This window comes from Microbacterium aerolatum, from assembly GCF_007988825.1.
Lineage (GTDB): Bacteria > Actinomycetota > Actinomycetes > Actinomycetales > Microbacteriaceae > Microbacterium > Microbacterium aerolatum.
This window is the reverse complement of the sequence record NZ_BJUW01000018.1, coordinates 1-54,314: the sequence shown is the minus strand read 5'-3', so window position 1 is coordinate 54,314 and position 54,314 is coordinate 1. Positions and strand designations below refer to the sequence as shown.

Genomic DNA, 54,314 nt, shown 5'->3' with positions numbered 1-54,314 from the left:
CGGCATCCGGTGCGTCTGGATCGACGGCAGCCTTCCGCGCCGCGAACGTGGCACTGACGTAGCCGCGCAGCGCGGCGACGACCGGTGCCCCCGATTCGGCATCCAGCTGTCCGTTGAAGTGGATCATGCCCTTGCGTTCGAAGAAGGTCAGCGATCGTTGGGCGCGCGCCTCGTCTTCCCGCGGCTCCACACCATCGGGGTCGAGCCAGGCCTCAGCTCGGACGATCAGCTTGCGCAGCTCGTCGAGACCGAGCCCGACGGCCGCCTCGGTCAGCAGCTTCTCGCCCTCGGCTACGCGCTCCGCACCGGCTGCGACGCGGCAGCGATCGAGCAGTCCGGTGATCATCGCGGCGGCCTGCGCACCGAGCGCGCCGCCATTCATCGCCTCGCTCACCAGCGGATACTTCGCCGGCAGCTTCGCGCCGAGCAGGTCCGTGCGCGGCGACGTGCTCTCGCCGACCTTGATCAGCCGGAGTGCGTCGCCCGTCGACACTCCCATCGTCGTCGAGAGCATCTTGGCGGGGGTACGGAAACCCTGCTGTTTCGCGAGCGACTCCGCACCGAGCTCCGGTCGTGATTCACGCGCGAGACCTGCTGCCACATCGACCTGCACGGCATCCAGCCTGCGCTGCACGAGCGCGACGGCATCCGTCACTGAGAGGAGCCGTTCTCTCGAAAGATCATTCGAGTCCTCAGCGTCCGCCCACGCCTCGTCGAGGCGAGATATCGCCTCGTGCAGTGCGGTCAGCTTTGACATATCTCCAGAGTACGCATGGCTACGGACATTGTCGGAGATCTGTTCGATCTGTGGATAAGTCGAACAGCGCCACACCCGCAAAGGAAGCTCGGGTACGTCAGCCCGGTCGCCACAGGGGGTGCCGATGGATGCGATTCCGATGCCGAGCGGCGCGATCACGAACTCGTTCGAGCTGATCCTGCTCATCGGCGTGCTCGCCACCATCGCGTTCCAGGATCGGCGGGACCGAATGCCGCAGCGCGACCGAAGACCCTAGAGCCCCTCGGCGATCTCCTTGATCGCCGCCAGACGCCGGTCCCACTGCCGCCCGATCTCGTCGAGCAGCCGAGCCGTCGCGTTGAGCGAAGCCCCGACGACTCGGTAACGAACCTCGCGCCCCACGGGTACGGGTTCGACGAGTCCGACCTCCTGCAGCACGGAGAGGTGTTTCGCGATCGCCTGCCGCGACACCGGTAACCTTCCGGCGAGGGCGGAAGCCGAGGCATCCCCCTCGCCGAGCGCCGCCAGGATGCTCCATCGCGTCTCGTCCGCGAGCGCGGCGAACACGGGAGCCAGTGCGACACCTGTCATGAGGCGGCCTCCAGCAGCGCGACGAGCTTGTCGAGTTCGGCGGTCCAGCCCGTGCGGTGGCTCTCGAGGTTGAACGCCGGATCGGACGTGACATCGAAGCCTGTCTCGACCACGGTGAGCTGCGTGCCGCCGTCCGACTCCTCGAGCGTGAAGGTGAACACCGTCGTGCGCTCGGGGGCGAGCGGGTCGGCGTGATCGCCGACGGATCCCTCGTGGGCATCGCGGTAGGCGTCGTCGTTGTTCCAGCGGTATGCGATCCGCCGCAGCTCTTCGCGCGCTTCCACGCGCAGGGAGAACGGTTCCGTATCCGGGAAGGTCATCGTGCCGGTCGCACCGACGCTCGCGCCGTCGAGCTCGGTGCGGCCGCACCAGCGAGAGATCTCCGCCGGCTCGGTGATGGCCCGCCAGACCTTGTCGATGGATGCTGCGATGTGGATCGTCCGCCGAACCGAGAACGTGTCTTCGTCGACGACGGCTGCCGGATTCTGAGTCGTGCTGACCATGAGTGAGCCTCCTGGATCGAGTGTGCGACGGTCGGTCGACCACCTGCAACCCCAGGATTGCATGTCGCACAGTACAGCGCAACCCTAGGGTTGCACATTGCGCTCCCGCCGCCCCTGCAGCGCCCACGCGCACAGCACCGCCACGACCCCCGCGATCGGCACGACGAGCAGCCCCGTCCGCAGCCCCGCGTTGTCCGCGACGAGCCCGACGATCGGCGGCGAGAACAGGAATCCGAGGCGCAGCAGCCACGAGACGATCGTCAGCCCCGCACCATGGCGAAGGCCCGGCAGTTCGTCGGCGACGTGCATGGCGGCGGGGATGAGCGTCGCGACACCGTAGCCCGCGGCCGCGAAACCGAGGATCGTGCCGGGGATCGTCGGGAAGGCCAGCGCGAGCCCCATGCCGACCGACGCGATCAGCCCGCCGGTCACGGCCACGGCGCGCTGACCGAAGCGGTCGGTGAGGCGGTCGCCGACGATGCGACCGATGAACTGCGCGCCGACGAGCGCGATGTATCCGGTGGCGGCGAGTGCCGCGGGGGCGTCGAGCGAGGTGGCCAGGTAGAGAGTCGCCCACGACATCCCGGCATCCTCTACGAGCGCGCCGGCGATCGAGATCAGCACCAGCGCGACGATGATGATCACGGTCTTCGCGGTGATGCGCTGCAGCGCGCCGCCGACTTCCTCGCCGCCCGCGATCGCGTCTTCCTCCGTACGATCGTCGCGGCCCGGCAGGCACATTCGCAGGGCGACGAGCGAGACGACGCCGAAGATCACGGCGGAGATGATCAGGTGGATGCCGACGGGCAGAGCGACCGCGATGGCCACCGCCGCCATCGAACCGCCGACGACCGCGCCGATCGACCAGATCGCGTGGAACGAGTTGATGATCGAGCGGCCGAAGCCGCGCTGCACGCGCAGCGCGTGGGCGTTCTGGGCGACGTCGGTGATGGCATCCGACGCTCCGCCGATGAACAGTCCGAGCGCGAAGAAGATGACGGACGGTGAGAACCCGGCGGCCAGGATGCCGAGGCTGGTGATGATGGTTCCGGCGACGGCGACCTTCGCGGACCCGAACCGCCGGATGAACATCGCCGCGGCAAGCCCCGCGACCATCGCTCCGGCCGGGAAGGCGGCGATCGCGAGGCCATAGGCGGCGGCATCCAGACCGAGTGCATCCTTGATCTCGGGGTAGCGCGGCAGGATGTTGGCGAACAGCGCGCCGTTGGTGAGGAACAGCAGCGCGACGCCGACCCGCGCGCGGCGGAGCTCCGGTGCCACCTGGGCCGAAGAAGTCATATGAACGATCGTATGCGGCGGGCCCGCGCACTTTCGTCTCAGACGCGGTCGTGAAGGGTGACGTGGTATCCGTCGGGATCCGCGAACGTGAAGGTCCGGCCGAAGGGGCCGTCGATCGGGGCGGAGACGATCGTGTGTCCGTCGGCGACGAGCGCGTCGTGAATCGCCTGGACGTCTGTGGCGTGCAGCCAGATCGCGGTTCCGATGCCGGGCTGCGGGACAGAGGCGAGATCCGTGCCCGGGGCGACATCCCGCACGGCGAACGCGATCGGCGTCGTCTCGAAGACGACGGCGTGAGGCGGGCCCGCCTGAGCGCGGACGAGGCCGAGGTAGTGCTCGTAGAACTCCCGCGAGGCCTCGAGGTCGCGAGTCTGGAGAGAGATGAAATCGGGTCCGGTGACGGGCATGATGCACTCCTTGAGTCGTGTCAGTTTTCTGACATAGGCGACTGTATGTCAGAATACTGACATGAGTCAAGATGGCGACGGCATCGACCTGGAGAACTCGCTGGGCTACGTGCTGAAGGAGGCATCCAGCGCGCTTCGCATCGCCATGGAAGCCGCGCTGCGTCCGCTCGGCTTGACGGTGACGCAGTACTCCTGCCTCGAGCTGCTCGCGCAGCGCCCCGGCCTGTCGAACTCCGACCTGGCGCGAGGAGCGTTCGTGACACGACAATCCATGAACGTGCTGTTGCAGGCCATGGAACGAGACGGTCACGTGACCAGACCGTCGGAGGCCCCTGTCGGAAAAACCCTCCCGACCCGACTGACCCCCCGTGGTCGTCGAAGCCTGCAGACGGCGAGCGCCGCTGTGAGATCGGTCGAGGTCAGGATGCTGAGCGGCATGACCACGGAAGACCAGGCGAGCGCGTTGAGGATCCTGCGAAGCATGATCGGCTCGCTGCGCGACGACGCGTAGAGGCTGCGTGCGTTCAACCGAACTTCTACAATCGAACGATTAACGATAGATTCTCTCTGTTACTCGATGAGAGGATGCCATCATGGGTCGAACGACGATCGTGGTTCTGCGCGTCGTGATCGCGCTGGCACTGGCGGGCTCGCTGGTCGTGCAGACGGTGATCACGCCGCTGCTGTGGATCGACCTGGCGGGCACTCCGATGTGGTTCCGCGTGAGCTTCGTCGTCATCGCGGTGCTGGGCGTGCTGACCATGCAGGTCTTCGCCGTGTGCGTATGGATGCTGCTGACGAAGGTGCGGCGCGGGTCGATCTTCCAGCAGTCGTCGTTCCGCTACGTCGACGTGATCATCGGGGCGATCGGTGCCGCCGCCGTGCTGGCGCTGGCGCTGGCGTTCGTCCTCGCGCCGTCGGAGATCGCCCCCGGCGTCGTGGCGCTGGTCTGCGGTGCGGCACTGGTGCTCGGCGGAATGGCCCTGCTGGTGTTCGTGATGAAGGCGCTGCTGCGCCAGGCGATCGAGCGCGAGAATGAGGCGCGGACGCTGCGCGACGAGCTCGGTGAGGTGATCTGATGCCCGTCATCGTCGACATCGACGTCATGCTCGCCCGCCGCAAGATGGCCGTCGGTGAGCTCGCCGAGCGCATCGGCATCACTCCGACGAATCTCGCTGTGCTGAAGAACGGCCGGGCAAAGGCCGTGCGCTTCACGACGCTGGATGCGCTGTGCGAGGTGCTCGAGTGTCAGCCGGGCGATCTGCTGAGGTGGGAGCCGGAGGCGTAGGCCATGTCACAGAAGGTGCGGGTTCCTGCGCTCCGAACCCGCCCTTTCTGAGACACACGCGCGGACGTGTCGCAGAAGATGTGGCTGGCGCCCCTGCGCACCCGCACCTTCTGTGACACGCTCAGCCGCGGCCGCGCCAAACCCCTCACCCGTAAACCGGATAACTCCCCTCCGGGTACAACCCCGGCACATGCACCGTCGTGAACTCCCGCAGCTCGTTCACGACCCGCCGGATGTCGTCGCCGGCGTAGTGCGTGCGCTCCCAGCTCGCATAGAGCGCGCAGCGCATGCCCTGACCGCGGTGCTGCAGCGGACGCGAGACCAGACCGAACCGCGGGGGCTCGACAACGACGCACGGGCCGTTCCCCGCGGCCGATCGCGCCTGGATGATCGGCGCATCCGCCCCGAGGCTCGCCATCTCGAGCGACCACCCCTCGCCCTCGGCGACCTGCTGGATCTGCGCCCAGGCCGCCGAGCCGCGCCCCGACGTGAGGAACGGCCCCGACACCAGCTCGCGCAGCTCGACGTGGTCGCCCTCGGCGAGCGGATGCGACTCGGGCATCTGGCACAGCAGCGGCAGCGTCATCACGCGGGTCCCGCGCAGCCTCGAGGGCGGCGGGCTGGTCGTCACGGCCAGGTCGGCGCCGGTGCGCAACCTGTCGTACGTGTCGGCGGGAGTGGCGATCATCACGTCCGAGATCGCACCGCCCTGGGCGATGAACGGCGCGAGCACCAGGATGCTGGTCATCTCGGGCGTCGAGGCGACGAACGACCGCTGCTCGTTCACGATGCCGGTCATCACCTCCCGCGCACGGCGGCCGCGCCGCACGAGATCGCGAGCCATGGGCTCGAGGCGCTCACCGGCGTACGTCGTCACCATGCCGTTCGGCATCCGGCGGAACAGCGGCGCACCCACCTGGCGCTCGAGCGACGCGATTTGCCGCGACACCGACGGCTGCGTCCGGAGGAGCCGCTCAGCGGCGAGGCTCACCGAACCGGCGTCGAGCACGGCGACGAACGCCTCCAGCTCTCGCTCCGCGTACATACGCATAGCGTATAGCGATACCCGCATTTCTCATTGGACGGGTATAGCCGCATGCCGTCAGGATGGCCTGAATCCCGACTGACCCCGAAAGACTCATCGAAAGAGAGCCTCCCGATGGCCACCTCGCACACTGAGATCTCCCCCACCCGCCAGCGGCGCTCGATGCTGGGCGCCTTCGTCGGCACCGCGATCGAGTGGTACGACTTCTACATCTTCGGCACCGCCGCGGCCCTCGTCTTCGGTCGCGTCTTCTACCCCGACGTGGCACCGGGCGCAGCGCTCCTGGCCTCGTTCGCGACGTTCTGGGTCGGCTTCCTCATGCGCCCGATCGGCGGGCTGGTCTTCGGCCACTTCGGCGACAAGCTCGGCCGCAAGAACGTGCTCGTCATCACGCTAGTGATGATGGGCGTCGCGACCACCCTGATCGGTCTCCTCCCGACATTCGCGCAGATCGGGATGCTGGCGCCGATCCTGCTCGTCGTGCTCCGAGGCCTGCAGGGCTTCGCCGTCGGCGGCGAGTGGGGCGGCGCCGTACTGCTGGCCACTGAGAACGCCCGCGCCGAGAAGAAGGGCCTTGCCGGCGCGTGGGTCCAGCAGGGGTCGCCGGCAGGTTCGATCCTCGCCACGGTGTTGTTCCTCATCGTGGGTCTGCTGCCGGACGAGCAGTTCATCACGTGGGGATGGCGCATCCCGTTCCTGCTCTCGGCGATCCTCGTCATCGTCGGTCTCGTCATCCGCGTGAAGGTGGAGGAGTCGCCCGACTTCGTCGCCGCGAAGCAGAAGCAGGAGGTCGTCAGCGCACCGGTGCTCGTCGCCCTCCGCACTGCCCCTCTCCTCATCGGGCTCGGCGTCCTGGCATCCGTCATGGGAATCTCGAACGCCTACTTCTCGAACACGTTCCTGCTCGCCTGGACGACCGGCTCGCTCGGCATCGACCGGCAGCTGATGCTCAACATCCTGCTCGGCATGGCGATCCTGCAGTTCATCTGGCAGCCGATCGCGGCGAAGATCGCCGAGCGGTTCGGCATCGCCAGGGTGATGCTCGCCGGTCTCGTGTTCAGCGTGCTGCTGACCGTCCCGTACTTCCTGGCGATCCAGGCGGCATCCCCGGTGTGGATCACGGTCACCCTGTACGCGACGATCCTCGGCAGCACGGCGTACTACGCGCTGCTGGCGACGTTCCTCGCGTCGGCGTTCCCGGCCCGCATCCGGTACTCCGGCGTCTCGCTCGCCTACCAGCTATGCGCCACGGTGTTCGGCGGTTCGACGCCGCTGGTGGCGCAGTGGATCCTCAACTCCTCGGGCGGCAGCGTCTGGGCGGTCGCGGTGTTCTACGCGGTGATGATCCTCATCACGCTCGCCGGTGTCTGGGGTCTGCAGCGGCAGATCGCCCGCAAGGTGGAGCAGGAGATGGCCGCCTGACATGCGCATCGACACGATCTTCACCAATGCCCGCATCCGCACGCTCGACCCCGAGCGCCCCACCGCGCACAGCATCGGCACGCTGGGCGGCCGGATCGTCGGATTCGACGACGACCTGCACGGCGTCGACGCCGATCGCGTGGTCGATCTCGGCGGGCAGCCGGTGCTACCCGGCTTCCACGACGCGCATCACCACCTGTCGCTGACGGGGTTCCGGCTCGCGTCGCTGAACGTGCGGCCGGGTGCGGTGAACTCGCTGGCCGAGCTGTACGACGCCGTGCACGAGTACGCGAAGGACCTGGCGCCGGATGCGTGGGTGCGCGGTTCCGGGTACGACCAGAACTTCCTCGAGGGGCATCCGATCGCAGAGGATCTGGATCGTGCGGCGGGTGGCCGCCCGGTCATCCTCGAGCACGTGTCGGGTCACATGCTCGTCGCGAACACGCGCGCCTTCGAGCTGGCGGGTTACCCGCGCAGGGAGGGCTTTCCCGAGATCGCCGGTGGCGGCATCCCGCGCGGTGCGGACGGCCGCCCCGAGGGGTTGCTGCAGGAGTCGGCTATGGGGCCGATCTTCGCGCTGGTGCGGCCGGTGGCGCTCGACGACGTGCAGCGCAACCTGCAGCTCGCGAGCGATCAGGCGCTGAGCTACGGGCTCACCTCGGTCACCGAGCCCGGCATCGGCGAAATCCGGATGATCGGCAACAGCCCGCTCGATTACCACGCGTACCAGACGGCGGTGGAGAAGCGGATGCTGCGGGTGCGCACCACGCTCATGCCGTACATCACGGTGCTGCACCCCTTCACGGACCTGCCCGACAAGGACGTGCTGGGGCTCGACCTCGGCATCCGCACCGGGCTCGGCGACGACATGCTGCGGGTCGGGCCCGTGAAGATCGTCGCGGACGGGTCGTTCATCGGGCGGTCGGCGGCGATGCACGCGTGCTTCCACGGCGAGGCCGACAACTTCGGCGTGCTGCTGCATGAGCCCGAGCAGCTGCGCGACTACATCATCGGCGCGCATCGAGCCGGCTGGACGGTCGCGACGCACGCGATCGGCGACCGGGCGATCGCGCACGTGCTGGATGCCGTCGAAGAGGCGCAGCGCGTCTCGCCGCGGCCCGACGTGAGGCACCGCATCGAGCACTTCGCGCTGGCCAGTGATGATGACATCGCGCGCGCGGCGCGACTTGGGGTGATCCCGGTGCCGCAGGGCGTGTTCCTGTCGGACTTCGGCGACGGCATGGCCGCCGCCGTGACCGAGGATCGTCGCGACGACATCTACCGGGTGAAGTCGCTGGCGGATGCCGGGATCGTGCTGAACGGCTCCACCGACTCCCCCATCTCAGACGCGAACCCGCTCGTGTCGCTGCGCGACATGGTGCTGCGGCGGACGAGCTCCGGTGCCGTACTGGGCGAGGGGGAGCGGATCAGCGTGGATGCTGCTGTGCGCGCGTACACGTACGGATCGGCGTACGCGGTCGGTCAGGAAACCTCGAAAGGGATGCTGCGCGTCGGGATGCTGGCCGACTTCATCGCGCTCAGCGACGACCTGTACGAGATCGAGCCCGAGCGGATCGCGGAGCAGGAGGTCACGGCGACGGTTGTCGGTGGGGCCGTGGAGTTCGGGGACGTGGGGTAGCGGGTCTCAGGCGTCGAGGAGCGTGCGGACCTCGGTGACAGTGCGTCCGTAGGCGAATCGTGCGACGTCGGCCTGATGGTCGGAGCGCACCTGGACGACGGTCTGGCCGTGCGACATCCATCGTCCGCCGGATCGGGTGAGTTCGAGGCCGGGGAGCGGCGCGATATCGGGCAGGGATGCTTGGCCGGTCTCCGTCCGCATCCTGGACCCGACCATGGCGACCAGCCAGGCTTCGCCGAGGGCGCGGGGCCGGATCGAGGCGATGGGTCCACCGCCGCCGCGGAAGACCTGGAACATGGTGTCGGCGCGGCGCACCGCCCAGGCTTGTCCGGCGTGAATGAAGTCGCAGGCCATGTCGGCGTGCAGAGTGATGTCGGCGCCGTAGTGGCGGAGGGCGTCGACACAGTCGGGGCTCAAGAAGCGCCCGTCGATCTCGCGCTCGCGTCGGCGCAGCTCGGCGCTGTACTTCTCGCGGGCGATCGGGGCGTACTCTTCTTCGAGTGCTCGCCGATTGGCTTTCTCTCCCTGTGCGAGCCGGTCGAAGAGCCAGGCCGGGTCGATTCGGACGAAGTAGCGGAAGAAGATCTCGACCGGCCCGTGTTTGAGCCTCCGATCATCGATGAGGAGCTGAACGCCATGGTCGACGGACCAGACTGCGGCGGTCTCGCCGTCGACGAGCACGACCCACGACCAGCCGGAGGAGCGAAGCTCGGGCGAGGACTGCTCGAGTGCAGCGCTTAGCAGCGTGCCGTGGGGTACTGTCATCGAGCCCGCGTGGGAGACGACGTCATCGCCCATCGCGACGCTGTCGCGATCGACGCGGAGATCGATGAGGCGGCGAAGCATGGGATGAGCCTAGTTTGCGGGGTCCGTATGAACCTTCTTCCATCGGGACTACGACCAATGTCCGAGCCCTTCCCTATGGTCTGATTCAGCCGGTCCGCACGGGCCTCGAAGCCCACCTGGCTTCCGAATCTCGCCTCTTGGGGGCATTATTCGTCGTGCGTGCGAACCGGCGCCCTACGGCATCCGTCGTGGGGCAGGCCGGTGCTCCACGCACACTCCTGAAGGAGAATCACATGTCCGAACCCACCCCTCCCCCTGCTCCGTATTCACAGCAGGTGCCGCCGATGCCGCCCACTGAGGCCGCGACGGCCGCTCCGCAGAAGACGAACGTCCTCGCGCTGATCGCGCTCATCACGGCCGTCGTCGGCTTCATCTTCGCCTGCGTGCCTGGCGCACTGATCATCGGCTGGATCCTGCTGCCGATCGCCTTCGTGATCAGCATCGTTTCTCTTTTCCTCAAGGGCAACCGCAAGTGGATGGGCGTCGTCGGCCTGATCCTCTCTGTCATCGGTACGATCGTCGGTTTCGTGGTCTTCTTCGCTGTGGTTGCGAATGCCGCGAGCGAGGCGTTCGACGAGGAGTTCGGCAGCGGCGGCACCGTGGTCTCGCAGCCCGCCGACGAGGACGCCGAGCCTGCTGCTGAAGAAGACTCGGCCGATGGTGCCGAGCAGGGAACTCGCGAGAACCCCTACCCGCTCGGTTCGCAGATCAGCTCGTCGGACTGGACCGTCGTCGTGAACAGCCACACGGTCGACGGCGCTGCTGCCGTTGCCGCCAACGGCTTCAATGACCCCGCTCCCGTGGGCTCGCACTACGAGGTCATCAACTACACCGTCACCTACACGGGTGATGAGTCGGGCCTGGCCGCCGAGGCAAGCATCGCGTTCGTCACGAGCGCCGGGAACGTCGTCAACAGCTACGACAACATCGTCATCCTCGAAGACGGCTTCGGCATGGACGAGCTGTACAACGGCGCATCTGCAACTGGCTCGGAGGCCTTCCTGGTCCCGGACGGCGAAACCGCTCTGATCCGGGTTCGCCCGGGGATGCTGGCCGACGAGGTCTTCGTTCAGCCGTAACAGCACGTGCGTGGAGGGGCCCGGATGGGGAGCCGGGCCCTGCCACTCGCTGCGCCGATGCTTTTGCCCCGCGCGCTCCACTCACTGACGTCCATTCATGCCAATATGAATCCATGAGCGACCAAGCACCAGCGGGGTGGTACCCGGACGGCAGTGGCAATGAGCGGTACTGGGACGGATCGGCGTGGACCGATCAGCTCCGAACACCCCAGCCGGCGCCTACGCCCCCTCCCGCACCGGTCGTTGTCGCCGCATCCGACAATCAGTCCGAGCGCGCCGGGATGTGGTCCAAGCTCGGATCTTCCGTCAAGAAGGCCACCGCGGATCGGAAGGCCACTCGGGAGGAGGAAGCACGAGCGCACCAGGAGCGCGCCACGGCCGCAGGAGCCATGGTCACAAGCGGAGTTTTCGGACTCTCGACAATCGAGATCTATCAGGGCGGCTACGTCCGAGTGGCCGAAGCACGGGAAGGTTACGCGCGCGTGGCCGAGATCAGCAAGAGCACGCCGTACGAGAAGCTGCGCTCTATCTCGTTCGGCGCTTCAGAGGCGGACGCTTCACGTGCGGCCGAAGTTGCACCGAGCTCGGCGCTCGAAGGCGCAGTCATGCAGGCGATGTCGGGCATTGCGAAGGGCGGAAAAGTTCTCACTAAGGGAACTGCCATCGGGGTTGCGGCGAGCGGCCTCAATCAGCTCGCTTCCAACGCCGCCAGAAAGTCCAATCTGATCATCGCAACTGACGTGGCGATCCACACCCTCACCAATCAACAGCACAACGGTTGGATGAAGGTGAGCCGCAAAGAACACGACGCGGTCGCTCTAGCACTGATCGAGGCGGGAAACGGAGTTCTCGGAATCAGCCCTGAGCCCGAACAGACCAGCGTGCCCGAGATCGTCGCCGTCGCCGCCGTCCCAGCAGCCGCACCTTCTCTCTCGGATCGCCTGCGAGAGCTTTCCGAGCTCCACCGCGAGGGCATCCTCTCCGATCAGGAGTTCGCCTCGGCGAAGGGCAAGTTGCTCGGCGGGATCTGAACTACATTGCGAGTACACACCTCATCGAGGATGAGCGGCAACGCGGTCGACATAAGCACACCATGCCGAATCGCCGAAGACTCAATGCAAATGTAGCCACCGCCCGGATAGGTTTGCGGTGAGTACACGGCGCCGGAGCACAAGGGGTGACACACCACGTGACCGCTCTGATCGCATGGCTCGACGCATCGAGCGATGAACAGCGCAGAATGCGCGACATCATCCGACTTTTCGCTGATCGAGAGAGCCGCGATGAGCTCGGCGTCGGGCAGATTCGTGATGCGCTCGGTGATGCCCTGTTCCCTGGCACGTCGACGCTGCACACGCGCGCACGTTATCTACTCTTCATCCCATGGATCTTCCAGAAGGCCTCGGGACGTCCGAACCCCTCGAGCGATGCCGATCGCATGGAGCGCAAGCTCATCAACGCCATCCGGGACTCCGACGATTACGCCGGGCTGCTCGGACTCCAGGCGGGTGCAAACCTCAAGACGCTCCCCTCCTCCATCTATTGGTCGATGCTGCGGAGATTTCGGATCCTTCGCGACCCTGCCCTGACCGCGCAGAACGTCCTCACGCTCGATGGTCGAGCTGTTGGTGGCGACGATATCGATGAGGGCTCCGGCGGCAGGTTCCGTGCCTGGTCGACGACCATGCCGGGCGCCCCAAACGGATTTCCCGACGCGGTCCCTGGGGGATTCATGCTGAGCCGCGAGGAGGCCGGATGGTTGCGCGATCGCATCCTCGACGAAGTCCCGGGGACACTCCTGGCGCACTTCACAGTCAATCGCCCCGCGCCCGATAGCCCCGCGCCCTGGGCGGATGCCGCCGCCCTCTCAGTCACTGGCGAATCCCGCGCCTTGCTTGACCATGCGCACTCCTTTTCCGCGGTGATGCACGGGGCCCAGCTCCTCTACAACCTGCTGCTCGCCGAGCAGTACGAACAAGGCGGATTCCAGTCTGAGTCGGGTCGCTCTGACCGCTACCGCAGCGAAGTGGACCGGTGGGCCGAAACTCTGCCCGCCATCGTCGATGTCGCGACGTGGGATCTCGACGACCTCCTCCGTCGCGTCGACATCGTGCGCGGCGCCCCAATCCATCCACGCTCAGCTCGATTCGTCCGTGATTGGCGCGATCTACTTCGACGGATCCCGACGAGCGATGTCGCTGATCATCCGGAGACGCGCGAGTTCATTGCAGCTCGAGAAAGGCAGAACAAGGGCCCGCAGGCCCGACTCGGAAACCCGCGACGTCTGCAAACCTGGGGCGGTGGCTCCGGTGCCGGCGCGCTCGTCTTCCGATGGCCCAACGTGCGCGGCATCCTGAACGACATCCACGATGGTCTCGATCGCGTACCGGAGGCCGACGTTGCTTGAACCGCAGACCCGCGCAACGCTCACCGAGCAACTCGCGCCACCCTCGGGGTTCGAACTATCGCGCGCCGTCGGAACGACCTTCACGCTCGACCTCGCGACAGCGCTCAGCGTTCCGCTCTCATTCGCCTCACGCCACCTGTCCACTAGCGATGACACGATCGGCGTGCTGGATGCCGTCCGTCGCGTCGCCGACCGGATCGACATCTTCGCGCAGGCCGGCGAGATCTCGATGGGCAGCCCTTCCGATCTCGTGGCGTTCCTCGAGCCGATCATCCACCCGGTGCAGGTGCCGCGCGGTCTTTTCCACCCGAAGGTGTGGTTCCTCGAGTACGCAGCCGGCGAACGTCGCGTCTACCGGTTTCTTTGCGCAAGCCGGAACCTCACTGACGACCGCAGCTGGGACACCATCGTGCGGCTTGACGGCGCTCCCGCTGACGATGGCGTCGCTCGCGATGAGAACAGCCCGCTCGTCGATCTGCTCGCGTTCCTTCCAGGCCTCTCGGTCAACGCTCTCCCCAGGGAGCGCCACACCGAGATCCTCGCGTTCGCCGAGCGCCTCCACGCTGTGAATTGGGAGCTCCCGACGGCCGCGCGGGACGTGCAGTTCCATACGGTCGGCATCCCAGGATCGGTGTTTCCCGACTTCCGCGGCAAGCGCGCGCTGATCATCTCCCCTTTCGCAACCGACGAAGGCTTGCGGATGCTGCGATCCGCTGTTCGCACGACGACGCACTTGTTGTCGCGCGCCAAGACTCTCGACGCGCTCCCACCCACAGCGCTCGACAAGAAGCTCACGACGTATGTGCTCGACGACGCGGCAATCGGCGACGACGCGGATGATGCGAGCACCCGGCTCGACAGGCTGAGCGGTCTGCACGCCAAGGTTGTCGTCGTCGACCGGCTCGACGGTTCGCACGTCTTCCTCGGCTCGGCGAACGCCACGGATGCTGCATGGCGCAGCAATGTCGAGGTCATGGTGGAATTCACCGGCCCCGATTCGAAGTTTGGCGTGAACGCCACGCTGGAGGCGCTCGGCGAGCTGAAGGAGGAGTACATCACGGAGGGCGGAGCCGTCGAGTCCGAGGATGAGAAGGCCGAGCGACGTCTTGAGGCGATGTTGCGCAAGCTCGCGGGGGCACGCCTCGTCGCGCGCGTGCTCCCGGGCACCCCGCATTCTCTCCGCGTGTGGGGCGAGCCGGACCTCGAAGCTTCTCTTGCCACCCTCACCGATGCCGGAATCTCTTTGCGCTGGCACCTCCTTACGCGCGCCGACCTCGGTGCCGGTACCCTCGCGACCGACGAAACCGGTGCCGTGACGATCCACGAGATCCCGCTTACCGACATCACGCCCTTCATCGCTCTCGTCGCTCAAGACAGCGAAGGTCGTAAGCGCCGTACTATCGTGCTCGCCCGTCTGCTCGATGACATCCCTTCGCGCAAAGATGCGATCGTCGCCCGCCAGCTCACCGACCGCGCAGCCTTCCTTCGTCTGTTGACACTGATGCTGGAACTGTCAGGTGACATCGCCGACACCAGTACCGGCTCAGGCGACTTCACTTTCAACGCCACGGCGTCCGACGGGTTCGACGGATCGGGGCTGTTCGAAGCGCTCGTGCGCGCCGTTGGAGCTGGCCACCATGGCCTCGCCGACGCGCGCCGTGTCGTCGACTACGTGCGCGAACATGGCGACGAGCAAGATCTATTGCCGGAGGGGTTCGATGAACTCTGGTCGAACGTCTGGGATGCCCACCATTCGTTGATGGGAGGCCGGTTGTGAGCAGTGTCGACGTCGATGCGGTGATGAGCGGGCTGAAGTCTTTCCAGCGCGACACCGTGAACCATGTCTTCGATCGGTTCTACGGGCCCGAGAGCGACGCGGCATCCGGTCGGTTTCTCGTTGCCGACGAAACCGGTCTCGGCAAGAGCATCGTCGCCCGCGGCGTGATCGCCCGTGCCATCGAACATCTTGAGCACGATGACAAGATCGAACGTATCGACATCGTTTACGTCTGCAGCAACGTCGACCTTGCGACGCAGAACCTCCGCCGGCTGAACGTCACAGGTGACGACCACATAGGCATGACGACACGATTGACGATGCTCGCTCGCGAGAGCAAGCGGCTGAGTGGAGTGTCCGGCGAGGGTCGCAAGAAAGTGAACCTCGTCTCTTTCACGCCGGGTACGTCGTTCAGCGAGGGCGGACACCGACAGGGCTCTGCACCCGAGCGCGCGATGCTCACGCTCATCCTCGATCAGCTGTTCAACAAGACCGACTCGGACCGCCGCATCACGCGCTTGCTCATGCAAGGTACGGTGCACACCCGAGCGAACTTCGAGTACCGCATCGCGCATCTACGCAAAGAGCTCGACGGCGATCCCGATCCCGTGATCGTCTCGGCGTTCGAGGAATTGATTCGCGAAGACGGGTCGCTCGACCTCTTCCTCGACCTTCGCGCGAAGCTCTGGATGAAGAAGAAGCTCCCGGACGACCTGTGGCACGACACCCAGGAGCTGATGGGTCGGCTGCGGCATGCGTTGGCGAAGGCCGGCGTCGACACGCTCCAACCTGACCTGATCATCCTCGATGAGTTCCAGCGCTTCCGTCAGCTCTTGAACCCTGAGTCGGGGGATGCTGGCGAGCTGGCGCACGCGCTTTTCGACCATAAGGATGCGCGGGTGCTGTTGCTGTCGGCGACGCCGTACAAGCCGTTCACGAACGCCGAGGATTCCGAAGACGACCACTACAAAGACTTCCTCGCCACGGTGCGCTTCCTCGCCGGTGGCGGAGCGGGTTCTGAGAAGGCAGCATCCGACGCTTTGGCCGCCTACCGGCAGGCGCTGGTATTGGATCGGGATGCCGACGCCGCTGCTCTCGAGGTGCGCAATCACCTGCTTCCTCTCATGAGTCGCTGCGAGCGTCCACCGATCGCAGCGAACGAAGACCTCGTAACCGTGCGTGAGCTGGCCACCGAGACACCCAGCGTCGCCGATATGAAGGGCTGGGCGGCGCTGCGCAACCTCGGGTCGACGGTCAATGCGCCAATCGACGTGGAGTACTGGAAGTCAATCCCCTACTTCGCGAGCTTCATGGACGGCTACAAGCCGGCAGAGCAGACGAAGCGTCTGCTGGCCGAGGGCAACGCGACGGCGGCGCGTGCGTTGCGCAACACACGCTCGCTGAATGCGGATGCTGTGGAGGCATTCGACCCCATTGATCTCGGCAATGGCCATTTACGCGCCCTGGCCAACGAGACAGTAGGGAACGGGTGGTGGAAACTGCTCTGGATGCCCCCGACGATGCCGTATCTCGAGCCGGGCGAGGTCTTCAGTCCGCTTTCGGACTGTTCGGTGACGAAGCAGGTGCTGTTCTCGGCATGGAGCGCAGCCCCCACAGCCATTGCGTCATTGCTCAGCTACGAGGCTGACCGTCTTGCCGCTGGTGATCGTGAACTGCTCCGCGGCAACAACCCGGAGGCGCGGCGAGCAGTCAGTGCGCGTCTGCAGTACCGACTCGCCGAAGGACGCCCTGCTGCGATGTCGACGCTCGCGATGTTCTGGCCGCATCCGCGCCTCGCGGGCATGAGCGATGAACTCGCGACTGCGCGCCGGCATGGTGCACTCGTCAGTGCGGCGGGCTTCGCGGCGTCCTTCGTTCTCGGCGACGCGCCGGCTGCGGAACAGGTGGCAGATGCGTTCTTCACTGTCCCTGGTCTGCTGCCGGAGGAGATGTCGAGGGTGACCGCCGAAGAGGTAGCGGCGCTGGTGACGGCTGACGAAGAACGCTCGCGGGGTGTGACCGAACACGTGCGCCGCGCGCTTGAGGAGCAAGACACGAATCCGACGGTGCACCCCGACCTGGGCGACGTTGCTGCGTTCGCCCCCGGCAATGTCGCGTTGCGCGCTCTGCGCAGCGTCGCCGGTGCGGACGCCACGGAGGCCGGTCTGTGGCGCAGCACGTTCGTCCTCGCGGAGGGGCTACGCACGCTGTTCAATCGCACCGAGACGATCGCGCTACTGACGACGTTGTATGGGCAGGAGCAGCCGTACTGGAAGAGCGTGCTGGCGTACTGCGCCGACGGCAATCTGCGCGCGGTCCTCGACGAGTACCTCTTCCAGTTGGTGAGCGAACTGGGCGCGACCGAACTTGGCGATGACTCGTTGATGCTCGTCGCCCGGCGAGCTGTGGACGCGATCTCTCTGCGCTCGACGCGCTACCTCGCGCACGACAATGCGGCTGAGCGTCGTGACATTTCGTTCACCGCCAGGTTCGCGCTGCGGTACGGCGGCAAGCAAGAGTCGGCCGACGAGAAGTCGGGAGTGCGCCAGGGCGAGGTGAGGACATCGTTCAACAGTCCGTTCGCGCCGTTCATTCTGGCATCGACGAGCGTCGGTCAGGAGGGCATCGACTTCCACTGGTGGAGCCATTCCGTCGTTCACTGGAACCTGCCGTCGAACCCGGTGGACTTCGAACAGCGCGAAGGCCGGGTGAACCGTTTCGCCGGCCACGCTGTACGGAAGAACGTCGCTCACGAGCACTGGAATGATGTCCTCGCATCGAACGATCCGCGCGCATGGCGTGCCGCTTTCGACGCAGCGATGGAGGCTGAGAATGACCTCGGTGAGTTCTCGCCGTGGTGGATGTATCCGGGGCCGGCGCGCATCCATCGCGTGCTCGCGCGCTATCCGCTGAGCCGCGACATCCGGAAGTACGAGCGGCTGCGGTCAGCGTTGACACTGTATCGCCTAACGCTTGGCCAGCCCCGACAGGAGGACATGGTCGACATGCTGGCTCGGCGCGGTGTGGACGCTACGGCGCTACCCGTTATCGATTTGCGGCCGCCATCGGCGAGTGCCGACACGAGACGCCGATGAGCGCGCATCTGGCCAGCAGATCGTGCCACCTGTGCCATGATCAGCCCAAGAGCGTCCCCGACCTGAGCAGCAGCACCAGATGCCCAATCCCATAACGTCGTACCAGGCGAAGTACTATGCGCACGAACTGCAGCGCAGCTTCGCGAACGATCACGTCGGCAAGCTGGCCGGTCTGCTGTTCGACGCACAGGTGGAGCCAAAGCCGCATCAGATCGATGCCGCACTCTTCGCGTTACAGACTCCGTTCCTGCCGGGTGTGATTCTCGCGGATGAGGTGGGCCTCGGCAAGACGATCGAGGCAGGCATCGTCATCACGCAGTACTGGGCCGAGCGTCGCCGCAACATCTTGATCGTGGCGCCGTCGAGCCTGCGTCAGCAGTGGAAACAGGAGCTGTTCGAGAAGTTCCTCATCCCGGCCAGCATCCTCGATCCGAAGTCGAAGGACACCCTGCTCGCGAATACTTCGGGTCGACAGGCCGAGGTGCTGATCTGCTCGTACGAGTTCGCGCAGCGTCACGAGCAGTCCCTGCTCCGCGCTTGGGACCTGGTCGTTGCTGACGAGGCGCATCGGCTGCGTAATCACTGGACGGGTAAAGGCAAGATCGCCGAGTCGGTCGCCCACATCGTTTCTGGCGCGCACAAGACAGTGCTGCTGACCGCGACTCCGCTGCAGAACAAGCTCGAGGAGCTCTACGGCCTCGTCTCGGTGTTCGACCCGAACTACTTTTACTCCCTCGATGCTTTCCGTGAGCGCTACATCAAGGGGCGTGATCTCGGCAACGGTGACGACCTCGCCGAGCGTGTGGCGACGGTGGCGAAGCGCACGCTGCGCCGCGATGCGGACAAATACATCCACTTCACCAAGCGCACGGCGATCACGATGGAGTTCACGCCGAGTCCGGAGGAGCAGCGGCTTTACGAACTCGTCAACGATTACCTGCAACGAGACGACCTGTTCGCCTTCGCGGGCAGCCAACGTCACCTCGCTGCCCTGATCATCCGCAAGCGACTCGGGTCATCGACGCACGCCGTGGCCAGCACGCTGGAGCGCATCGCTGACCGTCTCGAGGGCGAGATTCGCGGCGGCGTCTACCGTGACGCCACAGGACGCCGTTGGGAGATGGACTTCGAAGCAGAAGACCTCACCGACGAGGAACTTGAGGAAGTCCAGGAATCTGGCACGAGCCCTCGCAGCTTCGGGCCGCAGTCCCAGTCGACGCAGGCGCTCCCGGAAGAGATCGCCGAAGCGATGCGTGACGAGGTTGCCGAGCTGCGTGAGTATGCCGCCCTCGCCCGCTCCATCACGGTCAACCAGAAAGCGGCCAAGCTCTCCGACGCGATCGATCGCGGCTTCGACCGCCTGCGCGAACTCGGCGCACCCGAGAAAGCGATCATCTTCACCGACTCTACGAAGACGCAGGAGTACATCGCCCGGTGCCTGCGGGAGTCAGGTCGCGGTGAGGGGCTGGTGCTGTTCAACGGCACGAATGACGGCCCCGAGCAGACTGCCATCTACAAGGCCTGGCTCGAGGCGAACAAGGATGGTGATCTGGTCACGGGGATCCCGGCCGTGGATCGCCGCAAGGCACTCGTGGAGTACTTCCGCGAGCAGGGCACGATCATGATCGCCACCGAGGCAGCCGCTGAAGGTATCAACCTGCAGTTCTGCTCGATGCTCGTCAACTACGACCTGCCGTGGAACCCGCAGCGCGTTGAGCAGCGCATCGGGCGCGTGCACCGCTTCGGCCAGAAGTACGACGTTGTGGTGGTCAACTTCAGCAATAAGGGCAACCTGGCAGAGCAGCGAATCCTAGAGCTGCTCACCAACAAGTTCCAGCTGTTCTCGAGCGTGTTCGGCGCCTCTGACGAGGTGCTGGGCGCCATCGAGGATGGTCTGGACTTCGAGAAGCGCATCAGCGACATCCTGACCTCAAGTCGCACCGACGCCGAGATCGACAAGGCGTTCAAAGCACTGGACACACAGTATGCCGACGACATCTCTGCCGAAATGGCCAGCGCCAAGGCGAAGGTCTTCGACAACCTCGACCCACACGTGCAGGACCGCCTCAAGGCCTACGACGCGCAGTCCGGCGAGGTGCTGAACAAGTTCGAGCGCCTGCTGCTGGCTGTCACCATGCATGAGCTTGCGGGGCGGGCAACGTTCGAGGGAGACGGCCGCACCTTCGTTCTGAACCAGTCGCCCGTGAAGGACGCGCCGGCCGGGCGCTACTTCTTCAAGTCGCAACCGTTGGAGAACGCCCACCAGTACCGCTACGCAAGCCCGCTCGCCCAGCACGTTATCGAGGCTGCAAAGGCCCACGACACCCCGGCACGCGAGCTGACATTCTCCCTCGGGCAGTCCGAGCGCGTGAGCAGCGCGATCCGAGCGTTGGAGGGCACCAGCGGCGAGCTGACCTTGAGCGTTGCAACCTTCCGAATGCGCGCACGCGACGAGAACGTCTCCGAGTCCTACCTGCTGGCCGGCGCGCTGACCGATGACGGTCGTTGGCTCGACGAGGAGTACGTCGCGGACATTCTCGATCTCGCCTGCATCAAGGTCGGAGGAGAGCCGGTGGCGGTCGACGAGGGCAGATTCGCACCGCACCTCGACCTGCGCCGGACTGAGCTGGAGCAGGAAGTCCAGGGCCGCAACTCCCGCTACTACGACCAGCAGGAGGAGCTCATCTACCGAAACCAGCAGGACCGTAAGGCCGAGCATGACGGCACCGTCCGCGACTACCGCGCGAGGGAGAAGGAAGCACGCAAGCTCGCGCGGCAAGCCGACGATCCGATGGAGCAGCTGCGACTCAAGAAGGAGGCCCGCAAGTGGGAGCACCGCGCTGAGGAAGCCGACGAGGACTTCCGGTACACGCGCAAGAAGCTCCGCGCGGAAGGGGACAAGTACCTTGAGCTGATTGAGCAGTCGCTCCATGGAACCCAGGAGACCAAGCACCTGTTCACGGTTCGCTGGCGGTTGTCCCGCTAGCGCCTTCTGGCTTCGCCACTGATCCTCGTGTCAGCAGCATCTCCTCTATTTAGCGAGAAGCGTGATCTCCGACTTTCGCGATGTCAGCGCCGTAGGATGCTAATCCGAACCGATCAGGGTAGACCGTACCGTGGTGTAGGCCGTGCTCGTCGGCCAACTGCTCCCGAATGCCCGGCTTCGCCGCTTTCTCGATCCTGAGTGTGTACGCAGCCTGAGAGTTGGTCGCGGTGCGCCGTTCGAGGCTCTTGAGGAACATCGAGACTGACGTGACTTGCCGCACGTCTTTGGCCGGCATCGTCTTCATATTGCCGCTCTGCCACGCGCCGGGCATTCGATACCGAGAGTTCTGCCCGTGCGGGAGGGAAGGGACTCCCCCCACCAGGAACGCTCCCTGTTGTGCGGAGATTCGTTCGTTAAGGGCACGAGGAGGGTTCCAAACGAACGGGAGTTCAGTTTCCCACCCGTGGTCTTGTTTACCCCAGTCCAGCCACGGCAGTTCTCGCGTGCCCCAGGTTGAGTTGAGTTCGATGGTGCGGTCGTTGGCCTGGAAGGCAAAGATGCGGCCGTCTTCATCCGGTAACGGCAAATGAGATTTGTGGTCGTATTTCTGTTCCGTGGCGAAAAAAAGCGCAATCATCGGTGAATGGCTTACGTCTATTAGACGCGTAGGGCCGCCATAGTGCTGAATGTGAGCCAAGGTCTCTAGAGCACTTCCGCCGCGGTCCGGCCAAGTAGTGCGGGCGACTGCGAGGAGCCCCGATTCCAGCTCTCGCATTCGGCCTTCTGAGGGGACCACCGCGTCTCGATCCTTGAACCATCGGTAGGCCGAACTTAGGAGACCGTAGGAAGCATTGCGTACGCCTCGCCATACCAGTTGTCGCCCTCGCGAGACCTTGTTCACGTTCTCGAGCTCGTCGAGGAGGTCGGACCAGCTTCCGACGGGCCGCTCCCAGGCGCGGAAGTAGTTCTGAGGATCCCATGTCGCGGTAGACTGTGCCACGAGAACGAGCGTATCGCGGCAGAGCGTACACCGTGTCGTTGTCAGCCCCCCATGGAATACTCGTGGTGTGCCAGAGACACCTTCCACAACACCGCACTTCCAGACCGAGCTGGCAGCGCAACTTGCTGACCTGATTCCCGAGGCCATCGCTGACGGCAAGATCGATCTGGAGAAGCTCAAGGAACTGCTGCAAGACGATGCGGCCGATAGCAGCGAGCGGTTCGGTCTGTTCTGGCCTGGCAAGACGCGGGCGCTCCGTGCTGCTCAGGCTCCGACAGCAGCAACGCTCCGTCCCGACTTCCAGAACTCAATGGACTGGGACACAACCAAGAACGTGTTCATCGAGGGCGATAACCTCGAGGTGCTAAAGATCCTGCAGAAGCACTATCACGCCAAGATCAAGATGATCTACATCGACCCTCCGTACAACACCGGTAAGGACTTCGTCTACCCGGATAATTACCGCGAGGGTCTGCAGACCTATCTCGAGTACGCCGGGCAGCTCGATGAATCAGGTAAGGCTAAGAGCACAAGCTCGCGAAACACCGCCGAGAACCCGCAGTACCACTCGGCCTGGCTCAGCATGATGTATCCGCGTCTAAAGCTCGCCCGGAACCTGCTCACCGAAGATGGTGTCATTCTTATCTCGATCAACGATGTTGAGCAGGCTCAGTTGCACCGTTTGTGCGACGAGGTATTCGGGGAATCGAACCTGATTTCTCAATTCGTATGGCTTAACGAAGGAAACGTTGACCAGCAGAGCAAGGTTAAGGGTGTGCACGAGTACGTCCTCGCCTACTCGCGCAACGCCTCAAAGTTCGCACGTCCTTCGGTGATCGACCCGAACATCACGGAAGATAGCAAACTATTCAAGGACGTGATCGAGAACTCGATTACAAAGAACGGTCCGGCGAACCCGGCGTCGACGATTGAGTTGCCCATCGGCTTCCCTGCCAACTTCGACTCGGGCGCTATCGCGCAGCGAGACAATGCGTTTCCTCACATTCTCGACGCGATCAACGTGGCCGAGGGTAAGGTCTCCGCACCAGCTCGCGTGCGCAGCGGATGGAGCTCGCGTAACCTGCTTGATCTTTTCATCCGAAACGGGTGTGTGCCCATTGAGGACGGAGAGGGGCGCGAGACCTGGTTCGAGTTGCGCGACACCGGGGCGATCTACATGATGAAGCGCCGCTCCGATGACCAAGGGCACGTACTGTCGGTCCTGCGAAATCTAGGCACCACCAAGCAGAACAGCTCGATGCTGGCGTCGTGGGGGCTTAAGTTCTCGTATCCGAAGCCGGTCGGACTCATCGAGTATCTGGTGTCGGTTTTCACTAAGCCGAAGGAGAATGCCGTCGTACTTGACTTCTTCTCCGGCTCAGCCACCACAGCTCACGCAGTGATGGCGGCGAACCTCCGAGACGGCGGTAACCGTGCCCACCTGCAGGTACAGCTTCCGGAGCCGGTCGAAGGAGGGGACGGCGCGACGATTGCGGATCTTGCTCGCCGCCGGATCGGCGCGGCCGCTGAAGTCATATCAAGCTCTCGAGTAGATCAGCTGCAGGTGGAGGCGGCCGATCGCGTGGATGTGGGCTTCCGAAGCTATCGCTTGACGGACACCAATTTCTCGAAGTGGAAGGTCTCGAGCGACGTCGATCGCACCGAGCTTGAGCAGCACCTCTTCGACCTTCGCGAATCAAGCAATGGTAACGACGCCACTGCCGATGACCTCCTCGTGGAGATCCTCCTCAAGCAGGGCTACTCGCTGACCGAGCAGGTCGCTCCGGTTGACGTCGCGGGCCTTGAGCTTCGTTCGGTGGGCGGCGGCGTTGTCCTCGCCTATCTCAACAAGCACGTTAAGCCGACACTTGAGCAGCTGCGTGCCGTAGTTGACGAGGAACCCGTGCGCCTCGTCGTGCTCGAGGATGCCCTCAAGGGCGACGACGAACTGAAGACCAACCTGGCCCAGCTCTGTAAGAGCAAGGGCATCGAGTTCTGGACGGCGTAATGAGTGGGTCTGGATTCAAATTCGACGCCAGTCAGCCGTACCAGCTAGATGCGATCAACTCCGTCGTTGACCTTTTCGACGGTCAGCCCAAGGACGCGGAGAGGCTTCTGACTACCCTGCGCGGTGAGGCAGCAGTCGACGACAGCAGCAACGCTACCCTCGATCTCGACCTTGCGCAGGAAGTCGGCGCGTTTGGTAACAACCTCGTGGTCGATACCGATCTCCTGCTGGCCAACCTGCAACGGGTGCAGGACCGTAATGGCCTTGAGGTGATGCCGAAGCTCTTCGACGGGCTCAACTTCGACATCGAGATGGAGACCGGTACCGGTAAGACCTACGTGTACCTCCGCACCATCTTCGAGCTCGCCGAGCGCTACAACTTCACCAAGTTCGTGATCCTGGTTCCGAGCGTGGCGATCCGCGAGGGTGTCAACACCAGCATCCGCCTGATGCGTTCGCACTTCGAGGACCTCTACAAGAAGCGCAACATCACGTTCGACTCGTATGTCTACAGCGGTAAGACAGCCGAGGAAGTGCAGTCGTTCGCCACGTCGACAAACGTGCAGATCATGGTGATGACGATCGACTCAATTCGTGGCAACGCGAACAGTCGCATCATTCACCAGACGCGCGACAAGCTGAACGGCCTGCGCCCGATCGATTACCTGAAGGCAACCCGCCCGATCGTGATCATGGACGAGCCGCAGAACATGGAGTCGCTGCTCTCGCAGTCGTCCGTCGGCGAGCTCAACCCCGCTTGCATCCTGCGCTACAGCGCGACCCACAAGACCAGCCGCAACGTCACCTACCGTCTTGACCCGGTCAACGCCCACGACCTGGGTCTCGTGAAGCAGATCGTCGTGGCCGACGTGCAGCAACAGGGCGCCGACGCTGCGCCGTACATCAAGCTCATAGAGGTCAAGAACGATCGTGGCTGGATGGCTCGCCTGGAGCTGTCCTGCCGCAAGGCCGATGGCTCGCTCGAGCGCCGCGTGGTCAACGTTCCGCAGAACCTGGAGCTGTCGGATGCGCGCCTGACCAACAACCCGATCTACGAGGGCTGGCGCATCAATGAGATGGGCATCGAACCGTCCTACATCGATCTCACCCTGCACGGCTATCTCTACGAGGGCGAGAGCATCGGGGCATCGACCGGCGCGATCTACAAGGAGATGATTCGCGAGACGATCAAGGAGCACTTCCGCAAGGAGGCGATGCTGCGCCCGAAGGGCATCAAGGTGCTCAGTCTGTTCTTCGTTGACAAGGTCGCCAGCTACCTCGGTGACGGTGTCAACAACGACACGGCCGACGGCGACTTCGCACGCTGGTTCGACGAGGTATTCGCTGAGGAGCGTGCCCGCTCTGCAAAATGGCAGGAACTGCTGCCGCAGGATCCGAGCGAACTGCGCCGGGCCTACTTCTCGCAGATCAAGCGCGGCAAGTCGACGGTGATGCAGGACTCTTCCGGCACCACCAAGGCCGATGACGACGCCTACGAGCTGATCATGCAGGACAAGGAGCGCCTGCTCGACGAGGCAACGCCCGTCCGCTTCATCTTCAGCCACTCCGCTCTGCGCGAGGGCTGGGATAATCCAAACGTCTTCCAGATCTGCACCCTCCGCGAGATGGGCGCCGAGACCGAACGCCGCCAGACACTGGGGCGTGGCCTGCGTCTGCCCGTGGCCAAGACTGAGGACGGCTACGAACGAGTCGCCGACCCAGGCGTCGCCACGCTGACGGTCATCGCAAACGAGTCGTACAAGACGTTCGCCGACAGCCTCCAGAAGGAATACAAGGAAGCTGGTGTCGAGATCGGGCGGGTCCGCCGCTCCGAGTTCTCGAAGATCCCGCTACAGGATGACAACGGCGAACTTACCGAGGATCTGTTCGGCTACGATCGCTCCGTCAAGGTGTGGGAGCACCTGCGGAGCAACGGCTTCGTCGACAAGGAAGGCGTGGTGACGCCGAAGTTCCAGCCGAACACGCTGGGCTTCAGCCTCAATATGCCCGTCGACTTCATGTGGGCTGAGCCGTTCGTGATCGAGCTGGTGGCCAACGCCAATATTGGCAAGTACGTCAAGCCGGCGAGCAAGCGGCATCCCCGCACACTCAACAAGCAGCTGTACGCGACACCAGAATTCGAAGAGTTCTGGGAGATCATTAGTCGCCGCACCACCTACCGCGTGGCGGTTGAGCGCGACAAGCTGATCGAGAACTCGGTCACCGCGATCAAGGCTGCACCGAAGATCGACCCTCTCCGCATCGAAGTCACCCGTGCCGGCGTCAAGGTGCTGCGCGGTGGAGCGAAGGGAACTGAACTGAGTACACCTCGCCAGCAAGCGCTGCGTGGCAGCTATGATCTGCCCGATATCATCAGCGAGCTGCAGGAAGCCACGTCCCTCACCCGGAAGACGATCGTAGACATCCTGACCGAGTCCGGCCGTCTGGATGAGTTCATCTCCAACCCGAACGACTTCATCACCATGGCGAAGCGCCTCATGCAGGGCGAACTCGCCAAGCTTGTTGTCGACGGCGTTCAGTACGAGAAGATCGCCGGCTACGTCTATGAACTGCGCGAACTGCAGGAAGACGGCGCCGAGGAGAAGGATCGCTTCCTCGACCAGATGTATAAGCTCAACAACCCGGAGAAGTCCGACTTCGATTACGTCGTCTACGACTCCGCGCCCGAACGCCAGTTCGCCGAGCTCCTCGACGGCCGCGAAGACATCAAGCTCTTCTTGAAACTGCCTGCGAAGTTCAAGATCGATACCCCCGTCGGGCCGTACAACCCCGACTGGGCGATCATCAAGCACGAAGACGGCATGGATCGCGTCTACATGATCCGCGAGACCAAGTCGACGCTTGACGAGTCGAAGCGCCGCCCGAGCGAGAACGCGAAGATCAAAGCCGCGATCGAGCACTTCAAGGCGATCGGGGTCGACGACTACGCGGTTTCGGTGCCAGAGAAGTGGAATGTGTAACGGCTCGACGCGGCGCTGGGGTCGCGTTGATGGTGGCCATCAGCGCGCCGCCGCGATCCCGCGCATCGGCACCTCCACCAAAGCATCCACCCGCCCAGCATCCAGCGGCCTCCCCAGCAACGCCGCATACGAAGACACCGCGATGAACTGATCCGCGACGGCCGCGGCATCCACGTCCTCGCGCACCTCGCCGGCTTCCTGAGCCAGAGACAGCCGCGCGACGATCTGCTCAACGATCGGGTCGACGAGCCTCTTGTTCAGGGCCGCGCCGAGCTCGGCATCCGTCGCGGTCACCGCGATCAGCGCCCGCGCGAGCTCGACCGTGGCGCCATCGCCCGCCTGCGCCGACATCGCCGAGAACCAGGCGCGCAGGTCGGCAGCGAGATCGTCCGTCACGGGCAGGGAAGGCGTGGGCAGCGAACCCTCCAGCAGCGCCTCCCCGAGGATCGCCGCCTTCGACGACCACCAACGGTAGATCGTCTGCTTCGACACCCCAGCCTCGGCCGCCAGCCCCTCGATCGTCACCGACTCGTACCCGTCCGACGATTCGGTATCGCGGACCAGTTTTGTGCCGAGTCGACCGAATTATTGAGCAGCGTATCCATGTTTTCTCCCACGATCTGAGTGGCGTTTCGCTCAGGGTGCTCGCAGGATCGCTCGTCGCCGATAAGGAATGCGCCGGCGCGGCTGCGGTCTCCGTCGTGTGGGTGCCGCAATAGGTCGAGCGAACGCGAACCGTGGGCGCCGTTGTGGCCGGACACCGGATGGATCGTCGCCCTCGTCAGGTCACGACGCTTCTGATCTGGCTATCGGTCGGTCCGCGGGCAGGCAACGATGAGTCGAGCGCCTGGAAGAGGCGATCGCGGAACGCTGCCGCACTCCAGGCATCCATCAGTACGCGGCCGATTCTTGGCTGGCGCGCATCAACGTCAAGAATCTCTAACCAGATCAATGGAGGCTCACCATCAACCCACGGACCAGCCGCGATACCGCTCGAGAATAGTCTGGGAACGAGTTCGCCTCTACGGTCGCGGGCGGAAATCATCGGCGCCACCCGCGCCAAGCCTTGGATAAGTCGCGCATGCCCGGACGGTTCGACAACAGGTACTTGCAGCGGCGCTATCTTCGCTCTCTTCGCCCGGCCTGAGCCAATGTTCGGAGTCAACAGTCGCAGGATACGCGCAAGCAGATCCAGCGTCGTGCTCGCCTCCCTAAGACTTGAGGTCACGATAAGTGTGCGCCCATCAACGATGAACGTATATCGGATCATTGGCACGGGCGCACCACTCTCAAACGTGGGCGGCCGGAAATCCACGTTGACTCCGGCCTGAGCGATGCCATCAGGTACCCACGGGCTTGGCTTCGCATTCTGTCTGCCTGCCATAAGCCCAAACATATCGCTCAAGGACCGGAGGAAGGCGTTCGAGCTCGTGTTGGAACGTGCTCAGTCGCCTGTGCCGATCCCCCGCATCAACACTTCCACCAACGCCTCCACCCGCCCCGCATCCAGTGGCCTGCCCAACAGTGCCGCGTACGACGACAGCGCGATGAACTGGTCTGCGACGGCCGCGGCATCCACGTCCTTGCGCACCTCGCCGGCCTCCTGCGCAACCGTCAGCCGCGCGACAATCTGCTCGATGATCGGGCCGGCCAGCCGCTCGTTCAGAGCGGCGCCGAGTTCGGCATCCGTCGCCGTCACCGCGATCAGCGCCCGCGCGAGCTCGACCGTGGCGCCATCACCCGCCTGCGCAGACATCGCCGAGAACCAGGCGCGCAGGTCGGCAGCCAGATCGTCCGTTACGGGCAGGGAAGGCGTGGGCAGCGAACCCTCCAGCAGCGCCTCCCCGAGGATTGCCGCCTTCGACGACCACCAGCGGTAGATCGTCTGCTTCGACACCCGCGCCTCGGCCGCAAGTCCCTCGATCGTCACCGATTCGTATCCGTCCGACGACAGCGCAGCGCGCATGGCTTCCAGGACGGACTGCCGGGCTTGTTCACTGCGAGGACGGGGCACCATTCGAGCGTAGCGAGGCGTAGACTTGAGCTATAACGAGACGCGGCGTTGCGAAATAGGCCTCGGACCCTTCGACAGGCCCAGGGGCCGAGAAGGCAGTAGCCGCAGGAATCCGAAGGAGACACCATGGCACTGACCGCAAACTCCACCATCGGCGAATGGCTGAACGACCCGACGGGCGGCGACCTCGTCCGCGGGCTCCTCGCACAGTCCGGCGCCGACCCCGAAGCCCTCACCCCCGTGCTCGGCCTGCCTCTGCAGCAGATGGTCGCGCTCAGCCAGGGCGCCATGCCCCAGTCGGTCATCGACGACCTCGTCCGCGCGGCCAACGGCGGCGAGATCCCCGAAGAGTCCGCCGCGACCGGCTGGACCGAGCAGATCACCTCCGGACGCTTCGCCGGCAAGACCGTGATCGTCACGGGTGCGGCATCCGGAATCGGCAAGGCCACGGCATCCCGTATCGCCCGCGAAGGCGGCCGCGTGATCGCCTCCGACATCGCCGCCGACAAGCTCGACGCGTTCAAGGCGGAACTCCCGGATGCCGACATCGTCGCCGTCGCCGGCGACCTCACCAAGCAGGATGCCGTCGACGCCGTGCTCGCCGCAGCCGGCGACCGTATCGACGGCCTCGCCAACGTCGCCGGAATCAACGACGACTTCTCACCCGCCGGCGAGACCACGGATGCCGTGTGGGACCGCGTCATCGCGATCAACCTCACCGCGCCCTTCAAGCTCATGCGCGCTGTCCTCCCCGTCATGGAGAAGGCCGGCCGCGGCGCGATCCTCAACGTCGCCAGCGAGGCGGGCCTGCGCGGCAACGCCTCGGGCAACGCCTACACCGCGAGCAAGCACGGCATCATCGGCGTCACGAAGTCCGCGGCGTTCATGTACGGGCCCAAGGGAATCCGCGTGAACTCGGTCGCTCCGGGCGGCGTGGCCACCGGCATCCCGATGCCGCCGAACATGTCCGAGGCCGGGTCCGCGCGCCTCGCACCGTTCCAGCAGGCGATCCCGACCGTCGCGACGGCCGAGCACCTCGCGGCGTCGATCACGTTCCTGCTGAGCGATGACGCTGTGAACATCAACGGCGCGATCGTCGCCTCCGACGGCGGGTGGTCGGTGCAGTAAGTCATCAGGCATCGCCCAAGACGTCGCATGTAGGCGATAGCGTCCTACCATGTCTCCGATCTGGGATCCCGTCGAGCTCAACATGCTCGACCTGGATATCGAGGACCCGGAAGAGCAGATGGGCTCAAAGGACAAGAACTGGATTCGAATTGTCGGCGACGCTCGTCGGTGGCTCGTCAAGATAGCCCGCACCGACGTTCGCGATGGAACGACCAGCGGGGAGGATTGGGCCGAGTGGGTCGTTCGGCACATTGCCGCGCAGCTCGGGGTACCGACAGCCGAAGTACGACCAGCAGCGTTTGACGGCCATCGTGCAACCGCTTCGCGGTCAATGTTGCACGACGAGTCAGAGCGTCTCACTCATGGCAACGAACTCGCGTTCTCGCCGTGGGGCGATGCTGGATGGTTTCGGTCGGTGATGAGTGCCGCATAACCGACCGTCGTCATACAGCGTGAGCGCGGCGCCGCCAGCATCCGCTTGCCGACGCCAACGGCGCCCATGCGATGCAATAGCCGCCCCGAGACGACGTCCGAGGTAGTCGGTACGCTCCGGGGCATGGCCCGGAAACAAGAGCGGATGCACAACGCGAAGCGTGCGCGCGCCGAACGGGCGAAGTCCGAAGTCAGCCTTTACGAGGTTCCGGACGATCTGGACCTCCGTGAGGAGACATATCCGACGGACCTCGTGTGCGGGTGCCGTATCGTGCAGCGCCTTGTGTCCGCCGACTTTGCGCTCGTGTATTTCGCGATTGTGTGGGCCAAGAAGGTAGACGTAGACGAGTGGGAAGAGCAGTACTCCTGCGACACCGGACACGGGCACTTCCATGAGCACGTGACCGGCTATCGCAAGCCGAACGACGCACGAATCCTGCGCCCCTTGTACTCCCATGTCGACGTGCAAGAATTTTTCGACCGGGGATACGACCTGGTACAGGATCGCCACGATCAGAACTGCGGGGGTGGACACTGATGGATGCGCGCAACATCGCAACTCGTCGTGTGATGAAGACCGTCGCCCGCCGGTCCACGATGCAGCCACTCCCCGTCCTCGCTGACGACGGCACTCGACCGGTCGTCGTCGCGCTTCCGGACGACGACCTGAACTCCGTCTTCGAGCGTGTCGAAGCCTTCGGGGGCCGAGCCAACGTCTTTGTCGCGTTTCCTGACTGGCTCGCACTGATCGAGTTCATCAACGGATCTGGCGCCCGTGACAGTGCACCCGCCCAGCATGTGCACGAGGCGACATCGATGGCGATGTACGTGGAGTTCTTGAAGCTTCACGACACTCCCGTCACAGTCAGCCTGTCAGCCTCGGAGCAGACGACAGCGCAACACGGCCTGCATCAGGTCGCCTACGCGTTCTGAGCCGTCCACGGTTTCATCGGGCATACGACTGCGCGAGCGGCAGGGCGGTGCGGTGCAGCACTCACCGGACCGGAACCCGCTCCACCGCCGCCCGGACCAGCGCCGCGTTGCCCGACGCGATTCCTCCGTCGGGCAACGCGAGGCAGTCCTCCAGTCCGATGCGCGAGTCGAGTCCTCGCTCCACGGCGAGATCGAACGCGGCCCAGGCCGAACGTTCCTCGCCGTGGAGCAGGATTGGCATTCTCTGATCGATGCGCGTGATGCGGGCGATCAGATCCTCCGCCGCGTTGCGCACCATCGCGACATCCATGTCGGGCAGCTCGACCAGCACCCGCAGGCAGTCGCCGCGCACGGCGGAGCGCGACCACGCGTCCGCCCCCTCGACATTCCAGATCCCAGCCTCGACGCCGACGCCCCGACTCAGCAGCAGCGCCGCGACTTCGTCCGCGCCGTCCTCGTGCCAGTTCACGGACGCGAAGTCCGGAAGCTCCGTCCACTCGGCGAGCGCGGCGGTCCTGCTCTCGGCATCCGGCGCGGCCCACGCTCCGGTCGTGACCCCGATCGGGATGCCGGGGCACGCGGCCCGCACGGCCGTCAGCCACCGTGCGACGTCGGCGCCGTCGAGGCTGTCGCGTCCGGCAGCATCCTTCGGGTGCACGTGGATCGCGGCTGCACCCGCGGCGACAGCGCGTGCCGCCTCGATCGCCATGTGGTGCTCGTCTGTGCTGAGGCGCCGGTGCGCCGCGGCATCCTGAGCGCCGTTCACGCACGCCTGGATCAGCACGGCGTCCTCCTCGATCAGCCGACGCGGTCTCGCGGGTTGGTTCCGTAGGAGCTGCGGTCGTCCGACGGGCCCTCGCTCTCCTTCACCGTGTGCTCGACCTGGCGAGCGACGGATGCGCTGCGTCCGGCGGCGACGGCATCCTCCCGGTTGTCGTATCCCAGCCCGAGTGTGCGCGACTCACCCTCGATCCGGTTGAACCAGATGCCGTTCTGGTGGAACGTCTCGATGTCTCCTGCAGCCATGTCGCGTCTCCCCTCTGCTCCAGGATCCAGTTGTACGCCGGATCGCTCGCCGCCGAAGAGGCCCTTGCCGAGGGGGGTGATCGCGAGTAGGGCCTTGGGCGGGCGCTGGGTTATCGCGAGCGCGAGTCGCTTTCAACCCCTTTCCGACAAACGCAGGAGCGGCGCATCGTTGACTGCGACACAACGCACGGAAGAGAAAGGTGAACGACATGACTGACTCCACAGACGATCGCACGAAGGTCGCAGAGCTCGTGAAGAAGTTCCGGTTCGCGATGTTCGTCACCCGCCACGCTGACGGCACGCTTGTCGCGCATCCGCTCACGGTTCAGGAGGCGGAGTTCGATGGCGACCTGTGGTTCCTCGTCTCGAAGGCCTCGTCGCCGATCAGAGATCTCGCGGCCGACTCGCACGCCAACGTCTCACTGAGCTCGGACGACGCCTGGGTTTCGCTCTCCGGCACGGCACGACTCGTCGAAGACCGCTCGAAGATCGAGGAGCTGTGGAACCCGGTTGTCGAGGCATGGTTCCCCGACGGACCCGACGACCCCTCAGTCGGCGTGCTGAAGTTCAGTGCCGATTCGGCCGAGTACTGGGACACCCCCGGCGGAAAGATCGCCACGGCCTTCAGCTTCGTGAAGTCGAAGATCACCGGCGAGCAGTACGACGGCGGGGACAGCGGCAAGGTCGAGCTCTAGCCAGGGTCATTCGGCCGCGGCAGCGGTGCTCCTCTCGTGAGGCGCCAGACCGGTGCCTTCGCGGGTGCGTCCTCTGCGTGCATTCCTCGAGACTGGCAGAAGCTGTGCGTGATGGCGGGGTTCGGCGCGCGTCGATGTCCGACGTGGCGCGAAAGATGAACGCATCAGCAGCGATATCTAGTACTTCTAGTAGATTTCGCTATTCTGGAGGGATGGCGAAGGTGACGAAGACCGAACTGAACCAGCAGACCGCTCGGGTGCTGGCGCGCGTCGCGGCGGGAGAATCGCTGACCGTCACTGACCGCGGGCGCGCCATCGCTCAGCTCACCCCGCCACAGCTCGATGACTGGGAGCAGCTCGTCGCCAGCGGACGCGTCACCCTGCCGACGCGCAGCGGGGCCCTCACCGTTCCGCCGGCGCAGACCTCCCAGACGAGCACCGAGATCCTCGACGATCTGCGGAGAGATCGACTGTGATCTATCTCGACACGTCCGCCGCTGCGAAAGCGGTGGTCGACGAAGCCGACAGTCCCGCGGTGCGCAGGCTCTTCGCCGACGGCACCGACTTCGTGTCTTCCACGCTCCTCGCGGTCGAGCTTCACGCGGTCGCTGACCGCCGTTTCGTCCAGCCGGATGCCGTACACGAGATCATCGACCGGGTAGCCCTCGTGTCGTTGGGCGATGACATCACCACCACGGCCATCAACCTGCACAGCGGCCTGCGCACACTCGACGCACTCCACCTCGCCACCGCGCTGCGACTCGGTTCGGCGATCACCGGCATCCTCACCTTCGACAAAGAGCTCGCAGAGGCGGCCGAACAGCGGGGGCTGTCGCTCCACCGCGTCTGAGACACCGGCGCCCGCGCGGCGTCCGACCCCACCCGTACGCTGAATTCATGACCAGGTACCGGCTGCGCGCGACTCTCGCTGAGAGCGACCCCGAGATCTGGCGCGTCTTCGATGTCAGCGGTGACCTTCGACTGCGGATGCTGCACCTCGCGCTCCAGACGATCATGGGGTGGCGCGAATCGCACCTGCACGCGTTCGTCGACACCGATCCGTTTACGCCAGGTGCCCGCGGCCGCCGGTGGGAATCGCCCGACTTCGAGCCCGCGGATGACTCGCTCTCCGAAGAGGACTACACGGTCGACGACGTACTCGGCGGCGTGACGGCGCTCTGGTACGAATACGACTTCGGGGATGGGTGGGTCCATCGCCTCGACGTCATCGAGCGCGCGGCGGATGACCCGCATCTCGCCCCGGTGGTGCTCCTCGACGGCGCGAACCGTGGGCCGTTCGAAGACTCCGGCGGCCCGCACGGGTATGCGGAGAAGCTCGCGATCGCGGCCGATCCGCAGCATCCCGATCATGGGTTCATCACCGACTGGATCCGCACGACCGTGGGTCCGTGGACTCCGCACGAGCCCGGCAACTTTGACGTCGTCGGCATCCAGACCGAACTCAACCTGCTCTTCAACCCGCACGGATCGGGGATGTCGCCGTACGACATGTCGGGGCTGGTCAAGAGCGAGGAGCACCGCCGCCCTGGCGATGTCGACGATGCGTCACCGATCGCCGCGTTCGCCTCGGAACTGCCCCCGCCGATCCGGTCAGAACTGCGGCAGCACCTGCACTACACCGGAGTCCTCGAGCCGATCGGCATCGACGACGAGACGGCGGCGCGCCTCATCCGTCCGTTCAGCTGGCTGATGGATGCCGTCGGCGTCGACGGTCTCGCCCTCAGCACCTCGGGGTGGATGCCGCCGGCGACCGTGCTGGCGGGCATGACCGAGCTCGGGTGGCTCGACGACTGGGTCGGCAAGGGCAACCGCGAGGAGTCCACGCCCCAGATCGCCTCGCTCCGCGAGACAGCGCAGCGGATGGGTCTGGTGCGGGTGCAGAAGGGACGGTTGGTGCTCAGCGCTGGGGCGAAGAAGGCGCTCGGAGACCCACGCCTTCAGCTGAGGCTGGTCGCGAGTGGCCTCTATCGCAAGCTCGGCGACGCCGAGACGGATGCGGCGACGCTGCTTCTGCTCGCCGCTGCCGACGGCACGCCGGCCGCTGAGCGCTGGAAGACCGTCGCCTTCGGGCTGGAGATGTGCGGCTGGCAGTCGGCCACGCGCATGGCGTTCACCGCCAGCGACATCGCTCACGCGACGTTCCACACGCGGCAGGTGCTCGACTTGATCGGCGGAGGATCGCGTTTTGGGCGGCTGCGTGAGGAAGACCCGGGCGTCAGGTTGTTCGCGGCGGAGGCGCTGCGGTAGCCGTCACCGTGCAAGGCGCGTGCTCGCGCCGCGCCCTGCCGACGCCCCTCGGTATCTCGCCTACACTCGCCCCATGAGCCCCGCCGACGTCAGCACCGCAGCCGAGGTCGAGGCGCTGGCGGCACGCGTCCTCGGGCGCCGCGACCGTCCGCTCGTACTGGTGTCGACGGATGCCGAGGGGCTGTTCCATTTCGATCTGAGCCGGCTGCGCACGGAGCTCGACGGCATCGCCGACGTCGTCACGATCGAGACGGGCTCGGCCAGCCGCGACCTCGAGCATCTGCTGCCACCGAAGACACACGTGTTCGGCGGTGCGGGCCGCTCGTATCCGCCCGACTTCGGGGATGCTCCGGAGTGGGCCCGCTCGCCTCTCCGCTTTCCGGGCCACGCCGACGCCGACGATCTCATCGACGACGCCATGGGTCAGACAGGTCGCCGCACCGTCGAATCCGCGCCCACCGCCAGCATCCGCCGCGCGAGCGGCATCGTGCAGGGCTTCGTCGCCGACGGCACGGTCGCGATAGTCCGTCTCGACGACGGCACGACGGTCACGGCCACCGGCGCGCTGCTTCCGCCCGAGATCCCGCTGATCGCCGCGCTCGTCGAAGGCGGGCCGGTCAGCGGCATCCTCGACGAACTCGAGCTGCACCCCGAGCCGCTCGCGCCCGATCTCTTGGCGCTCGTCGACGGCGCGCACACCCTCGCGCTCGTCGTGAAGGTGACCGATCTGCGCGCGACCGTGCAACTGCACCCGCGCGTCTCGGTGGTGCTGCGGCGGCGCGACGTCGACATCGATGAGGGGCCGGTCAGCGACGTGCTGCACGTCGGCGACGTCATCCGGGTGCGGGTGCGGCGCGATGGGGACGCCGAGATCGGGCTCAGCTGCGTGGACGTCGACCCGGATGCCGCGCTCACCCCGCCGCTCGCGCTTGTCGCAGGCGGTGCGCCGTGGCTGAGCGAGGGGCGCTCTTCTGCGGCGTCGGCACGAGATGCCGCGGCTCCTGCTGGCTCGGATGCGCCGGTGCCGGCATCCGAGACGTCAGGCCCGTCGGGGTCGTCGGGGTCGTCGGTGTCGCCGGTGTCGCCGGTGTCGCCGGGGTCGCCGGGGGAGGATCTCGCGAGGCGGCACGATCTGAACGCGCTGTCGAGCGAGGTGGCCGCGGCGAGGCGCGACATCCTCGCGCTCACGAACCTCGTCGCGCGCGGCGGACGGTCTGCCCCGGAGTCGTCCGAGTTGGAGAAGCTGCGTGCTGAGAATGAGCAGCTGCGCGCGAACCTCGCCGACGAGCGGGCCGAGCGCGCAAAAGTCGAGGCGCGGCTCGCCGATGCCTCACAGGACCGGCGCGAAGCGGGACGGGCGCTGCGCGATGCACGCCGTGCCGCCGAGAGAGCGCACGTGGACCCGACGGCTGACGGCATCCGGATCGAGATCGAGCGCACCTGGGGCAACCGCACCGCTCCCGGCGAGCGCGAACGCTGGCCGCTGCGCGAGTTCTCGTTCGGGCCCGCATTCATCGATTCGCTCGACGCGCTCGACGAGAACCAGCTGAGCAAGGCGGTACGCGCCTGCGTGGACGCCATCACAGGGAGAGACCGCGAGATCCCGGCCCGCGAGCTGCACCGGCTGCGCTCCGGCGAGGGCGGCGACGACCCGTACGTCGTGCGATCGGACGGCGCGCGCTGCTGGCGATCCTCGATCGAGCAGAACGCGCCGGGCGCGCGACGGCTGCACTACTGGGAGCTCGCCGGAGGGGTGATCGAGCTGAGTCGGGTCGTCCACCACGACGACACGCGGCCCTAGGTCGCGGCGGGCGGGCGTCGCGGGGCGGGCGTCGCGGGCGCGGCAGGGGTCGCAAATGGTCGCTTGGAGCGCGATTTGACGACACTTCGTGACCCCTCCCGCCGGAGCTGACACCACGGTCAAGCGGCAGGGGTCGCAAATGGTCGCTTGGAGCGCGAGTTAGCGACACTTTGCGACCCCTCCCGCCGGAGGTCAGGCCGCCCCTCCCGCCGGAAGTCGGACCGCCCCTCCCTCCGGAGGTCAGGCCGCCCCTCCCGCCGGAAGTCGGACCGCAGGCTCAGTATTCGGCGCGGTTGTCGGAGGCCAGCCACTTGTCGAACGGCGCCGTCGCGTCGGCCAGGCGCACAGCCTCCACCGGCAGCGACCACTCGGACCGATCGGTCTCGAACAGCCGATAGAACTCGAGGTCGTCGAATCCTCCGGTCGCAGCATCCTGCCTGTCGGCGGCATAGACGACACGATCGACGCGAGCCCACAGAGCGGCCGCCATGCACATCGGGCATGGCTCGCACGACGAGTAGAGCGTCGCGCCCTCCATCGAGAAGTCGTTGATTCGTTGCCCGGCCGCGCGCAGCGCGACCACTTCGGCGTGCGCACTCGGGTCGTGATCCCTCGTCACGCGGTTCTGCCCGGTGCCGATGACCTCACCGTCGCGCACGACCACCGCGCCGAACGGGCCTCCGCCTTCGGCGACGTTCTCGACGGCGAGCTTCACGGCCTGCCGTAGGAAACCTCTGTCCGTATCGTTCTCTGGCTCGTGATGACCGTCGGCCATCGGAGATGCCGTATTCATGCCGACAGGGTAACCCGCTCGGCTGACGCCGCCCAGGGCGTTGTCGGTCCGAGACAGCATCTGCCGCTCAGCACTCCCCGATCAGCTCCCAAGGACCCCACAATCCGCCGGGCTGCTGATTACGCGTCCACCACTTCGCTTCGAACACCTCCCCGTCAAGAACAACGTGTTCGCCACCTTTGTAGACCTGTGACGCTGTCCATGCTGCGACGTCGCCTTCGGCGCACGAGCTCAGCACGCCCTGCTCCATCCAGGATCCTGTCGGTGACGCACCGGGAACCTCCTTGGTCCACCACTGCGCGACGTACACGGCGCCCTCGTAAGAGACCTCGTCCCCGGTGTCGTAGGCCGTTCCCTTCTCCCAGGCTGGAGGCCCGATGCGCACCGGTTCTGTCAGAGCGCTCTCCTCCCCCGCACCACCCAGGTTCAGAGCCGTCACCGAGAACCGGTACGTCTCACCGAGCACGAGATCCGGCACCGTCAGTTCGGCACTGTGGCCGGCCGCCTCAAGCGGCTCCAGAGCTACATCCCCTTGGTACGGCGTGACCAGGTATCCCGTGATCGGCACGCCGCCGTCGGACTCCGGAGGCTCCCAGGACACGACCGCAGACCTGTCTGCCGCCTCGGCGACCACGTTCTGCGGGGCGCCTGGCGCGTAAGGCAATGCGTAGACCTCGAACTCGGAGAGCCCGACGTTGGGGCCGCTGCCGCCTTCGACCTGGAACCGCACGGAGTCGAACGACCTCATCTCGAAGTCGATGACCCTCGCCGAACCATCAGCAGGAATGCCGTCGACACTGACCGAACTGCCGTCGCTGAAGGTGAGGCTGCCTCCGTTCGCGTCGTCGACGCTGGGGCGGTCGTACAGGATGATCTTGTCGGCCTGCACCGGTTCCGGCCACTTCAGCTCGATCCACGGGTTCTTCTCTCCCTTGGAAGCCCAGTCACCCTTGTCCTTCTGGCCGATCACGCCGTCGAACGCCTTCGCGGGCGCGTAGCCGGAGTTGTACTGCGACGATGCCGTCGCCGTGACTCCGGGCCACCGTGCCGCGTTTCCTCTCAGCAGATCCGGGTCCAGCGCGATGTCCACCATCTGCGTCGCATTCGCGCCCCCGCTGTCCGCCGAGCGCACCGTGACCGCCACCTGTCCATCCCTGTGGTTGACGGTGAGCACTCCGCTGAACCGATCGATCGTCGCTTTGTCGGTCTTGGATCCGTCCGGCTCGGTCACCGACCAGTAGACCTCCTTGAGCAGGGTGTCGTCGGGGGTGACCGTCGCGTCGTACGCGGTCGAGCTGTACGGCTCGGCGATCTGGTCAGGCCCCGCGAGCTCGATGTCGGAGGCGAACACGGGTTGCTTGCCCTCGGATGCCGACTCGGATGGCGGCAGTTCGTCGACGCCCCAGCTCTTGTTCGGCTCCGCGCCCATCCACAGCTCGAGTGTCCCGCCGGCTGCGAACTCGTCATGGCCGAACCACGCGTTGTCGAGGCGTTGGCCATTCAACTCGGCGCTCTGGATGTAGAGGTTCTCGGCCGAGTTGTCGTGCGTGACGATCCGGAACTCTTCACCTTCGTAGTAGTCGCGATCCAGCGTGATCGTGATCTCGTCGAATACCGGAGACGTGATGTCGTAGACCGGATTCTCCAGTCCGGCGCCAGTGACCTCGAACAGCCCCATCGCCATCAACGCGCTGAGAGCCCCCATCTGGCCCTGGTCTTCGTCGTGGTGTCCGTACCCGTCGTCGGTCGCCGTCGACCCGTAGACCTCTTCCTTGATCTCACGCACCCACTTCTGCGAAAGCCACGGATAGCCCACGTAGTTGAAGAGGTGCGCCATCTCAAGGCCGGGCTGATTCCCGTAATTGACGGCGCTGTCACCATACCCGCCGATGTACTGGCCCATCCCGGACTGCTCGAACGCGTAGTTGAGCTTGTCGGCGTAGGCCGCCTCGCCGCCCATCTCGTTGGCCAGGCCCATCACGTCGTGCGTGGTGAACCAGGTCGACTGCCACGAGTTCGCCTGGTTGAAGCCGCTGGACGACATCGGATCGAAATTCGCCCGCCAGCTGCCGTCGGCGTTGCGAGCACGGGCGAACCCGACCTCCTCGTCGAAGACGTTGCGCCAGTTCTGTGACCGTTCGGTGAGGTAGTCGCCGAGACCCGTGTCATCCCACGCCTCGATCTCGCTGAGCCCGACGTTCTCGCCCTCGCCGCCGGTCGCGGTGAACCGCACGGAGTCGACGGTCCGAGGGTCGAACTCCACGACCTTGTCGCTCCCGTCGGCGGGGATATCGTCGACCGCGACGCTGCTGCCGTCGCTGAAGAGGAGCTCGCCGGCACGCGCGTTGTCGTCCGGATCCGCGAGGTCGTTGAGGACGACGTGATCGATGGTGCGCGGCTCGTCCCATGCCAGTTCGACCCAGGGGTTCTGCTCGCCGCTCGAGCGCCACTCCACGTCGGTCGGTGCCCGCAGCGGCCGGCCGTCCACGGCGCGCTCCGCGGCATGCTTGTCATCGAGCTGAGAGGATGCCGTCGCGGTGGCGAACTGCGACGCGTTGATGCCCTGCTTGTCGAGCTGAGTCGCGAGCTGTCCTAGCACCCAATCCTGGTGCGCGTACTCGAGTGTCTGGCCCGCGCTCTGGCCTGTTGCTCCGTTGGCCACATATCCCAGATCGAGGTACGAGCGGTTGCCGCCGGTGCCCCAGTTGAGATAGTCGGACGACGCCTTGTCGTACAGGCCTCCCAACGACTGGGCATCGAGCATCGCGTCGAAGGCCTTGTCGATGTCGAAGTCGCGAATGCCCTTGTTCCACGCACCGGAGATGAAGTTGGTGATGGGTGATCCCGTCATCACCATCGAGTAGTTTCCCGCCACAGGCGCCCGCGGAAGAAGCCCGCCGTCGTCGTACATCTGCAGTTGCGACTTGACGATGCTCGAGTAGATCTCGGGGTAGGCCATGCCCAGCACCGAGTTGAGGTTCCACTGGGTCAGCCACAGGGCGTCGTAGTTGTACATGGCGAACTCCGGGTCGCCGTTCTCATCCGTCGGGATGTTCTTGACCTGGCCGTTGTTCCACGTGTCGTCCATGTACGCGCCGTCGGCGTCGCTGACGATACTGCGACCGCAGAGAGCGTGGAACAGGTCGGTGTAGAACTTCTCCTGCTGCTGCTCGGTGCCGCCCTGCACGTCGATCCGGCCCAGCATCTCGTTCCACCGGTCCTGAGACGCCGCCTTGACGTCGTCGAAGTCCCATCCAGGCAGCTCCGCCTCGAGGTTGCGGCGGGCCCCATCAGTGCCGGTCAGCGACAGGGCGACCTTCATCTGCACCTGATCGCCAGCGTCGAGATGGTCGTAGTTGACGTAGACGCCCGAATCCGGTCCGGTGACCTCATCGACCGCCGCACCATCCGCGACCAGGGCACCATCCGCCCATCCGCCCATGGAGTCGAAGGGGGTGTCGAACTGGATGTTGAAGTACAGGGTCGTGTCATGCCGGCCGGGGTAGCGCTCGCCGTGCTGGTTGACGTAGCCCTCGATCTCGTGATCGCTGACGCGCGTCACGTGGGCATCGTCCATCACAGCCTCGCCCAGGACCCCGCCGAGGTTGACGATGATCTCGCTCGGCCCACCCGCGCCGTAGGTATAGCGGTGCATCCCGACTCGGTCGGTGGTCGTCAGCTCGGCATCGATGTCGTAGCGATCGAGGTGCAGCCGGTGGTAACCGGGCTGGGCGAGCTCGCTGTCGTCGTGCTCGACGTGCGATTGCCATCCCGTGTCGCCCTCCAGCTTGCTGACGCTCTCGCCGGAGGTGGGCATCACCTGCACTCCGGAAAGCTGCCAGTCGTGAAGATGGCTGAACCCCTTCACATCGTTCTCGTTGTGGCGGTAACCCGTGCCTCGGGCGTGGTGCGTGGTCGTGTCCGGACGCAGCTTCACCATGCCGAAGGGGTTGCTGGCGGACTGGAAGAAGAAGAACCGTGCGATGTCGGCCTCGACCCATGGGTTCACGAGACCGACGTAGTCGCGCTCCTGGTTCGGCGTCGAACTCGCAGCCGCGAAGGACGCGTCGGCGGCACCGACCAGCATCCCGGTCGTCAGAACAGCGGCTGTCAGGCCTGCGAGCATCCGATTCTGCATGCCAAGCTTCCGGGATTTCATGAACGCACTCCCTGCATCTCAGTACTTCGTCGTGACTGCGGTTGGTAACGTTATCAGGCGCTGCACAGCGCGTCAATCGTCTTTTCGGGCGGCACAGACGTCGACTCGACTTGGAGCCTGATAACGTTCCCGAAGAGCGTGAGCACAGCCGGAGGCAACTATGGGGGAGCGACCATATCGTCCGACCGTGAAAGAGGTCGCACAGCGTGCTGGCGTGAGCCCGATGACGGTTTCGCGCACGCTTTCCGGCGGCCTCAACGTGAAGCCCGATGTGCAGCAGAAGGTGATGGATGCCGTCGCTGAACTGGGTTATCACCGCAACGAGAACGCGCGCAGCATCCGCCCCGGGCACACCAGCGGCCTCATCGGCGTCGCCATCACCAACATCGCCAACCCGTACTACAGCACGTTCGCCCTCGGCGTCGAGGAGGAAGCCGCGTTGGCAGGCCGCCGCATCCTACTGGGCAACACATCGGAGGACTCCGCCCGCGAGACCGCGCTGGTGAGCGACTTCCTCGGTCGGCGCGTCGACGGACTGATCGTCGTCCCAGCCGGCACGGCGTCCCGACACCTCGAACACTCGCAGACGCAGGGGGTGCCTGTCGTCCTCGCCTCTCGTCGCGTCGAAGGGCTCGGCGTGGACAGCGTCGTCCTCGCCGATACCGACGGCGCGTTCCAAGGAACGACTGCGCTGCTCGACAGCGGTCACACCCGCATCGGATATCTCGGCAACAGCCTGGCTATCTTCACGGGTGAGCGGCGCTACGCAGGCTTCGCCCGCGCCCACGAGGAGCACGGGATCCCCGTCGACCCCGCACTCGTCGCCACCAACCAGCAGACCGTCGACCAGGCGCGAGACGCCACGCGCGCCCTCCTGCGAACCGAGAACCCACCGACCGCCATCTTCTGCGCGAACAACCGGAACGCGATCGGTGCCCTCAAAGAGATCAACCACCAGATCAATGCCGGGTCGCGATCGGTCGATGAGTTCCCAGAGCTCATGAGCTTCGACGATTTCGAACTCGCCGAGCTCTCGCCCGTGCCTCTCAGCGTCATCGACCACGACCCTCGCGAGCTTGGACGAACGGCGGCGCGACTGCTGCTGGACCGACTGGACGCCGACGGCAAGGATGCCGCGGTGCGGGAACTGGAGTTGCCGGTGTCATTGCGCATGTCCGCGCGATAGGACCGCCTGCGGCACGACTCGTCACGTTGGCGCGACGAGTCCGGAGACGGCATCCCGGAACATTTGACACTTCCGTCAGGGGTGGTAACGTTACCAACAACGATAGGAGGCACGCGATGGAGCTGTGCATCGACTTCGGCGGCACGGAGATCAAACTCGCCGTCATCGACGATGGGGGCATTCTCGGCACTGCGGGTGTCCCGGTCAGCGGAGACGCCCGTGACCTCATCGCTGCACGCACGGCAGCCCGTGAACTCGTCGCTCGCACCGGTGCTTCCCCGACCGCCGTCGGCATCGCGGTCCCCGGCGTCGTCGATCCGGCATCCGGACAGATGCTTCATGCCAACGACAAGTACGACTTCCTCCGAGGCTTCGACCTGCATACCTGGGCGCGCGAGCAACTCGGCCTTCCCGCCGCCGTCGAGAACGACGCCCGCGCCGCTCTGATCGGCGAGACCTCCACCGGGTCGGCCGCCGGTGAACGGGACGCCGTGCTCGTCACGCTCGGCACCGGCATCGGCACTGCGGCGATGATCGATGGTGTCGGGCTTCGAGGACGGACCGGTCACGCCGGAATCCTGGGCGGACACGTCACAGTCGACATTCACGGGCCGGCCTGTCCATGCGGGAACGTCGGATGCGGCGAGGCGCTGGCGAGCGCGTGGGCTTTGAGCTCGGCCGGTCAATCAACTATCCGCGAAGGGCTATCGGTCAAGGATCTGTTCCGCTCGGACGACCACACCGAGATCCGCGAAGGCTTTCTGGATGTGTGGGGCGCAACCGTCGTCACGCTGATCCACATGTACGACCCGTCGGTCGTCATCCTCTCCGGTGGCGTCCTTCGCGCCGGAGATGCCGTTCGCGCACCGATCGAGACCTACGTGCGCGAGCACCTCTGGTCCTCGGTGACAGCGCCTCGTTTCATCGTCCCGCCCGAACCCGAATACTCCGTCGCCCGCGGGCTGAGCACACTCGCCCGCAACGCGCCCCCTCAGACACCAGAAGAGCAGGAGACACATTGACCACGCCGATCAGCGCCATGCACGAGGACCGCACCGAGAGCGGCCGCTACGACACCCAGCCCACGGTTCCGCTGCCCAGCGGCGAGCGCATCGCACGTGGTTCGGAGGCGTGGCAGAAGGCGGCCGAGAAGGCTCTCAGCCGCGGGGGAGCTTTGCTCGTCGACACCTACCCGGGCGTCGACATCCCCGCCCTCACCGCGCAAATCGGCGAAGCTCTTCCCAGCTGGAACATCGTCGACGTCGAGACCGCGGCGCTCCCGGTCGCCGAGGTCGAACAACTCATCGCACCGCACCTCACCGACGACCGCGTGCTGGGCGTCATGAGCCACTTCGCACTCGGTGACTTCTACGACTCGGAGCGCCTGTCGAAGCTGGCCCGAAGCATCACGGCATCCACGGTGGTCGTCGGGTGGGGCGCCGCCCTGCTCGTTGACGGACTCGAGAACTCGACCACGGTGCTCGTAGACATGGCCCGCTGGGAGATCCAGCTGCGCCAGCGCGCCGGTGCCACCAACTGGCGAGCCGACAACGCGGGCGAAGACAGCCTCCGCAAGTACAAGCGCGGCTTCTACGTCGAGTGGCGCACAGCCGATCGGCACAAGCGCAAGCTGTTCGACACCGTCGATTTCGTCGTGGATGGCAACGCGATCGCGCCGGCCGTTCCGCATCCCGATTCGCCCGATGCGGGCATGATCACCGGCGATGCCTTCCGCAAGGCTCTGCAGGATGCCGCGGCGCGGCCGTTCCGCGTAGTGCCGTTCTTCGACCCCGGGGTGTGGGGCGGGCAGTGGATGAAGAATCTCATCGGGCTGGACCCTGCGAAGGACAACTATGCGTGGTGCTTCGACTGCGTGCCCGAGGAGAACTCACTGCTCATCGAAGGCGACGGCGGCGTCATCGAGATCCCCTCGATCGACCTCGTGTTCGCGCAGCCGATCGAACTGCTCGGGGCGAAGAACTTCTCGCGTTTCGGGGCAGACTTCCCGATCCGCTTCGACTTCCTCGACACCATGGGCGGCGGAAACCTGAGCCTGCAGGTGCACCCTCTGCAGGACTACATCCGCGACACCTTCGGGATGGCCTACACGCAGGACGAGAGCTACTACATGCTCGACGCCGACGACGACGCCGTGGTGTTCCTCGGGACCAAGACCGGCATCGACCAGCAGCAGATGGTCGATGACCTCACCGCAGCGCAGGAAGGCGGCGCGCCCTTCCCCGCAGAGAAGTACATCAACTCCTTCCCCGCTCGAAAGCACGACCACTTCGCGATCCCGGCCGGCACCATCCACTGCTCCGGCGCGAACTCGATGGTTCTCGAGATCTCAGCCACACCCTCGACCTTCACGTTCAAGCTCTGGGACTGGGGACGCGTCGGGCTCGACGGCATCCCCCGCCCGGTGCACCTCGACCACGGTGTGAAGAACATCCAGTGGGATCGCGACACCGAGTGGGTGCACGAGCAGCTGCTCGACCAGGTCGAGACCCTGCGAACCGACGGTGACGTCGTCGAAGAGCGCACAGGCCTGCACGAACTCGAGTTCATCGAGACCCGCCGGCACTGGTTCACTCAGGGAGCGGATCACGACACCGAGGGCACCGTGAACGTCCTGAACCTGGTTCAGGGAGACGAAGCCCGCATCGTCAGCCCCACCGGGGCGTTCGAGCCGTTCGTCGTGCACTACGCCGAGACGTTCATCGTTCCGGCATCCGTCGGCCCGTACCGGATCGAGCGCACCGACCGCACCCGCAGCGAGCGCCTCGCCACCATCAAGGCGTACGTGCGCGGATCCCGCACCAGCGACCGCTGAGGGCTCGGCTGGGCCACCTACGGTCGAAGCTCTAGAGGTCGTGGCGCGCGGCGGCGGCGAACCCAGTTGGCCGCCGCAGCCGCGCGCTGAGAACGGCCTGGTAGGCGTGGTACAGGTCCGGCTTACCAGGCCACGTGCGCGATGCCGGACGATTGTCTGCGCCGAGTTCATGCCACCATGAGCCGCCATCGCGATCGATCACGTGCCGGTTCGTCCACTCCCAGAACCTTCGGTACCACTGGACGTACTGCGAGTCCCCGGTGGTGCGCGCGAGCCACACGGCCGCTGCGAGCGCTTCTGCAATCACCCAGTGCATCCGCGCGGACCCTACGACCTCTCCGCGGAAGTCGGTGGTGTAGTTCAGACCGCCGTTGTCTTCATCCCACCCGTCCTGCACGGCGCGGGCGAACAGACCGCGTGCGGCCTCGTCGGCACGGTCGAAGCTCGAATCGTGGGCGGCTATGCCGAGGATCAACCGCGACCACTCGAGGCCATGTCCCGGCATCACGCCGAAGGGACGAAACTGATCGAGAGGCTTCTCGTGGCCGTACGCCTCGTCGACCTCCCAGTCGCTGGTGTAGTGCTCCGGCACCCGCCATTCGCGTGGGGTGGCACCCCTGATCACGAAGCGCTCAGCAAGTAGGCGCGCCCGCGTCAAGAACTCGACCTCTCCCGTGAGCTCGAAGCACGCGAGGAACGCTTCGGTCAGGTGCATGTTCGCGTTCTGCCCCCGGTAGTCAGACAGAGGTGTCCCCTGCGAATCGACTTCATCGACCGCGGCACCCGTGCCTTCGTCCCAGAAGAGGTCGTCGATCGCGTCTCGAGCACGGGCGAGCAGTTCGGCCCCGTGTGGCAGGTCGGCCTGAACCGCAGTCGCACCCGCCAGCAGGGCGAACGCATGCCCGTAGGCGCCGCGTCGGTCAGAGACGGGCGAACCGTCCGGCGCCACGACATCGAAGAAGCCGCCGCGCCGGTCGACGAATGACGACAGCAGCAGCGCCATGCCTTCGGCGCCCCAGGTGCCGGCCTGCTCGTCACCCAGCATCCGCGCGACGCCGAAGGAGTGCACGAGCCGAGCGACGCTGTACAGCTCCAGCGGTCGCTCCGCATCGACCGAACCGTCGAATCGGCGCCAGCCGTATCGCTTCCATCCAGAAGGCTGGGCGAAGAAGCTCCGCAGACGATCCGCCTCGCGCGACAGCATCCGCCGGTGCTCAGGATCGTCTATGAGCCAACTCGGGTCGTTGTGCCATCGCATTCTGTGCACTCCCGGCGCTATGACGCCACTCACGCAGATGCGCGCAGGCTGCTGACGAAGAACCTCTGGCACGACAGGAACAACACGACGGTCGGCAGCGAGGCCAGCAGCGCGGCAGCCAGCACCACTGGCGGTCCGACATTCACGAAACCGCCGTTGATCTCGGCCAGTGCCGCCATCACCGGACGCCGATCCGGGCTGGTCGTGAGAGTGATGCCGAACAGGAGGTCGTTCCACACCCAGGTGAACTGGAAGATGAACGCCGCGAAGAGCGACGAGCGGATCAGCGGCAGGTGGATCTGCGCGAACAGCCTTCCCCAGCCGGCACCGTCCAACTTCGCCGCCTCGGCGATCTCCGGCGGGATCGTCGTGAGGTAGTTGCGCACGATGAAGAACGCGAACGGGACGCAGATCGCAGCGTAGATCAGGATCATGCCGATCGACGTGTCGTACATCTTCGCGCCGACGAAGGCTTTGAACAGCGGTGCGAGAAAGATCTGCAACGGAAGCAGCGTGCCGAGATAGATCAACCAGAACCACACCGTCGGACGACGGACCGGCATCACGACGACGGCGAATCCAGCGAGTCCGGCGGCCAGCACGGCGATCAGCGCGGAGCACGTCGCGTACAGCAGGCTGTTGAACATTCCCAGGCCGAGTGACGACTGGTTCCAGGCGGCGACGATGTTCTCGACGATCGCGAAGCCGCCGGGAATCCACCGTGGCTCTCCGTGATACTCCGAGACGGGGGTGAGCGCGTTGACGATCAGCAGATAGACGGGCACCAGCCAGATCACGGCCAGCACGGACAGGACGACATTGCGGATGAGTCGGAACACGGCTCAGCTCTCCTTCAACTGCTGGCGCAGATATGCCCACGACGCACCCACGACGATGATCGACAGCACTACCGCGACCGCCGCACCGTAGCCGTAGTCGCCGATGATGAACGTCTCTCGGTACATCGTCACGGCGAGGGTTTCGGACGATCCCCCTGGCCCGCCCTTGGTGAGCAGCCAGATCATGTCGAACACGCGCAGGCTGTTGGCGATCGACATACCGATCACGACGACGGTCACGGGCTTCAGCTGCGGCACGATGATGTTCCAGAACAGGCGCATGCCCGAGGCTCCGTCGAGGGTTCCCGCTTCAACGGTCTCCACCGGGATGGCCTGAAGGCAGACGAGGAACAGAATGACCGCGACACCCGTGGCCTGCCAGGTGTTCGCGAGGATCATGACGATCGTGTTCGTGGGCCATTCGAGCAGCCAGCCCGAATCGGGCGCGACGCCGCCGAAGAAGGTGATGGCCTGATTGAGTGCGCCGTTGGAGCGAAGGATGAATCCCCAGATCACGGCCGTGGCCGTGCCGGAGAGCGCGTACGGCAACACGAACGCGAGACGCAGCCAGCGCCCGCCTTTCATCTGCGAGGTGAACACCGCGACCAGCAGTCCGATGCCCACCGGCAGAATCAGTGTGCCGACCGTCCACATCACGGTGTTCAGCACCGAACGGCCGAACATCGGATCCTGGACGAGCCGCACGTAGTTGTCGAAGCCGATGAACTCGGCATTGAAGCCGTCGTCGTTGGTGAGGCTCTGGTAGACCGTCGCGACGAACGGGACCAGGAGCATCACCCCGACCAGGGCGACAGCGGGAATCAGGAACGGGATGCTGCGCACACGCTCCGCGTACGATCCGGCCCGAGGGCCGGCGGGCCGGGTCGCCCCGGCCGGCCGGCCCGTCGTGACGGATTCGGTCGTCACTTGCCGCCGGCCTTCCAGTTGGCCCACTCGGTGTCAGCCAGATCCTGCAGCTTCTGCAGCGTCGGATCGATGTTCGCCGGAGAAGGGTCCGCCATGAAGGCGCCGAAGAACTGCACACCACTCTCGATCAGAGCGGGAGGACCCGCCTCCCAGTAGCGCACCAGCTCGGTCGGCTCGCTGGCTTCGACCTGCTCGAGCACCGATGCGAGCACGGGGTCGTCGGTGCCGACCATCGGGTTCGCCGAGGTGTCCTTGATCTCGTCCGCCCAGGGCTGCTGGACCTCCGGGCTCAGCCAGTTGTCCATCACGGCCTTGGCACCCTCAGCATTGGGGGCCTTCGCCGCCATACTGATGACACCCGACTCCACGATCACGGAGGGCTGCACGCCTTCTTCGACCGTCGGCAGCAGGTAAGCGCCATAGTCCGCCTGGTCCATGGTGTCGGCGAACAGCCCGTTGCGCCAGGACCCCATCGGAACCTGCGCCACGGTGCCCGCTGCGAACAGTGACGGCTCGTTGTCCCACGCGGTGTCCGGTGAGGTGAACCAGCCCTTCGCGAACATGTCGGACCAGATCTCCATCGCCTTGCGAGACGTCGGGTCGGTGTACTTCGCCTCGCCATCCATCAGCTTCTGATAGAAGTCCGGGTCGAGCTTGGAGAGGATCTCCGCGTACCAGATGAAGGAAGTCCAGCCCGCCTCCTGCGTGGCGAACAGCGGCGTGACGCCGGACTCCTTGAGCGCTTCGTTGTTCGATTCGAACTCTGCCCACGTCGTGGGCACCTCGATGCCGGCGTCGGCGAAGGCCTTCTTGTTGTAGAAGATCGTCCAGTAGGACTTGTAGATCGGAAGACCGTAGACCTTGCCGTCGTAGGAGAAGCTGTCGCGGGTTTCTTCGTTCACCCATCCCTTCTCGACAGCGGCATCCCATGAATCGCTGAGATCCGCGAGCCCGCCGGACCGCGCGAGCTCCTGAAGCCGGTAACCGTTCCACCACTTCACCAGATCGGTGGTGCTGTCGGTCTTCAACGATGAGCGCACGATCTGCTGGTAGTTCTCAGTCGAGGGCACGTTGCGTGCCTCAAGGCCGAACCCGGCGGCCTCCTCGAGGGCTTCTCCGGCGATCGCGTACGCGTCGGTGAAGTCTGCTCGATCACCGTTCAGCGTGACGACGCTCGAGTCGCCGCTCCCTGAAGACGACCCCTGTGCGCAGGCTGCGAGCCCGACGGCCAATAAAAGGGCAGCGCCGAAGCCGCCCACCCGCTTGAATGCTGTGTGCCTCTGTCCCATGTGATCCTCCTCGATCGGTGTTGGTAACGATACCAGTCCAGAGTCTGACGTCAACAAGAATCTCCGATTTGAGTGTCGGAGCCCCGACCTAACATGCCGATATGGATGCCGAAGCAGCGCTGCGAGGACTCATGACCGCCATCGGCGAGAAGCGATGGGACGATCTCGCGGGCTTCTTGCACCCCGACTTCGTCTGCCGCCTCGTGCACACCGGCGAGACATTCGACCGGGACGACTGGATCCGCTTCAACCGCGACTATCCGGGGTTCGAGCAGCTGACCATCGAGGAGATCGTCGCCGGTCCGGCCGAGGCCGCTTGCCGAAGCCACATCATCGGGCGGGATGCGTACGGCGCTCAGCATTTCGAGTGCGCGAGCTTCGCCCGCATGAAGGACGGGGTCATCGTGCAGCTCACCGAGGTGTGGACCGACGTCGATCAGCAGGCCCCGCCGGGTACCCGCCCTGCTCCGAATTGATGCTCACTCCTGCTGCCGGCCGAACCTCTCCGCGGACGCGACCTGCTGCGCCACGCGCCGCAGCGCGAGCAGCAGCGGCTCGACCAGCACGGAGCCGAGAACGACATACCGCACGGCCGCCTCGGCGGACTCGGTCGGGACGCCTGCGATCTCGGCATCCGCGATGTCGCGAATGCTCTTGAGATAGACCGGCATCGTCGCCGCCGGAACCTCGAACCCGGCACTCTCGAGCCCGCGCAGCGCCCGCGCCACCTCGTGGAGCACCGCCTCATCGCACATCCCCGGCTTCCATCCGAGGCCTTCGACGACTCCCGAAGCGGCGGACAGGTCGAGCGAGCCATCCGGCGCCGGAGTGATCGCCGAGTGCGCCGCGCCCAGCAGCGCGTGCGCGCTCTCGTGCGGAGCATCCAGAGCGCCGATCACCCGCCGCGTCTCGGCGATGCTGACGCCGGCCGCGATCAGCGCGCGGATGACGCGCAGCCGCTCCACGTGCGCCTCGCCGTACGCCGCCTGTGTCGGCGCGCTGCGCTCACCCTCGGGTAGCAGCCCCTCACGCAGGTAGTACTTGATCGTCGGCACCGGAATGCCCGCATGCGCCGACAGCTCAGAAATCCTCATGGTCACCTCTTGACTTCGATAGTAGCGCTATCCATTATGGATAGTGTCGCTATCTAATCAGGAGGAGATCATGTCGAAAATCGTCACCGCTCGCTCGACCCATCATCACGAAGGCGAGCTGGTCGTGTTCCACATCGGCATGCAGATCAATCGCTGGTGGCGCCCCGATCTGTGGATGCCGGCATTCATGGCGATGCCGCGGATGCTGCGCGAGCTGTCCATGGAGGAGGACTCCGGACTCCTCGGATACCAGCTGCTGTTCGGCAACGGCGGCCCGTACGTCGTGCAGTACTGGTCGTCGATCGAGAAGCTCTACGCCTATGCATCCGCCCCGTCGCAGGAGCACCGCCCGGCGTGGACCGCGTTCAACAAGCGGGCCCGCAAGGCGCCGGGCGCCGTCGGCGTGTGGCACGAGACGTTCCTCACCGAGCGCGCCGAGAGCGTCTACGTTGGGACGAAGCCCATGGGGCTCGCGAAGGCCACCGAGCATGTCGCGGTCGGCAAGCGCCACGAACGCGCACAGGCGAGGTTCGCCGATGGGCGGACGGCCGCTCCTCAGGTCAGCTGACCGCAACCGACGCCTGCACCCCAGCCACGATCATCGCGAGCCCGGCGTCGAAGTCGCCTCGGCGCTCGCCGGCGGCATCCGGGACGAGGTCGACGGATGCATCGGCAGCACCGACGACGGCCGCGTGCAGTCGCTGCTGCTCGTGGAAGGTGTAGCCGATCACGTAGTGCACGATCGTGTCGGCGGCGACCTCGGCGGCGGCATCCGTGAGCCCCGCCTGCCGAGCGGCAGCCACAAGCGCAGTGCGGGCAGGAAGCTCGAGAAGGCCGAGCGCCAGCGAGCTGGACACGATCTCGGCCCCGTCCTGATGCGCCAGCAATCGGTCGCGCAGGGCGCGCGCTGCGGCATCCATCTCGTCGGGCACCGATCCGGAACCGACGATCTGTGCGCTCACGGCCGCGAGCAGCGCCTGCTTGTTCGGAAAGTGCCAGTACAGCGCACTGACCTGCACGTCGAGCTCGTCGGCGATGCGGCGCATCGAGAGTCCGGGAAGCCCGCTCTCGGCGAGCACGCGCATGGCCGCGGCCACGACGGCGGGCTTGTCATTACGAGCGGATGCTGGCGCGGCGTTCATCCTGCTACTCTACAGAACACCGTTCAGGTGAACAGTGTTCAGGAAGCGTCAGGAGAACCATGTCCGCACCCGCCGTCCGTCTCGATCGCGTCCCCGTGCTCGCCGATCTGATCCCGGGCGCGCGTGTCCGGGACGTGATCCTCACCCTCGCCGGAACGGCCTTCATCACCGTCGCCGGCTACATCGCGATCCCGCTGCCGTTCACTCCAGTGCCGCTGTCGCTCGCCACGTTCGCCGTGCTGCTGACCGGCGCCGCGCTCGGCCCGCTCCGCGGCGGCCTCAGCGCGGGCATCTACCTGGCGATCGGTCTCGTCGGGGTGCCGCTGTTCGCGAACGGCTCGTCCGGCTGGGCGTTCTCGTCGTTCGGGTACATCGTCGGATACGTCCTCGCCGCTCTGCTGGTCGGCATCCTCGCCCGTCACCGCTCCGACCGTACGGTGTGGTCGACGCTCGGACTCGCCGTTCTCGGGTCGCTCACGATCTACGCGTGCGGTGTGCCGTGGCTCGCGGCGTTCCTCGGCGTAGACCTGGTTACGGCGCTCACGCTCGGAGCCGTGCCCTTCCTCATCGGCGACGCGATCAAGATCGTCGCGATGTCGGCGCTGCTGCCCGCGACCTGGCGCGTGGTCGATCGCGCGCGGCGCTGAGGTCGGCGCGGGGGATCGCTGCGGGAGTTCGTGCGTTCCGTGCCGGGAGGGGGCGCCCGATCGCGAGGGGTCGCAAATGGTCGCCTAGATGTGATGTCCAGGGACGTTGTTGCGTGAATTGCGTGTGAGCTGTTGACGGGTGAAGGCCTCCCGTTGCGAGAGTGGAGCTGTCTAGGAACCACTTTTCGCACACAGGAGGCCTTCGTGTCCCACGCTAACGCTGCTCTCACTCCGCGCGCTCGTCTGCGCTTGGCCAAGCTCATCGTTGAAGACGATTGGCCGGTCGCCGTCGCGGCGAAGATGTTCATGACCTCGCCGCCGACGGCGCGCAAGTGGGCGGCGAGGTTTCGGACCGAAGGGTCCGCGGGGATGTTTGATCGTTCCAGTCGGCTACACTCGATGCCGACGAAGACGCCGCCCGCGGTGGTGAAACGGATCGTGAAGGCGCGGTGGCGTCGTCGGCTGGGGCCGGTCCAGATCGGCGGTGAGCTCGGCGTCGCGGCGTCGACGGTTCATGCCGTCCTCGTGCGTTGCCGGATCAACAGGCTCAGCCGCATCGACCGGGTCACCGGTGAACCGATCCGCCGCTACGAGCACGACCATCCTGGATCCCTGATCCATGTCGACGTCACGAAGTTCGGCAACATCCCCGACGGCGGAGGGCACAAGTTCCTCAGTCGACAGCAGAGCAAAGCCAATGCCCAGGCGCAGGCACGCCGGACTGGTGAACGCGGACGCGAA

52 protein-coding genes and 1 pseudogene are annotated in these 54,314 nt (G+C 65.5%); 31 read left to right on the top strand and 22 right to left on the bottom strand.

Going from position 1 to position 54,314, the window contains the following annotated elements; translation table 11 throughout:
- Positions 1-757, bottom strand: a 757-nt coding sequence (locus MAE01_RS14700) for a DUF222 domain-containing protein (protein ID WP_147040640.1), incomplete at its 3' end; no start/stop codon positions are given.
- A 124-nt stretch (positions 758-881) separates the two neighbouring features.
- Between MAE01_RS14700 and MAE01_RS16255 the strand changes: the two genes are divergently transcribed.
- Positions 882-1,013: a hypothetical protein gene (locus MAE01_RS16255; RefSeq protein WP_267901884.1), complete on the top strand. Its 132-nt coding sequence runs from the start codon at positions 882-884 to the stop codon at positions 1,011-1,013.
- Here MAE01_RS16255 and MAE01_RS14695 read toward each other — a convergent pair.
- From MAE01_RS14695 to MAE01_RS14680, 4 genes are all read right to left on the bottom strand, one after another.
- Positions 1,010-1,327, bottom strand: coding sequence for an ArsR/SmtB family transcription factor (locus MAE01_RS14695; protein ID WP_147040638.1), 318 nt, complete (start codon positions 1,325-1,327; stop codon positions 1,010-1,012). The two genes, MAE01_RS16255 and MAE01_RS14695, sit on opposite strands and share 4 nt — an antisense overlap.
- Entirely contained in the window at positions 1,324-1,830 is a 507-nt protein-coding gene (locus MAE01_RS14690) for an SRPBCC domain-containing protein (RefSeq protein WP_147040636.1), read from the bottom strand. The genes MAE01_RS14695 and MAE01_RS14690 overlap by 4 nt, the downstream gene beginning before the upstream one ends.
- Before the next feature lie 84 nt (positions 1,831-1,914).
- Positions 1,915-3,129, bottom strand: coding sequence for an MFS transporter (locus tag MAE01_RS14685; protein ID WP_147040635.1), 1,215 nt, complete (start codon positions 3,127-3,129; stop codon positions 1,915-1,917).
- Positions 3,130-3,167: 38 nt separating this feature from the next.
- A complete protein-coding gene (locus MAE01_RS14680) occupies positions 3,168-3,536 on the bottom strand; it encodes a VOC family protein (protein WP_147040633.1) in 369 nt (122 codons plus the stop codon).
- Positions 3,537-3,597: 61 nt separating this feature from the next.
- Between MAE01_RS14680 and MAE01_RS14675 the strand changes: the two genes are divergently transcribed.
- The 3 genes from MAE01_RS14675 to MAE01_RS14665 all read left to right on the top strand — a co-directional run bounded on the left by MAE01_RS14675 (position 3,598) and on the right by MAE01_RS14665 (position 4,824).
- Entirely contained in the window at positions 3,598-4,047 is a 450-nt protein-coding gene (locus MAE01_RS14675; RefSeq protein WP_147040631.1) for a MarR family winged helix-turn-helix transcriptional regulator, read from the top strand.
- 82 nt (positions 4,048-4,129) lie between these two features.
- The gene (locus tag MAE01_RS14670) at positions 4,130-4,615 is read left to right on the top strand and encodes a DUF2975 domain-containing protein (RefSeq protein WP_147040629.1); all 486 of its coding nucleotides are present in this window, start codon (positions 4,130-4,132) and stop codon (positions 4,613-4,615) included.
- Positions 4,615-4,824: a helix-turn-helix domain-containing protein gene (locus MAE01_RS14665; RefSeq protein WP_147040627.1), complete on the top strand. Its 210-nt coding sequence runs from the start codon at positions 4,615-4,617 to the stop codon at positions 4,822-4,824. Before MAE01_RS14670 ends, MAE01_RS14665 begins: the two co-directional genes overlap by 1 nt.
- A 145-nt stretch (positions 4,825-4,969) precedes the next feature.
- On the opposite strand, the gene MAE01_RS14660 is transcribed toward MAE01_RS14665, so the two are convergent.
- A complete protein-coding gene (locus tag MAE01_RS14660; RefSeq protein WP_186806261.1) occupies positions 4,970-5,869 on the bottom strand; it encodes a LysR family transcriptional regulator in 900 nt (299 codons plus the stop codon).
- 114 nt (positions 5,870-5,983) lie between these two features.
- Here MAE01_RS14660 and MAE01_RS14655 point away from each other — a divergent pair, with 114 nt between their 5' ends.
- Complete coding sequence (locus tag MAE01_RS14655; protein ID WP_222591690.1) at positions 5,984-7,291, top strand: MFS transporter; 1,308 nt, start codon at positions 5,984-5,986, stop codon at positions 7,289-7,291.
- Between the two features lies 1 nt (position 7,292).
- The gene (locus tag MAE01_RS14650) at positions 7,293-8,930 is read left to right on the top strand and encodes an amidohydrolase (RefSeq protein ID WP_147040623.1); all 1,638 of its coding nucleotides are present in this window, start codon (positions 7,293-7,295) and stop codon (positions 8,928-8,930) included.
- 6 nt (positions 8,931-8,936) lie between these two features.
- On the opposite strand, the gene MAE01_RS14645 is transcribed toward MAE01_RS14650, so the two are convergent.
- Positions 8,937-9,776, bottom strand: coding sequence for a hypothetical protein (locus MAE01_RS14645; protein WP_147040622.1), 840 nt, complete (start codon positions 9,774-9,776; stop codon positions 8,937-8,939).
- A 233-nt stretch (positions 9,777-10,009) separates the two neighbouring features.
- On the opposite strand from MAE01_RS14645, the gene MAE01_RS14640 reads away from it, so the two are divergent.
- From MAE01_RS14640 to MAE01_RS14625, 5 genes and pseudogenes are all read left to right on the top strand, one after another.
- Positions 10,010-10,855, top strand: coding sequence for a hypothetical protein (locus MAE01_RS14640; protein WP_229718254.1), 846 nt, complete (start codon positions 10,010-10,012; stop codon positions 10,853-10,855).
- 113 nt (positions 10,856-10,968) lie between these two features.
- Positions 10,969-11,064 (top strand): annotated as a pseudogene (locus tag MAE01_RS16270) (DUF2510 domain-containing protein); the annotation flags it as partial.
- Positions 11,065-11,337: 273 nt separating this feature from the next.
- Entirely contained in the window at positions 11,338-11,886 is a 549-nt protein-coding gene (locus MAE01_RS16210) for an SHOCT domain-containing protein (RefSeq protein WP_229718255.1), read from the top strand.
- 158 nt (positions 11,887-12,044) lie between these two features.
- Entirely contained in the window at positions 12,045-13,262 is a 1,218-nt protein-coding gene (locus tag MAE01_RS14630; RefSeq protein WP_147040618.1) for a DUF6361 family protein, read from the top strand.
- Positions 13,255-15,039 (top strand): phospholipase D family protein, encoded by a 1,785-nt coding sequence (locus tag MAE01_RS14625; protein WP_147040616.1) that lies wholly within the window; start codon positions 13,255-13,257, stop codon positions 15,037-15,039. Before MAE01_RS14630 ends, MAE01_RS14625 begins: the two co-directional genes overlap by 8 nt.
- Here the strand turns inward: MAE01_RS14625 and MAE01_RS16110 are convergent.
- Positions 14,931-15,614 (bottom strand): hypothetical protein, encoded by a 684-nt coding sequence (locus MAE01_RS16110; protein WP_222591689.1) that lies wholly within the window; start codon positions 15,612-15,614, stop codon positions 14,931-14,933. The two genes, MAE01_RS14625 and MAE01_RS16110, sit on opposite strands and share 109 nt — an antisense overlap.
- A 33-nt stretch (positions 15,615-15,647) precedes the next feature.
- Between MAE01_RS16110 and MAE01_RS14620 the strand changes: the two genes are divergently transcribed.
- The gene (locus MAE01_RS14620; protein ID WP_222591688.1) at positions 15,648-18,134 is read left to right on the top strand and encodes a helicase-related protein; all 2,487 of its coding nucleotides are present in this window, start codon (positions 15,648-15,650) and stop codon (positions 18,132-18,134) included.
- Positions 18,135-18,213: 79 nt separating this feature from the next.
- On the top strand, positions 18,214-21,120 hold the full coding sequence (locus MAE01_RS14615; RefSeq protein WP_147040614.1) for an SNF2-related protein: 2,907 nt from the start codon (positions 18,214-18,216) through the stop codon (positions 21,118-21,120).
- A 49-nt stretch (positions 21,121-21,169) separates the two neighbouring features.
- Here MAE01_RS14615 and MAE01_RS14610 read toward each other — a convergent pair whose 3' ends face one another.
- Positions 21,170-22,120: an FRG domain-containing protein gene (locus MAE01_RS14610; protein ID WP_186806260.1), complete on the bottom strand. Its 951-nt coding sequence runs from the start codon at positions 22,118-22,120 to the stop codon at positions 21,170-21,172.
- A 67-nt stretch (positions 22,121-22,187) separates the two neighbouring features.
- Between MAE01_RS14610 and MAE01_RS14605 the strand changes: the two genes are divergently transcribed.
- The gene (locus tag MAE01_RS14605) at positions 22,188-24,128 is read left to right on the top strand and encodes a site-specific DNA-methyltransferase (RefSeq protein WP_147040610.1); all 1,941 of its coding nucleotides are present in this window, start codon (positions 22,188-22,190) and stop codon (positions 24,126-24,128) included.
- Positions 24,128-27,109, top strand: a complete 2,982-nt coding sequence (locus MAE01_RS14600; RefSeq protein WP_147040609.1) for a restriction endonuclease — start codon at positions 24,128-24,130, stop codon at positions 27,107-27,109. The genes MAE01_RS14605 and MAE01_RS14600 overlap by 1 nt, the downstream gene beginning before the upstream one ends.
- A 39-nt stretch (positions 27,110-27,148) precedes the next feature.
- On the opposite strand, the gene MAE01_RS14595 is transcribed toward MAE01_RS14600, so the two are convergent.
- The 3 genes from MAE01_RS14595 to MAE01_RS14585 all read right to left on the bottom strand — a co-directional run bounded on the left by MAE01_RS14595 (position 27,149) and on the right by MAE01_RS14585 (position 29,123).
- Positions 27,149-27,673, bottom strand: a complete 525-nt coding sequence (locus tag MAE01_RS14595) for a TetR/AcrR family transcriptional regulator (RefSeq protein ID WP_147040607.1) — start codon at positions 27,671-27,673, stop codon at positions 27,149-27,151.
- 217 nt (positions 27,674-27,890) lie between these two features.
- Positions 27,891-28,493 (bottom strand): hypothetical protein, encoded by a 603-nt coding sequence (locus MAE01_RS14590; RefSeq protein ID WP_147040605.1) that lies wholly within the window; start codon positions 28,491-28,493, stop codon positions 27,891-27,893.
- A gap of 60 nt (positions 28,494-28,553) precedes the next feature.
- Positions 28,554-29,123 (bottom strand): TetR/AcrR family transcriptional regulator, encoded by a 570-nt coding sequence (locus MAE01_RS14585; protein ID WP_229718258.1) that lies wholly within the window; start codon positions 29,121-29,123, stop codon positions 28,554-28,556.
- Between the two features lie 126 nt (positions 29,124-29,249).
- On the opposite strand from MAE01_RS14585, the gene MAE01_RS14580 reads away from it, so the two are divergent.
- The 4 genes from MAE01_RS14580 (at position 29,250) to MAE01_RS14565 (ending at position 31,616) form a co-directional block, all read left to right on the top strand.
- Positions 29,250-30,251: an SDR family NAD(P)-dependent oxidoreductase gene (locus MAE01_RS14580; protein WP_147040602.1), complete on the top strand. Its 1,002-nt coding sequence runs from the start codon at positions 29,250-29,252 to the stop codon at positions 30,249-30,251.
- Positions 30,252-30,300: 49 nt separating this feature from the next.
- On the top strand, positions 30,301-30,684 hold the full coding sequence (locus MAE01_RS14575; RefSeq protein ID WP_147040600.1) for a hypothetical protein: 384 nt from the start codon (positions 30,301-30,303) through the stop codon (positions 30,682-30,684).
- 123 nt (positions 30,685-30,807) lie between these two features.
- Positions 30,808-31,221: a hypothetical protein gene (locus tag MAE01_RS14570; protein ID WP_147040598.1), complete on the top strand. Its 414-nt coding sequence runs from the start codon at positions 30,808-30,810 to the stop codon at positions 31,219-31,221.
- On the top strand, positions 31,221-31,616 hold the full coding sequence (locus tag MAE01_RS14565; protein WP_147040596.1) for a hypothetical protein: 396 nt from the start codon (positions 31,221-31,223) through the stop codon (positions 31,614-31,616). The genes MAE01_RS14570 and MAE01_RS14565 overlap by 1 nt, the downstream gene beginning before the upstream one ends.
- A gap of 61 nt (positions 31,617-31,677) precedes the next feature.
- On the opposite strand, the gene MAE01_RS14560 is transcribed toward MAE01_RS14565, so the two are convergent.
- Both MAE01_RS14560 and MAE01_RS14555 read right to left on the bottom strand, forming a co-directional pair.
- The gene (locus MAE01_RS14560; protein ID WP_147040594.1) at positions 31,678-32,400 is read right to left on the bottom strand and encodes a 3-keto-5-aminohexanoate cleavage protein; all 723 of its coding nucleotides are present in this window, start codon (positions 32,398-32,400) and stop codon (positions 31,678-31,680) included.
- A gap of 14 nt (positions 32,401-32,414) precedes the next feature.
- Positions 32,415-32,642: a DUF2188 domain-containing protein gene (locus MAE01_RS14555; RefSeq protein ID WP_147040592.1), complete on the bottom strand. Its 228-nt coding sequence runs from the start codon at positions 32,640-32,642 to the stop codon at positions 32,415-32,417.
- Between the two features lie 209 nt (positions 32,643-32,851).
- Between MAE01_RS14555 and MAE01_RS14550 the strand changes: the two genes are divergently transcribed.
- The 5 genes from MAE01_RS14550 to MAE01_RS14530 all read left to right on the top strand — a co-directional run bounded on the left by MAE01_RS14550 (position 32,852) and on the right by MAE01_RS14530 (position 37,406).
- Positions 32,852-33,337, top strand: coding sequence for a pyridoxamine 5'-phosphate oxidase family protein (locus MAE01_RS14550; RefSeq protein WP_147040590.1), 486 nt, complete (start codon positions 32,852-32,854; stop codon positions 33,335-33,337).
- Between the two features lie 212 nt (positions 33,338-33,549).
- Positions 33,550-33,813, top strand: coding sequence for a type II toxin-antitoxin system Phd/YefM family antitoxin (locus MAE01_RS14545; protein WP_147040588.1), 264 nt, complete (start codon positions 33,550-33,552; stop codon positions 33,811-33,813).
- Positions 33,810-34,187, top strand: coding sequence for a type II toxin-antitoxin system VapC family toxin (locus tag MAE01_RS14540; RefSeq protein ID WP_147040586.1), 378 nt, complete (start codon positions 33,810-33,812; stop codon positions 34,185-34,187). The genes MAE01_RS14545 and MAE01_RS14540 overlap by 4 nt, the downstream gene beginning before the upstream one ends.
- Before the next feature lie 47 nt (positions 34,188-34,234).
- Positions 34,235-35,605: a plasmid pRiA4b ORF-3 family protein gene (locus tag MAE01_RS14535; RefSeq protein WP_147040584.1), complete on the top strand. Its 1,371-nt coding sequence runs from the start codon at positions 34,235-34,237 to the stop codon at positions 35,603-35,605.
- A gap of 73 nt (positions 35,606-35,678) precedes the next feature.
- Positions 35,679-37,406 (top strand): hypothetical protein, encoded by a 1,728-nt coding sequence (locus MAE01_RS14530; RefSeq protein ID WP_147040582.1) that lies wholly within the window; start codon positions 35,679-35,681, stop codon positions 37,404-37,406.
- Between the two features lie 277 nt (positions 37,407-37,683).
- On the opposite strand, the gene MAE01_RS14525 is transcribed toward MAE01_RS14530, so the two are convergent.
- Positions 37,684-38,199, bottom strand: coding sequence for a nucleoside deaminase (locus MAE01_RS14525; RefSeq protein WP_147040580.1), 516 nt, complete (start codon positions 38,197-38,199; stop codon positions 37,684-37,686).
- A gap of 67 nt (positions 38,200-38,266) precedes the next feature.
- Positions 38,267-42,358: a glycoside hydrolase domain-containing protein gene (locus MAE01_RS14520; RefSeq protein ID WP_222591687.1), complete on the bottom strand. Its 4,092-nt coding sequence runs from the start codon at positions 42,356-42,358 to the stop codon at positions 38,267-38,269.
- Positions 42,359-42,545: 187 nt separating this feature from the next.
- Here MAE01_RS14520 and MAE01_RS14515 point away from each other — a divergent pair, with 187 nt between their 5' ends.
- The 3 genes from MAE01_RS14515 to MAE01_RS14505 all read left to right on the top strand — a co-directional run bounded on the left by MAE01_RS14515 (position 42,546) and on the right by MAE01_RS14505 (position 46,377).
- Complete coding sequence (locus MAE01_RS14515; RefSeq protein ID WP_229718259.1) at positions 42,546-43,544, top strand: LacI family DNA-binding transcriptional regulator; 999 nt, start codon at positions 42,546-42,548, stop codon at positions 43,542-43,544.
- Between the two features lie 116 nt (positions 43,545-43,660).
- Complete coding sequence (locus MAE01_RS14510) at positions 43,661-44,566, top strand: ROK family protein (RefSeq protein ID WP_147040576.1); 906 nt, start codon at positions 43,661-43,663, stop codon at positions 44,564-44,566.
- On the top strand, positions 44,563-46,377 hold the full coding sequence (locus MAE01_RS14505; protein ID WP_147040574.1) for a class I mannose-6-phosphate isomerase: 1,815 nt from the start codon (positions 44,563-44,565) through the stop codon (positions 46,375-46,377). Before MAE01_RS14510 ends, MAE01_RS14505 begins: the two co-directional genes overlap by 4 nt.
- Before the next feature lie 31 nt (positions 46,378-46,408).
- Here the strand turns inward: MAE01_RS14505 and MAE01_RS14500 are convergent, their stop codons facing one another.
- The 4 genes from MAE01_RS14500 to MAE01_RS14485 are packed head-to-tail and all read right to left on the bottom strand — an operon-like array spanning position 46,409 to position 50,690.
- Positions 46,409-47,635: an AGE family epimerase/isomerase gene (locus tag MAE01_RS14500; protein WP_147040572.1), complete on the bottom strand. Its 1,227-nt coding sequence runs from the start codon at positions 47,633-47,635 to the stop codon at positions 46,409-46,411.
- A 29-nt stretch (positions 47,636-47,664) separates the two neighbouring features.
- Positions 47,665-48,474 carry a carbohydrate ABC transporter permease gene (locus MAE01_RS14495; protein WP_147040570.1) on the bottom strand — a complete coding sequence of 270 codons (810 nt, stop codon included), beginning with the start codon at positions 48,472-48,474 and terminating at the stop codon, positions 47,665-47,667.
- A 3-nt stretch (positions 48,475-48,477) separates the two neighbouring features.
- Complete coding sequence (locus MAE01_RS14490) at positions 48,478-49,401, bottom strand: carbohydrate ABC transporter permease (RefSeq protein WP_229718260.1); 924 nt, start codon at positions 49,399-49,401, stop codon at positions 48,478-48,480.
- Positions 49,398-50,690 (bottom strand): ABC transporter substrate-binding protein, encoded by a 1,293-nt coding sequence (locus MAE01_RS14485; RefSeq protein ID WP_147040568.1) that lies wholly within the window; start codon positions 50,688-50,690, stop codon positions 49,398-49,400. The genes MAE01_RS14490 and MAE01_RS14485 overlap by 4 nt, the downstream gene beginning before the upstream one ends.
- A 101-nt stretch (positions 50,691-50,791) precedes the next feature.
- Between MAE01_RS14485 and MAE01_RS14480 the strand changes: the two genes are divergently transcribed.
- On the top strand, positions 50,792-51,166 hold the full coding sequence (locus tag MAE01_RS14480) for a nuclear transport factor 2 family protein (RefSeq protein WP_147040566.1): 375 nt from the start codon (positions 50,792-50,794) through the stop codon (positions 51,164-51,166).
- 3 nt (positions 51,167-51,169) lie between these two features.
- Here MAE01_RS14480 and MAE01_RS14475 read toward each other — a convergent pair whose 3' ends face one another.
- Positions 51,170-51,784 carry a MerR family transcriptional regulator gene (locus MAE01_RS14475; protein WP_147040564.1) on the bottom strand — a complete coding sequence of 205 codons (615 nt, stop codon included), beginning with the start codon at positions 51,782-51,784 and terminating at the stop codon, positions 51,170-51,172.
- Between the two features lie 70 nt (positions 51,785-51,854).
- On the opposite strand from MAE01_RS14475, the gene MAE01_RS14470 reads away from it, so the two are divergent.
- Positions 51,855-52,352: a DUF4188 domain-containing protein gene (locus MAE01_RS14470; protein WP_147040562.1), complete on the top strand. Its 498-nt coding sequence runs from the start codon at positions 51,855-51,857 to the stop codon at positions 52,350-52,352.
- Here MAE01_RS14470 and MAE01_RS14465 read toward each other — a convergent pair.
- On the bottom strand, positions 52,345-52,926 hold the full coding sequence (locus tag MAE01_RS14465; protein WP_147040560.1) for a TetR family transcriptional regulator: 582 nt from the start codon (positions 52,924-52,926) through the stop codon (positions 52,345-52,347). The two genes, MAE01_RS14470 and MAE01_RS14465, sit on opposite strands and share 8 nt — an antisense overlap.
- Before the next feature lie 59 nt (positions 52,927-52,985).
- On the opposite strand from MAE01_RS14465, the gene MAE01_RS14460 reads away from it, so the two are divergent.
- Positions 52,986-53,573 carry a biotin transporter BioY gene (locus tag MAE01_RS14460; protein WP_147040558.1) on the top strand — a complete coding sequence of 196 codons (588 nt, stop codon included), beginning with the start codon at positions 52,986-52,988 and terminating at the stop codon, positions 53,571-53,573.
- 204 nt (positions 53,574-53,777) lie between these two features.
- Positions 53,778-54,314 (top strand): leucine zipper domain-containing protein (locus MAE01_RS14455; RefSeq protein ID WP_147040642.1); only part of this gene is annotated, 537 nt, incomplete at its 3' end.

Coding starts and splice junctions, on each gene's coding strand:
- MAE01_RS14570 (WP_147040598.1), top strand. CDS start 30,808: ATGGCCCGGAAACAAGAGCGGATGCACAACGCGAAGCGTGCGCGCGCC.
- MAE01_RS14500 (WP_147040572.1), bottom strand. CDS start 47,635: ATGCGATGGCACAACGACCCGAGTTGGCTCATAGACGATCCTGAGCAC.
- MAE01_RS14535 (WP_147040584.1), top strand. CDS start 34,235: ATGACCAGGTACCGGCTGCGCGCGACTCTCGCTGAGAGCGACCCCGAG.
- MAE01_RS14660 (WP_186806261.1), bottom strand. CDS start 5,869: ATGTACGCGGAGCGAGAGCTGGAGGCGTTCGTCGCCGTGCTCGACGCC.
- MAE01_RS14640 (WP_229718254.1), top strand. CDS start 10,010: ATGTCCGAACCCACCCCTCCCCCTGCTCCGTATTCACAGCAGGTGCCG.
- MAE01_RS14525 (WP_147040580.1), bottom strand. CDS start 38,199: ATGAATACGGCATCTCCGATGGCCGACGGTCATCACGAGCCAGAGAAC.
- MAE01_RS14465 (WP_147040560.1), bottom strand. CDS start 52,926: ATGAACGCCGCGCCAGCATCCGCTCGTAATGACAAGCCCGCCGTCGTG.
- MAE01_RS14690 (WP_147040636.1), bottom strand. CDS start 1,830: ATGGTCAGCACGACTCAGAATCCGGCAGCCGTCGTCGACGAAGACACG.
- MAE01_RS14555 (WP_147040592.1), bottom strand. CDS start 32,642: ATGGCTGCAGGAGACATCGAGACGTTCCACCAGAACGGCATCTGGTTC.
- MAE01_RS16110 (WP_222591689.1), bottom strand. CDS start 15,614: ATGCGCGATGCGGTACTCGAAGTTCGCTCGGGTGTGCACCGTACCTTG.
- MAE01_RS14685 (WP_147040635.1), bottom strand. CDS start 3,129: ATGACTTCTTCGGCCCAGGTGGCACCGGAGCTCCGCCGCGCGCGGGTC.
- MAE01_RS14545 (WP_147040588.1), top strand. CDS start 33,550: ATGGCGAAGGTGACGAAGACCGAACTGAACCAGCAGACCGCTCGGGTG.
- MAE01_RS14600 (WP_147040609.1), top strand. CDS start 24,128: ATGAGTGGGTCTGGATTCAAATTCGACGCCAGTCAGCCGTACCAGCTA.
- MAE01_RS14460 (WP_147040558.1), top strand. CDS start 52,986: ATGTCCGCACCCGCCGTCCGTCTCGATCGCGTCCCCGTGCTCGCCGAT.
- MAE01_RS14670 (WP_147040629.1), top strand. CDS start 4,130: ATGGGTCGAACGACGATCGTGGTTCTGCGCGTCGTGATCGCGCTGGCA.
- MAE01_RS14695 (WP_147040638.1), bottom strand. CDS start 1,327: ATGACAGGTGTCGCACTGGCTCCCGTGTTCGCCGCGCTCGCGGACGAG.
- MAE01_RS14575 (WP_147040600.1), top strand. CDS start 30,301: ATGTCTCCGATCTGGGATCCCGTCGAGCTCAACATGCTCGACCTGGAT.
- MAE01_RS14480 (WP_147040566.1), top strand. CDS start 50,792: ATGGATGCCGAAGCAGCGCTGCGAGGACTCATGACCGCCATCGGCGAG.
- MAE01_RS14665 (WP_147040627.1), top strand. CDS start 4,615: ATGCCCGTCATCGTCGACATCGACGTCATGCTCGCCCGCCGCAAGATG.
- MAE01_RS14650 (WP_147040623.1), top strand. CDS start 7,293: ATGCGCATCGACACGATCTTCACCAATGCCCGCATCCGCACGCTCGAC.
- MAE01_RS14510 (WP_147040576.1), top strand. CDS start 43,661: ATGGAGCTGTGCATCGACTTCGGCGGCACGGAGATCAAACTCGCCGTC.
- MAE01_RS14680 (WP_147040633.1), bottom strand. CDS start 3,536: ATGCCCGTCACCGGACCCGATTTCATCTCTCTCCAGACTCGCGACCTC.
- MAE01_RS14565 (WP_147040596.1), top strand. CDS start 31,221: ATGGATGCGCGCAACATCGCAACTCGTCGTGTGATGAAGACCGTCGCC.
- MAE01_RS14675 (WP_147040631.1), top strand. CDS start 3,598: ATGAGTCAAGATGGCGACGGCATCGACCTGGAGAACTCGCTGGGCTAC.
- MAE01_RS14475 (WP_147040564.1), bottom strand. CDS start 51,784: ATGAGGATTTCTGAGCTGTCGGCGCATGCGGGCATTCCGGTGCCGACG.
- MAE01_RS14615 (WP_147040614.1), top strand. CDS start 18,214: ATGCCCAATCCCATAACGTCGTACCAGGCGAAGTACTATGCGCACGAA.
- MAE01_RS14485 (WP_147040568.1), bottom strand. CDS start 50,690: ATGGGACAGAGGCACACAGCATTCAAGCGGGTGGGCGGCTTCGGCGCT.
- MAE01_RS14590 (WP_147040605.1), bottom strand. CDS start 28,493: ATGGCAGGCAGACAGAATGCGAAGCCAAGCCCGTGGGTACCTGATGGC.
- MAE01_RS14580 (WP_147040602.1), top strand. CDS start 29,250: ATGGCACTGACCGCAAACTCCACCATCGGCGAATGGCTGAACGACCCG.
- MAE01_RS14645 (WP_147040622.1), bottom strand. CDS start 9,776: ATGCTTCGCCGCCTCATCGATCTCCGCGTCGATCGCGACAGCGTCGCG.
- MAE01_RS14655 (WP_222591690.1), top strand. CDS start 5,984: ATGGCCACCTCGCACACTGAGATCTCCCCCACCCGCCAGCGGCGCTCG.
- MAE01_RS16255 (WP_267901884.1), top strand. CDS start 882: ATGGATGCGATTCCGATGCCGAGCGGCGCGATCACGAACTCGTTCGAG.
- MAE01_RS14550 (WP_147040590.1), top strand. CDS start 32,852: ATGACTGACTCCACAGACGATCGCACGAAGGTCGCAGAGCTCGTGAAG.
- MAE01_RS14470 (WP_147040562.1), top strand. CDS start 51,855: ATGTCGAAAATCGTCACCGCTCGCTCGACCCATCATCACGAAGGCGAG.
- MAE01_RS14520 (WP_222591687.1), bottom strand. CDS start 42,358: ATGAAATCCCGGAAGCTTGGCATGCAGAATCGGATGCTCGCAGGCCTG.
- MAE01_RS14530 (WP_147040582.1), top strand. CDS start 35,679: ATGAGCCCCGCCGACGTCAGCACCGCAGCCGAGGTCGAGGCGCTGGCG.